Source organism: Rhodopseudomonas sp. WA056 (assembly GCF_010906995.1).
GTDB lineage: Bacteria > Pseudomonadota > Alphaproteobacteria > Rhizobiales > Xanthobacteraceae > Rhodopseudomonas > Rhodopseudomonas palustris_G.
On the sequence record NZ_QPFS01000024.1, the window covers coordinates 1 to 44685 of the forward strand.

39 protein-coding genes, 2 tRNA genes, 3 pseudogenes, 2 riboswitches and 1 other annotated feature are annotated in these 44685 nt (G+C 64.7%); of the genes and pseudogenes, 32 read left to right on the forward strand and 12 right to left on the reverse strand.

What is annotated here, in order from left to right:
* Positions 1–184, reverse strand: a riboswitch (cobalamin riboswitch). This riboswitch is flagged as partial in the annotation.
* A gap of 19 nt (positions 185–203) precedes the next feature.
* Together DU475_RS07290 and DU475_RS07295 are read right to left on the reverse strand one after the other, a co-directional pair.
* Positions 204–740, reverse strand: coding sequence for a hypothetical protein (locus DU475_RS07290; RefSeq protein ID WP_164631548.1), 537 nt, complete (start codon positions 738–740; stop codon positions 204–206).
* A 51-nt stretch (positions 741–791) separates the two neighbouring features.
* A complete protein-coding gene (locus DU475_RS07295; protein WP_164631549.1) occupies positions 792–2216 on the reverse strand; it encodes a short-chain fatty acyl-CoA regulator family protein in 1425 nt (474 codons plus the stop codon).
* Between the two features lie 143 nt (positions 2217–2359).
* On the opposite strand from DU475_RS07295, the gene DU475_RS07300 reads away from it, so the two are divergent.
* The 14 genes and pseudogenes from DU475_RS07300 to DU475_RS24245 form a co-directional block, all read left to right on the forward strand.
* On the forward strand, positions 2360–2785 hold the full coding sequence (locus tag DU475_RS07300; protein WP_012495871.1) for an acyl-CoA thioesterase: 426 nt from the start codon (positions 2360–2362) through the stop codon (positions 2783–2785).
* Positions 2782–4314, forward strand: coding sequence for an MmgE/PrpD family protein (locus tag DU475_RS07305; protein WP_164631551.1), 1533 nt, complete (start codon positions 2782–2784; stop codon positions 4312–4314). Before DU475_RS07300 ends, DU475_RS07305 begins: the two co-directional genes overlap by 4 nt.
* A gap of 38 nt (positions 4315–4352) precedes the next feature.
* A complete protein-coding gene (gene prpC / locus DU475_RS07310) occupies positions 4353–5537 on the forward strand; it encodes a bifunctional 2-methylcitrate synthase/citrate synthase (protein ID WP_205524265.1) in 1185 nt (394 codons plus the stop codon).
* Between the two features lie 10 nt (positions 5538–5547).
* Complete coding sequence (prpB, locus tag DU475_RS07315; protein ID WP_164631552.1) at positions 5548–6465, forward strand: methylisocitrate lyase; 918 nt, start codon at positions 5548–5550, stop codon at positions 6463–6465.
* A 178-nt stretch (positions 6466–6643) separates the two neighbouring features.
* A riboswitch (cobalamin riboswitch) is annotated at positions 6644–6838 on the forward strand.
* Between the two features lie 105 nt (positions 6839–6943).
* Positions 6944–9310: a 5-methyltetrahydropteroyltriglutamate--homocysteine S-methyltransferase gene (gene metE / locus DU475_RS07320; RefSeq protein ID WP_164631553.1), complete on the forward strand. Its 2367-nt coding sequence runs from the start codon at positions 6944–6946 to the stop codon at positions 9308–9310.
* A gap of 804 nt (positions 9311–10114) precedes the next feature.
* Positions 10115–12136 (forward strand): TonB-dependent siderophore receptor, encoded by a 2022-nt coding sequence (locus DU475_RS07325; protein WP_164631554.1) that lies wholly within the window; start codon positions 10115–10117, stop codon positions 12134–12136.
* A gap of 48 nt (positions 12137–12184) precedes the next feature.
* On the forward strand, positions 12185–12964 hold the full coding sequence (locus tag DU475_RS07330) for a class I SAM-dependent methyltransferase (protein ID WP_164631555.1): 780 nt from the start codon (positions 12185–12187) through the stop codon (positions 12962–12964).
* Positions 12965–13040: 76 nt separating this feature from the next.
* Positions 13041–14564 (forward strand): ABC transporter substrate-binding protein, encoded by a 1524-nt coding sequence (locus tag DU475_RS07335; RefSeq protein WP_164631556.1) that lies wholly within the window; start codon positions 13041–13043, stop codon positions 14562–14564.
* Positions 14561–15499: an ABC transporter permease gene (locus tag DU475_RS07340; protein WP_164631557.1), complete on the forward strand. Its 939-nt coding sequence runs from the start codon at positions 14561–14563 to the stop codon at positions 15497–15499. The genes DU475_RS07335 and DU475_RS07340 overlap by 4 nt, the downstream gene beginning before the upstream one ends.
* Positions 15496–16269 carry an ABC transporter permease gene (locus DU475_RS07345; RefSeq protein WP_164631558.1) on the forward strand — a complete coding sequence of 258 codons (774 nt, stop codon included), beginning with the start codon at positions 15496–15498 and terminating at the stop codon, positions 16267–16269. Before DU475_RS07340 ends, DU475_RS07345 begins: the two co-directional genes overlap by 4 nt.
* Complete coding sequence (locus DU475_RS07350; RefSeq protein ID WP_164631559.1) at positions 16266–17756, forward strand: ABC transporter ATP-binding protein; 1491 nt, start codon at positions 16266–16268, stop codon at positions 17754–17756. Before DU475_RS07345 ends, DU475_RS07350 begins: the two co-directional genes overlap by 4 nt.
* Entirely contained in the window at positions 17732–18523 is a 792-nt protein-coding gene (locus DU475_RS07355; RefSeq protein ID WP_164631560.1) for a class I SAM-dependent methyltransferase, read from the forward strand. The genes DU475_RS07350 and DU475_RS07355 overlap by 25 nt, the downstream gene beginning before the upstream one ends.
* A gap of 227 nt (positions 18524–18750) precedes the next feature.
* The gene (locus DU475_RS24240; RefSeq protein ID WP_349644166.1) at positions 18751–19119 is read left to right on the forward strand and encodes an IS5 family transposase; all 369 of its coding nucleotides are present in this window, start codon (positions 18751–18753) and stop codon (positions 19117–19119) included.
* Positions 19029–19355 (forward strand): annotated as a pseudogene (locus DU475_RS24245) (transposase); the annotation flags it as partial. The gene DU475_RS24240 and the pseudogene DU475_RS24245, both read left to right, overlap by 91 nt.
* A 102-nt stretch (positions 19356–19457) precedes the next feature.
* Here the strand turns inward: DU475_RS24245 and DU475_RS07370 are convergent.
* The 3 genes and pseudogenes from DU475_RS07370 to DU475_RS24570 all read right to left on the reverse strand — a co-directional run.
* A protein-coding gene (locus DU475_RS07370; RefSeq protein WP_164631562.1) for an IS3 family transposase occupies positions 19458–20689 on the reverse strand; the annotation gives its coding sequence in 2 pieces (ribosomal slippage) (positions 19458–20398 and positions 20398–20689; 1233 coding nt in all).
* Positions 20289–20405, reverse strand: a sequence feature (AL1L pseudoknot). It overlaps the preceding gene by 117 nt.
* A 94-nt stretch (positions 20690–20783) precedes the next feature.
* Positions 20784–21059: a hypothetical protein gene (locus DU475_RS24250; protein WP_246700267.1), complete on the reverse strand. Its 276-nt coding sequence runs from the start codon at positions 21057–21059 to the stop codon at positions 20784–20786.
* A gap of 59 nt (positions 21060–21118) precedes the next feature.
* Positions 21119–21217: pseudogene (locus tag DU475_RS24570) on the reverse strand (transposase family protein); the annotation flags it as partial.
* Between the two features lie 285 nt (positions 21218–21502).
* Here DU475_RS24570 and DU475_RS07380 point away from each other — a divergent pair.
* Complete coding sequence (locus tag DU475_RS07380) at positions 21503–21880, forward strand: helix-turn-helix domain-containing protein (RefSeq protein WP_164631564.1); 378 nt, start codon at positions 21503–21505, stop codon at positions 21878–21880.
* Positions 21880–23121, forward strand: coding sequence for a type II toxin-antitoxin system HipA family toxin (locus DU475_RS07385; protein WP_164631565.1), 1242 nt, complete (start codon positions 21880–21882; stop codon positions 23119–23121). Before DU475_RS07380 ends, DU475_RS07385 begins: the two co-directional genes overlap by 1 nt.
* A gap of 204 nt (positions 23122–23325) precedes the next feature.
* On the opposite strand, the pseudogene DU475_RS07390 reads toward DU475_RS07385, so the two are convergent.
* The 3 genes and pseudogenes from DU475_RS07390 to DU475_RS07400 all read right to left on the reverse strand — a co-directional run.
* A pseudogene (locus DU475_RS07390) lies at positions 23326–23541 on the reverse strand (integrase core domain-containing protein); the annotation flags it as partial.
* A 106-nt stretch (positions 23542–23647) separates the two neighbouring features.
* Positions 23648–24790, reverse strand: coding sequence for a Fic family protein (locus DU475_RS07395; RefSeq protein WP_164631566.1), 1143 nt, complete (start codon positions 24788–24790; stop codon positions 23648–23650).
* A gap of 249 nt (positions 24791–25039) precedes the next feature.
* A tRNA-Ser gene (locus DU475_RS07400) sits at positions 25040–25129 on the reverse strand.
* A gap of 350 nt (positions 25130–25479) precedes the next feature.
* On the opposite strand from DU475_RS07400, the gene DU475_RS07405 reads away from it, so the two are divergent.
* The 3 genes from DU475_RS07405 to draG all read left to right on the forward strand — a co-directional run bounded on the left by DU475_RS07405 (position 25480) and on the right by draG (position 28321).
* On the forward strand, positions 25480–26457 hold the full coding sequence (locus DU475_RS07405; RefSeq protein ID WP_246700268.1) for an AraC family transcriptional regulator: 978 nt from the start codon (positions 25480–25482) through the stop codon (positions 26455–26457).
* 205 nt (positions 26458–26662) lie between these two features.
* On the forward strand, positions 26663–27421 hold the full coding sequence (locus DU475_RS07410; protein WP_234713396.1) for an NAD(+)--dinitrogen-reductase ADP-D-ribosyltransferase: 759 nt from the start codon (positions 26663–26665) through the stop codon (positions 27419–27421).
* A gap of 9 nt (positions 27422–27430) precedes the next feature.
* Positions 27431–28321, forward strand: a complete 891-nt coding sequence (gene draG, locus DU475_RS07415) for an ADP-ribosyl-[dinitrogen reductase] hydrolase (RefSeq protein WP_164631568.1) — start codon at positions 27431–27433, stop codon at positions 28319–28321.
* Between the two features lie 722 nt (positions 28322–29043).
* Here the strand turns inward: draG and DU475_RS07420 are convergent.
* A complete protein-coding gene (locus DU475_RS07420; RefSeq protein WP_013502802.1) occupies positions 29044–29379 on the reverse strand; it encodes a GrlR family regulatory protein in 336 nt (111 codons plus the stop codon).
* A 395-nt stretch (positions 29380–29774) separates the two neighbouring features.
* Here DU475_RS07420 and DU475_RS07425 point away from each other — a divergent pair, with 395 nt between their 5' ends.
* From DU475_RS07425 to DU475_RS07470, 10 genes are all read left to right on the forward strand, one after another.
* Positions 29775–30932 (forward strand): transporter substrate-binding domain-containing protein, encoded by a 1158-nt coding sequence (locus DU475_RS07425; RefSeq protein WP_164631569.1) that lies wholly within the window; start codon positions 29775–29777, stop codon positions 30930–30932.
* Positions 30929–31594 carry an ANTAR domain-containing response regulator gene (locus DU475_RS07430; protein ID WP_164631570.1) on the forward strand — a complete coding sequence of 222 codons (666 nt, stop codon included), beginning with the start codon at positions 30929–30931 and terminating at the stop codon, positions 31592–31594. Before DU475_RS07425 ends, DU475_RS07430 begins: the two co-directional genes overlap by 4 nt.
* Positions 31595–31605: 11 nt before the next feature.
* Positions 31606–32844, forward strand: coding sequence for an urea ABC transporter substrate-binding protein (locus tag DU475_RS07435; protein WP_142882576.1), 1239 nt, complete (start codon positions 31606–31608; stop codon positions 32842–32844).
* 119 nt (positions 32845–32963) lie between these two features.
* The gene (locus DU475_RS07440) at positions 32964–33836 is read left to right on the forward strand and encodes an ABC transporter permease subunit (RefSeq protein WP_164631571.1); all 873 of its coding nucleotides are present in this window, start codon (positions 32964–32966) and stop codon (positions 33834–33836) included.
* An 11-nt stretch (positions 33837–33847) separates the two neighbouring features.
* Entirely contained in the window at positions 33848–34912 is a 1065-nt protein-coding gene (locus DU475_RS07445; RefSeq protein ID WP_164631572.1) for a branched-chain amino acid ABC transporter permease, read from the forward strand.
* Positions 34912–35634 carry an ABC transporter ATP-binding protein gene (locus DU475_RS07450; protein ID WP_164631573.1) on the forward strand — a complete coding sequence of 241 codons (723 nt, stop codon included), beginning with the start codon at positions 34912–34914 and terminating at the stop codon, positions 35632–35634. The genes DU475_RS07445 and DU475_RS07450 overlap by 1 nt, the downstream gene beginning before the upstream one ends.
* Positions 35627–36340: an ABC transporter ATP-binding protein gene (locus DU475_RS07455; RefSeq protein WP_142882579.1), complete on the forward strand. Its 714-nt coding sequence runs from the start codon at positions 35627–35629 to the stop codon at positions 36338–36340. The genes DU475_RS07450 and DU475_RS07455 overlap by 8 nt, the downstream gene beginning before the upstream one ends.
* 24 nt (positions 36341–36364) lie before the next feature.
* Positions 36365–37354 carry an acetamidase/formamidase family protein gene (locus DU475_RS07460; RefSeq protein WP_164631574.1) on the forward strand — a complete coding sequence of 330 codons (990 nt, stop codon included), beginning with the start codon at positions 36365–36367 and terminating at the stop codon, positions 37352–37354.
* Positions 37355–37368: 14 nt separating this feature from the next.
* Entirely contained in the window at positions 37369–39108 is a 1740-nt protein-coding gene (locus tag DU475_RS07465) for a nitrilase-related carbon-nitrogen hydrolase (protein WP_164631575.1), read from the forward strand.
* A 15-nt stretch (positions 39109–39123) separates the two neighbouring features.
* On the forward strand, positions 39124–39885 hold the full coding sequence (locus DU475_RS07470; RefSeq protein WP_164631576.1) for an SDR family NAD(P)-dependent oxidoreductase: 762 nt from the start codon (positions 39124–39126) through the stop codon (positions 39883–39885).
* A 304-nt stretch (positions 39886–40189) separates the two neighbouring features.
* On the opposite strand, the gene DU475_RS07475 is transcribed toward DU475_RS07470, so the two are convergent.
* Positions 40190–41134: an ABC transporter ATP-binding protein gene (locus DU475_RS07475; protein ID WP_164631577.1), complete on the reverse strand. Its 945-nt coding sequence runs from the start codon at positions 41132–41134 to the stop codon at positions 40190–40192.
* A 101-nt stretch (positions 41135–41235) separates the two neighbouring features.
* Here DU475_RS07475 and modA point away from each other — a divergent pair, with 101 nt between their 5' ends.
* Both modA and modB read left to right on the forward strand, forming a co-directional pair.
* Entirely contained in the window at positions 41236–41961 is a 726-nt protein-coding gene (modA, locus tag DU475_RS07480) for a molybdate ABC transporter substrate-binding protein (RefSeq protein WP_164631578.1), read from the forward strand.
* A gap of 6 nt (positions 41962–41967) precedes the next feature.
* Positions 41968–42663 carry a molybdate ABC transporter permease subunit gene (gene modB / locus DU475_RS07485; RefSeq protein ID WP_013502789.1) on the forward strand — a complete coding sequence of 232 codons (696 nt, stop codon included), beginning with the start codon at positions 41968–41970 and terminating at the stop codon, positions 42661–42663.
* Here the strand turns inward: modB and DU475_RS07490 are convergent.
* Entirely contained in the window at positions 42660–42902 is a 243-nt protein-coding gene (locus tag DU475_RS07490; RefSeq protein ID WP_047309681.1) for a hypothetical protein, read from the reverse strand. The genes modB and DU475_RS07490 overlap by 4 nt on opposite strands.
* 291 nt (positions 42903–43193) lie before the next feature.
* Positions 43194–43287: transfer RNA gene (locus DU475_RS07495), tRNA-Ser, on the reverse strand.
* Between the two features lie 595 nt (positions 43288–43882).
* On the opposite strand from DU475_RS07495, the gene DU475_RS07500 reads away from it, so the two are divergent.
* Positions 43883–44685 (forward strand): porin (locus DU475_RS07500; protein ID WP_164631579.1); only part of this gene is annotated, 803 nt, incomplete at its 3' end.

Here is a 44685-nt window from a genome sequence, read left to right on the forward strand (position 1 = left end):
AGGTCTCCTGGCTTGCGGGTCATTGCCTCAGTCCGCCTTCCCAGGATTGCTCCCAGTGGCCTGATGACGTCGGCTCGCCGCTGACAGTTGCGGGGGCAGCTCCGGCTCAGGCGGTAACGCCGCACCGAATTCCCTCTTAGCCCTCGATCAAACGATTCGAGAGACCGCGAATACAATATGTAGTGCTCTGGCTACCGTTCTTGTCAAGCTGTCGATGTGTCATTGCTGCCGCTCGCGGGCGCGGATGCGGCCGCATCGGCTCGGCGCCAAGCCTCGATCTGCTCTGGACGGTGCGCGAGCGCCGTGATCGGGGCGGGCGGATACAGCACCAGAAACACCGAGTTCTTGCCGCTGCGGAACGAGGTGTGGCCGGACGTCGGCAGCCGGCCGTCCTTGGTCCAGCGACGGCGCTCGCGTGAGCTGATCGCCAGGATCTCGTCGACCTCCTTCGGGTAGATCCGTTCGGCTTGGAAGGCGGCGATCTCCGCGTCGATCGCCGTCAGCAGGCCGGACATGTCGAACGACGGTTGCCGTATCGTCGCGCTCGCTCCGTAGCCGTCCTGCGTCGCTTCGAGCTTCAGCCTGCGCAGCAGCCTCAGCACCCGGCGGATCACCGCTTTCGCACGGCGGCCTGAACCGAGCGCAACGGCGAAGGTCGGCTCGAACCGCAGCGCGATACCATCATCACATGGACCGAACCACACATAGCGCTTGCAGGTGTCCTGATCGTTCGAGGTCATGCTTCACCACGGCGGTCCCGGCGCGCACTGTCTCGTCTCGATCAGTTCGGGTCAATTCGTCGAATAGGGTGAGAACGAGTTGCAGTTTTCGTCGACGTGGAGCGTGCGGCCGACCGGGGGGAAGGCGCGCTGTGGGCAAGCCGGCCGTTCGCAGATCCGGCAGCCCGCGCCGATGGGAATTGCGATCGACGGATTGGAGAGATCGAGGCCGTCGGAATAGACCAGTCGCCCGGCATGCTGCAGATCGCATCCGAGCGCGACCGCGAAAGTCTTGCGCGGCGCGTGATAGCCGCCTTGATCGTGCGATACGGTGCGCGCCACCCACAGATAGGTGCGGTCGTCCGGCATTCGGGCGAGCTGAGTCAGAATCCGGTCGGGTTGCGAGAACGCCTCGTAGACGTTCCACAGCGGACACGTCCCGCCGCCTCGGGAGAAATGGAAATCGGTCGCCGATTGACGTTTCGAGATGTTGCCTGCGCGGTCCACCCGGATGAAGAAGAACGGCACGCCGCGTGCGCCCGGTCGCTGCAACGTGCTGAGACGGTGGCAGATGGTCTCGTAGCCGACGCCGAAATGCCGGCCGATCCGTGCGATGTCGTAGCGGACCGCTTCGGCCTTCTGGCGGAATACCCCGTAGGGCAGCAGCAACGCGCCGGCGAAATAGTTGGCGAGCCCGATCCGTGCAAGCTTGCGCGACGCTTCGTCGCCGAACGGACTTTCACCGACGAGCGCGTCGATCGTTTCGCGATGTTCCAGAAACGCCAGTTGGGTGCCCATTTGGAACGCTTGCTGACCTGGCTGTAGTCGTGCCGACAGCCGCAAGGTTCGGTCCCCCGCGCTGAAGCTGCGTTGCAGGTCGAGCCTCTGGTCGTCGGTCTCGGTGATCCTGACCTCGACGCCGTGCCGCGATCGCAGGCGGTCGACCAAAGCGGCCGCGACCTGCTGGATCGTGTGTCCGACGTCTGCCGCGGTCAGTTCGGCGGCTTCGTCGAGCTCGGCGATGTAGTTGTGCCTCGCATAGAAGAAGTCGCGGACTTCTTCGAACGGGGTGGACACCGGCGCGCCCGGACGATCCTGGCGATCGTCGCCGAGGCGCGCCGCCAGCGCCGACGACTGCTCCAGCGCGAAGTGATAGCGCCGGTAGATCGCGACCAGGGCTCGCCCGGCCGCCGGCATGTTGGAGGCGAGCTCGCGCACGTCGCTCGACGTCATGCTCTCGCCGATCAGCGGGTCCGACAGCGCTTCCTTGAGGTCGGCGATCAGCCGTGCCTCGTCGTCCTCGGAAAACAATTGCACGTCGATGCCCAGCGTCGCGTTGAGCTTCAGCAACACCGGGACCGTCAGTGGACGCTGGTTGTTCTCGATCTGATTGAGGTAGCTCGGCGAGACGCCGACGGCCGTGGCGAGCGCCTGCTGCGTCATGCCGCGCTGCTCGCGCAGCCGCCGCAGCCGCGCTCCTACATACGCTTTCTTCATCTCGCCTCCGCCCACCGACTTCGCAATCTTCGCAACTCGCCGCGCCCCGCTTTGCAAATCTTCGCAGGTTTAGTGCTTTACGGCGGCCTGCGTTCGCCAATATGCCGAACCATACGCCAAGACAAGCCGAAGGAGGTGGCGCCATGAGCGTGACGAGCTTCGATGCTCCACACGAGACTCGCTTCGTCGAGATGATTTTCCCGGAGCAAGCTAATCACTACGGCACACTGTTCGGCGGCAACGCGCTCAACCTGATGGGCAAGGCCGCCTTCGTCGCGGCGACACGGCGGGCGCGCCAACCGATCGTGATGGCGACATCGGACAAGATCGAATTCCACGTTCCGGTGAAGGTCGGCGATCTCGTCGAATTGACTGCCCGCGTGGTGCGGGTCGGGCGCTCGTCGATGACCGTCGTCGTCGACGTGGTCAGCGAAGCGCTGATTTCCGGTGCCCGGCAACTCGCAGTCCGCGGCTCGTTCGAAATGGTCGCCGTCGACAAGGCCGGCAGACCGACGCCCGTGCAAGTACTTTCATCGACGACGACCATCACCCAGGAGACCACTTCGTGAAGCTGCATACCGTCCGTACCGCCCGTTCCGCCGACCGTTTGCCCCGCGCCGAGCAGCTCGCCTGGAAGATCGCCGAGGTCGCTGCCGATCCGGTCGCCGTCGAGCCGGAGGTGGTCGAGATGATCGGCAATCGGATCATCGACAACGCCGCCGTGGCGGCTGCGTCGATCGCCCGGCGTCCGGTCGCCAGCGCCCGGGCGCAAGCGATGGCGCATCCGTATCGCGCCGGCGCGACGGTGTTCGGGCTGGCGCTCGACCGGCGCGTTTCGCCCGAATGGGCGGCGTGGGCCAACGGCGTCGCCGTCCGCGAGCTGGATTTCCACGACACCTATCTGGCGGCGGACTACTCGCATCCGGGCGACAACATTCCGCCGATTCTCGCGGTGGCGCAGCACTGCGGCCTCGACGGCGCCGCGCTGGTCCGCGGTATCGCGGCGGGCTACGAAATCCAGGTCGATCTCGTCACCGGGATCTGCCTGCACGAGCACAAGATCGATCACATCGCGCATCTCGGCCCCTCCGCCGCAGCAGGCATCGGAACGGCGCTACGGCTGCCGCCCGAGGTGATCTATCAGGCCGTCCAGCAGGCGCTGCACGTCACCACCACGACGCGGCAATCGCGCAAGGGCGAAATTTCGAGCTGGAAGGCTTACGCCCCGGCGTTCGCCGGCAAGATGGCGGTCGAGGCGGTCGACCGGGTGATGCGCGGCGAAGGCGCGCCGTCGCCGGCCTGGGAGGGCGAGGACGGCTTCATCGCCTGGCTGCTCGGCGGCCCCAAGGCGGAGTATCAGGTGCCGCTGCCGGACCACGGCGAGGCCAAGCGGGCGATTTTGCAGACGTACACCAAGGAGCACTCCGCCGAGTATCAGAGCCAGGCGCTGATCGACCTCGCGCGACGGATGGGGCCGGTGCTGCGGGAGCGGACGCCGGATCTGTCGAAGATCAAGAGCATCGTCCTGCATACCAGCCATCACACCCACTATGTGATCGGCACCGGTGCCAACGATCCGCAGAAGATGGACCCGACCGCGAGCCGCGAAACGCTCGACCACTCGATCATGTACATCTTCGCCGTCGCGCTCGAAGACGGCGGCTGGCATCACGAGCAGTCCTACGCGCCTGAGCGTGCGGCGCGGCCTGCCACGATCGCGCTGTGGCACAAGGTGTCGACGGTGGAAGATCCGGAATGGACGCGGCGCTATCACAGCCGCGATCCGAAGGAGAAGGCGTTCGGCGCCCGCGTCGTGGTCACCCTCGACGACGGATCGATCGTCGAGGATCAGATCGCCGTCGCCGATGCGCATCCGTTCGGGCGCCGGCCGTTCCGCCGCGAGCAGTATGTCGGCAAGTTCCGCACCCTGGCGGACGGCGTCGTCGAGCAGTCGGAGCAGGACCGTTTCCTCGAACTCGTCGACCGGCTGCCCGAGTTGAGCTCGGCCGAGCTCGGCGGACTGAGCTTCGCTGTCGCGCCGTTCCGGCTCGGGGTGGCGTCGCCGGCCGGCATCTTCGATTGGAAGTCCGGATCGTAAGCTGGGGCCGAACAATTCTAATCACCAGGGAGGAAGCAATGACAGACCACGCGATTGCGCGTCACAGCGCTCCGCCGAAGAAGTCCGTCGCGTTGTCCGGCGTCATCGCCGGCAACACCGCGCTGTGCACGGTCGGGCGAACCGGAAACGATCTGCACTATCGGGGGTACGACATTCTCGACATGGCGGAGACCTGCGAGTTCGAAGAGATCGCGCATCTTCTGGTGCACGGGTCCCTGCCGACGGTCGCGGAACTGGCCGCCTACAAGGCCAGACTGCGAAGCCTGCGCGGGCTGCCGGCGGCGGTGCGCAGTGCCCTCGAAGCACTGCCGGCGGCGGCGCATCCGATGGATGTGATGCGCTCCGGGGTGTCCTCGCTCGGCTGCGTTCTGCCGGAAGCGGGCGACCTCAATCATCCGGGGGCGCGTGACATTGCCGACCGGCTGTTGGCCTCGTTCGGCTCGATGCTGCTGTACTGGTACCACTTCGCCCACACCGGCCGCCGCATCGAGGTCGAGACCGACGACGACAGCATCGGCGGTCACTTTCTGCATCTGCTGCACCGGACCAAACCGCGAGAGTCCCACGTCCGCGCGATGCATACTTCGCTGAACCTGTATGCCGAGCACGAGTTCAACGCCTCGACCTTCACGGCGCGCTGCATCGCCGGGACCGGCGCCGACTTCTACTCGGCGATCGCCGGCGCGATCGGAGCGCTGCGTGGTCCCAAGCACGGCGGCGCCAACGAAGCGGCGTTCGAAATCCAGAAGCGATACGCGACTCCCGAGGAGGCGGAGGCCGACATCCGCCGTCGAGTGGCTGCGAAGGAGGTGGTGATCGGGTTCGGCCACCCGGTCTACACCATCGCCGACCCGCGCAACCGCGTGATCAAGGAAGTCGCGCGGCGGCTTTCGGTCGAGGCCGGATCGGTGAAGATGTTCGAGATCGCCGACCGGATCGAGGCGGTGATGCACGAATCCAAGAAGATGTTTGCCAATCTCGACTGGTTCAGCGCCGTCTCCTATCACGCGATGGGCGTGCCGACCTCGCTGTTCACGCCGTTGTTCGTGATCTCACGGACGGCGGGATGGAGCGCCCACATCATCGAGCAGCGGCAGGACAACAAGATCATCCGCCCGACCGCGAACTACGTCGGACCGGAGAATCGTCTGTTCGTGCCGATCGAACAACGCGGCCACGCGCCGTCTTCTTGTCATGCCTGAAAGTGAAACCATGCCGTATCTCGTTGCTGCCGATCTCCCCACCGACCCCGCAGGCGTGCGGTTCCGCTCGCTGATCGAGCGCGGCGGCATCGTCCGGATGCCGGGCGCGCACAATGGCATGGCCGCACTGCAGGCGCGTGCCGCCGGCTTCGAGGCGTTGTATCTGTCGGGCGCCGCGATGACCGCGTCGATGGGGATTCCCGACCTCGGGATGATCACGGTCGACGAGGTGGCGTTCTTCATCCGGCAGATCGCGCGGGCAGGCGGCCTTCCCACCCTGGTCGATGGCGACACCGGGTACGGCGAGGCCCTCAACGTCATGCACATGGTCCGCACCTTCGAGGATGCCGGCGCGGGGGCGGTTCATATCGAGGATCAGCTCCTGCCGAAGAAGTGCGGCCATCTCAACGACAAGAAGCTCGCCGACGCGAACGACATGGCCGCCAAGGTCGCCGCCGCGGCGAAGGCGCGACGACATCTCTATCTGATCGCACGGACTGACGCGGCGGCGAGCGAAGGCATCGACGGCGCGGTGGCGCGCGCCAGGCTGTACATCGAGGCCGGAGCCGACGCGATCTTTCCCGAGGCGCTGACCACGGCCGAGATGTTCCGCGAATTCGCTGCTCGGATGCCGGGCGTGCCGCTGCTCGCCAACATGACCGAATTCGGCCGGACTCCGTTCTTCACCGCCGACGAGTTTCAGCAGATGGGCTACCGGATGGTGATCTGGCCGGTGTCGTCGCTGCGCGTCGCCAACAAGGCGCAACAGAAGCTCTATGCGACGTTGCGGCGGGACGGCAGCACGCAAGCGATGCTCGGCGAGATGCAGACCCGCGCCGAGCTGTACGACACGCTCGGGCTCGACCGCTTCGAGGCGCTGGATGCGTCGATCGTTCGATCGATCGCGCCGGCGTCGGCCGGATCATAGGCGAGAGACGGAATCGGCGGGTAGCAAGCCGATGTCGCGTCCCGAGCGGCGGAAGCTGATAGCTCCGGTTCGGTAGGACAGAGTCTTTCTGCCTGTTGCTGCGCGTCTTGCGCGGGGGAAACTAATTAGTTGAGATGATCGAAGCGTGGATCGCTTGACAGCCTTGGATCATCCTCGCCATAGTGATCGCCGTCGAGGTTCTTCGGATCGTATCGTCCGGAGCTAAGAGGGAAGCCGGTGCAAGGCCGGCGCTGCCCCCGCAACTGTCAGCGGCGAGCCGACGTTCAGCAAAGCCACTGGGAGCGATCCCGGGAAGGTCGAACGAAGGCGATGACCCGCGAGCCAGGAGACCTGCCTCGTCGAACGAAACGTCCACGGGCGGGGTGCCCCGGTGGTGCGCTTGTGGCCCCGCCGTGCTTGCGGTTCGGGGAATCATGCCGCGTCGCTAGGCCTTGCCCCCAACTTTTGGGGTTGAGCCATGTCTTCTCTCACAACTACTACGTCTCTTGCCGTCGCCACACTCGGCACACCGCGGATCGGGCCGCGGCGCGAGCTGAAATCCGCACTCGAAAGTTTCTGGGCCGGCAAGTCGACGGAAGCCGACCTGCTGCGAGTTGCGGCCGCGTTGCGCGCGGCGAACTGGGCGCGGCAAAAAGCGCGCGGCGTCAGCGTGATTCCGTCGAACGACTTCTCGCTCTACGATCAGGTCCTCGACACCAGCGTGATGGTCGGCGCGATTCCCGAGATCTATGGGTGGAGAGGGGGGCCGGTCTCACTTGCTACCTATTTCGCCATGGCGCGCGGCACCCAGGCCGAAATCGCAGGGCATGGTTGCGCCAATGGTCATCACCACGGCGATTCTGCACCGCAGGGCGTCCCGGCGCAGGAGATGACCAAGTGGTTCGACACCAACTACCACTACATGGTGCCTGAATTTTCCGCCGGGCAGAGCTTCCAGCTCGTATCGCTCAAGCCGCTCGAGGAATATCGCGAGGCCAAGGCGCTCGGCTACGACACCCGTCCGGTGCTGCTCGGGCCGGTCACCTATCTGAAGCTCGGCAAGTGCGCGGATGCCGACTTCGACGTCCTGTCGCTGCTGTCGAAGCTGGTGCCGGTCTACATCGAGATCCTCGGCCGGCTCGCGGCGGAGGGGGCGAAGTGGGTTCAGCTCGACGAGCCGGCGCTGGTGCTCGATCTCGACGATCGCGAGCGCCTGGCGTTTCGCGATGCCTACGGCCAGATCGCGCGCGAGCTGCCGCATCTCGATATCATGCTGACGACCTATTTCGGCGGGCTCGGCGACAATCTCGAGACCGCGCTGGCGCTACCGATCGCGGGTCTGCATCTCGACCTGGTGCGGGCGCCGAAGCAGATCAACGCTGTGATCGCGAAGGGTCCGAAGGATCTGGTGCTGTCGCTCGGCATTATCGACGGGCGCAATGTCTGGCGCGCTGATTTGCCCGATCTGCTCGATCGCCTCGAACCGATCGTGCAGCAGCGTGGGCTCGACCGCGTGCAACTGGCGCCGTCGTGTTCGCTGCTGCATGTGCCGGTCGATCTCGAACTCGAAGCCGGCCTCGATCCGGACCTGAAGAGCTGGCTGTCGTTCTCGCTGCAGAAGATGGGCGAGCTGTCGACACTGGGCAGGGCCTTGAGCGGCGACCGGGCCGCGGTGCACGACCAGTTGTCCGCCTCGGCCAAGGCGGCCGCGACGCGGCGCAAGTCGCCCAAAGTGCACGACGTCGCGGTGATCGGCCGCGCCGCGGCGGTGACCGACGCGATGATCCATCGCAACAGCGGGTTTGCTGCGCGTGCGACATTGCAGCATCAGCGGCTACAGCTGCCGGCGTTTCCGACTACCACGATCGGGTCGTTTCCGCAGACCGCCCAGATCCGCCAGGTCCGCGCCGCTCATGCCAAGGGCGCGATCTCGGATGCGGACTACAACACGTTCCTGCGCGGCGAGACCGCCCGGGCGATTCAGTGGCAGGAGAAGGTCGGCCTCGACGTCCTGGTCCACGGCGAGTTCGAACGCAACGATATGGTGCAGTATTTCGGCGAGCAACTCTCCGGCTTCGCCTTCACCAAGGAGGGGTGGGTGCAGAGCTATGGCTCGCGCTGCGTGCGGCCGCCGATCCTGTTCGGCGACGTGTCGCGGCCGAAGCCGATGACGGTCGGCTGGTGGAAGTACGCGCAGTCGCTCACGGCCAAGCCGATGAAGGGCATGCTCACCGGACCGGTGACGATCCTGAACTGGTCGTTCGTCCGCGACGACGTTCCGCGCAGCACGGCGTGCCGCCAGATCGCGCTCGCCATCCGCGACGAAGTCGGCGATCTCGAACAGGCCGGCGCCACGATGATCCAGATCGACGAGGCGGCGCTGCGCGAAGGCTTGCCGCTGCGCCGCTCCGAATGGAAGGGGTATCTCGATTGGGCGGTCGAGTGCTTCCGGCTGTGCTCGTCCGGCGTCATGGACGAGACCCAGATCCATACGCACATGTGCTACTCGGAGTTCAACGACATCATCGACGCGATTGCCGCGATGGACGCCGATGTGATCTCGATCGAGACGTCGCGCTCGAAGATGGAGCTGCTCGACGCGTTCAAGACCTACAAGTACCCGAACGAGATCGGTCCCGGAGTCTACGATATTCATTCGCCCCGGGTGCCGTCGGTCGAGGAGATGACGACGCTGCTTCAGCTCGCGCGGCAGCGGCTGTCCGACGGGCAATTGTGGGTCAATCCGGATTGCGGATTGAAGACGCGTGGCTGGGACGAGGTCCAGGGGGCGCTCATCAATATGGTCGAGGCAGCGCGGCACATTCGCCAGATCAGTGCGGGATGAAGTGGCGCCGCTCTGAACGGTGCTTGTGACGTGCTGCCATCGGGGAGGCCTCCGGCTGGGTGCCGGGGGCCTCCAAACTTGTCGGGCCGACGAATGATCGCGTTGGCGACGTTCCGGTCGCGGGGGATGAGGATCGGCCAATGGCCGGCCTGGTGTGTTTAATTGGCGAGATCGCAGAGGCCGGGTTCCTGCGAAGGCGACCGCGACCTGGACGCCCTCCTTGCTTCGGCTTCTTGCGGAGGGCGGACGGCCGAACTGCAGATCGTCGCCTCCTGCCGTGCTGAACCGACCAGTGGGTGATAGTCGGCTGTGCACCTACTCCGACATCGAATTGCTCATCCAGCTTCTGGATGGACCAAAAATAGAGCACCCGCTGGAACCAACTCGCCTTGCCAGGTTGTATGATCTTTTGTTAGGTAGTTCATACACGAGTGGGAGAGTGCGTTGAGCGAAGCCGGGGGGCGTGTCGTAGGGCGTGGTCCATCGCGTGGTTGCGGGGCTTCGCATTCGACAATTATTCGGTGGGGTCGGGGCGAGCTCCTGCCGTCGTTTCAGTCTGGAGTCGGACGACCGCTGCGCTCGGCCGCAATGGTCTCGGTTTGTCTCGCCGCCCTGTGCGCCTGTTACGCGGACGGTGCGTCAGCGCAGACGGGTCTGCCGGCGGTGACCGTCGATGCGCCCGTGGCGCGTCAGAAGCCCCAATCGCAGCGCTCTGCCCAGCCAACTCGGGCAACGCAGCGTCGCGCTGTACGGGCGCAAAGGCCGAACGCGCCGCCCGCTGCGCCAAATCCGGCTGCGGCGGATGTGCGCCCTGCGACGGTTGAACGTGGCAATGGCCCGGTCGACGGCTATCGCGCCACCCGCACCACCAGCGGCACCAAGACCGATACGCTGCTCAAGGATATCCCGCAGGAAATCGTGGTCGTGCCCCGGCAGGTGCTCGACGATCGGAATGCGACGACGGTGGCCGGCGCGCTCGACGTCGTCGGCGGCGTGACCCGCGGCAACAATTTCGGCGGCCTCAACAACTACGAGTTCAACATCCGCGGCTTCCCGACCCGCAACGCCGCCAAGAACGGCATCTCCGCGGTTCGCCGTTACGAGCCGGACGACGCCGCCAATGTCGAGCGCGTCGAAGTGATGATGGGCCCGTCCGGCGCGCTGTACGGACGCAGTGATCCGAGCGGCTTCTACAATGTCATCACCAAGCAGCCGCTCGACCGCAACTTCGTGACCTTGATGGGGACGGTCGGCTCCTACGGCATGCGGCGCACCACGATCGATGCCAACCAGGTGTTGTCGGACGACAAGACGTGGCTCGGCCGCATCAACGCTGCGTTCGACCAGCGCGACAGCTTCCGCGATTTCATCGACAGCAAGCGTGTTTTCGTCGCTCCGGTCGTGTCCTATTCGCCGTCCGCCGATTGGCGGGTGACGTTCGAGGGCGAATACCTGAAGGACGATCGACCGTTCGACCGCGGTCTGGTCGCGGTCAACAAGAATGTCGGTTCGCTGCCGATCTCCCGTTTCCTCGGCGAGCCCAACGACGGCCCGATCCGCAATCAGTATGTCCTTGGGAGTTTTCGGGTCGAGCACGATATCAACAAGGATTGGCTCGTCAGATTCGCCACTCAGTACAAAGAGGGGAGTCTGTACGGCTGGACGGCCGAGCCCGTCTCGGTCAATGCCGCCGGCATCCTGACGCGACGCAACACGTTCCGGGATTACAATTGGGCGTCATCGAACTCCCAACTGGAAACCGTCGGCCATTTCGGCATCGGCGGCATCAAGAACACGCTGCTGGCCGGGCTCGAATACGAGCACTACACCGATCTCGAAGACTTTCGGCGGTCTAACAACACGACCAATCCCTACAGCATCAACGTGTACAATCCGGTCTATGGTCAGGCCAAGCCGCCTGCCACGGTCCTGTCGCTGTTCAAGGATCGCGTCGATACTTTAGGGCTGTACGGATCGCTGCAGACCGAATGGACCTCGCAGCTCAAGACGCTGGTCGGCGTTCGCTACGACAACTACGATCAGGATGCGCGGCAGTTGATCACCGGTCAGCGTATCACCCAGAATCCGGATCCCGTGATTCCGAAAGCCGGTGTGACGTACGAGATCGTGCCGAACTTCACGCTGTTCGCCGATGTCGCCAAATCCTTCAGGCCTAATCTCGATTCCGACACCGGCTTTGCCGGGACAGCGACCGGGCAGGCATTCGCGCCCGAAACCGGCATCGGCTACGAAGCCGGCGCCAAGTGGGATCTGCTCGGCAACAAGCTGAGCGTGACGGCTGCCGCGTTCAAGATCGTCAAGGACAACGTGCTGACTGCGGACCCGGCCAATCCGGGTTTCAGCACCACCGCCGGGCAGGTCACCAGCACCGGCTTCGACATCAACGTCGTCGGCAACGTCACGCGCGAACTGCGTCTGATCGGTGGTTACGCCTATACGGACGCCAGGATCACCCAGGACGTGACGCTGCCCATCGGCGCGCGTTTCCCGAACGTGCCGCTGAACAGCGGCTCGATGATGGCGGTGTATGAATGGCAGTCGGGAATGCTCGCAGGGCTCGGACTGGGCGGCGGCGTCTCGGCCGCGGATTCGCGGGCGGGCGATGCCACCGGCGGCAGCTTCACCGTGCCGGGCTACGTCAAGTTCGACGCGCTGGCCTACTACACCCTCAACAAGACGACCAAGATCTCGTTGAACGTCTACAACATCGCCAACACGGTCTACTACGATCAGGTCCGCTCCACGACCAATGTCTATCCCGGCCAGCCGCGCACGGTGTGGCTCACCATGAAGAGTACGTTCTGAGGGGCGCTCGCGGCGCCATGTCTCGATCGTCTCCGGGGAGGAAACCGCATGTCTCAGCAGTTGGCCAACTTCGCGTTGAAGGAGGAGATCCGCGAGTATTGGAGTCGCAGGGCCGAGACGTTCGATCAGTCCCCGCTGCACGGCATGCAGGCTCCGGGCGAGAAGGCCGCATGGCTCGATCTGATCGGAAGCCATGTGGCGGCGCCGGCCGGCGCCGACGTGCTGGAGCTCGCCTTCGGCACCGGCGAGATTACGTCGGTGTTGCTGGCGCTCGGGTTCCGCGTCACGGGGCTGGATCTGACCGAAGCGATGCTGCGAAAGGCGAAGGCCAAACACGCCGGAGCTTCCGATCTGTCGCTATTTCTGGGCGACGCGGAGGATACGCGCGAAGACGACGAAAGCCACGATGCCATCGTGATGCGGCATCTGGTGTGGACGTTGGTCGACCCGATGGCGGCTTTTCGCGATTGGTACCGTGTCGTCCGCCCCGGCGGCCGGATCGTGATCATCGACGGCGACTTCGCGGAGATCTCGCTGCTGAAGCGCTGGCGCCGCAAGCTCGCGCAGTGGATGGAGAGACGGGAGGGGACGCAGGCCCCGGTGATCGATTGGGCGGCGCATGAAGCCATCATGCGACAGATCTATTTCAGCCGCGGCTTGAGGCCGCACGCGCTCCGGCAGATGCTGACTGAGGCCGGTTTCGGCGATTTCCGCATCGAAGACCTCGAACCGGTTCGAAAGGCGCAGCGCCGCGGAGCCAGTCTTGCGACGCGTCTGAAGGTCGGTCTGTCGGACAGCTTCATCCTGTCCTGCGCCAAGCCGCGATGATACGCGCTCTGTTCGCGTCTTCGGTGATGCGGCGGCAGGGCGAGGGCGCTGCACGCAGTGTCCAACGACTGCGCAGATGCTGACCCGCCGACATTTGCTCGCTGCGGCTCTTGCATCTGCGGTGATCCCGGCTGCACGTGCGAGTGACCGCACTCTTCGCGTCGTCGGAGCCACCGGTCTGGCCGGTGAGGACGTAACCGTCTCTCCTTATCTGGTGCAGAATCTCGAGGTCGGTGAGGGGCTGTTCAGGGTCGGGCCTCTCGGCAGGATCGAGCCCTGCCTGGCGATCGCGAGCGAGACGTCGGCCGACGGATTGACGTGGCGGTTTTCGCTCGATCCGTCCGCACGGTTTCACGACGGAACGAAGGTGTCGTCTGAGATCGTGGCGTCCAGCATCGGTCGCGCGCGGCAGATCCCGGCATCGGCCTTGTATCGCGCGCCGATCGGCTCGATCGCCGCAGAGGACGACAGCGTCCTCGTCCGTCTCGACAGGCCCTTCGCGATCCTGCCGGCGATCCTGGCCGCGGCCTCTTCGATCATCCTGGCTCCGTCATCCTACGCGGCGGCGGGGCAGGTAGGGATTCCGGTCGGCACGGGGCCGTTCAAGATCGACTCATTGGTCGACAACAACATCCTCGAATTGTCGTCAGCGAAGCGCCAAGACTCGCCCGCTTCGATCACGCGCGTGCGTTACTTGGCGGTGACGGACGCCGACACGCGCGCCCGCATGGTGGAATCCAGGGACGCGGAGATCGCCTACGTGGTTTCGCCGATCGCCGCCGAGCGGCTGGCGCGCAATTCCAGTCTGAGCGTCGTCCGAGCTCCGGCTCCGCGTCTGCGCTACGTGATGGTCAATGCCGCAGATGCGCGGTTGTCCGACATCCGGGTGCGCCGGGCGTTGTCGCTGGCGCTCGACCGCGCGGCCGCCGCACGGGCGGTGCTGCGCAATCCCGGCGCTGCAGCGACGGGGCTGATGCCGCCGATCCTGCCCGAATGGAGTTCGCCGGGCGTCGCAACGCTGGACTACAATCTTGCCGAGGCCGAAGCGTTGCTTCAGGCCGCCGGATGGGAGCGTCAGGCCGAAGGCCCGCGCCGGCGCGGCGAGCAGCGCCTGGCGTTCACGCTCAGCACTTATGCGATGCGGCCGGAATTGCTGCCTCTGGCGACAGTCATGCAGGCGCAATGGCGCAAGATCGGCATCGATGTGACGATCGAGACGGTGATGCCGGAGCGGATTCTGCAGAAGTCGCGGCATGGCAGTCTCCAGCTCGGACTGATGACCCGATCGTATTTTGCCGTGCCGGACCCTGTCGCGACGCTGTCGGACGATTTCCTCTCGACATCGTCCGCCCGCGGCTGGGGCGCGGTGGGATGGAGCTCGCACGAGCTCGACGATGCGCTGCTCGGCTACGAGTCCACATCCTCCGAGGCGGTTCGCACGGCGGCGCGACGGACCATCACGCGCATCCTGCTCGACGCGCTGCCGATCATTCCCCACTCCTGGTACGAACATGTGCTCGCCCACACCAAGCAGGTGACAGGCGTGATCAGCGATCCGTTCGAAGCAAGTTTTCGGATCAGCCGGATGCAATGGGCATGATCGAGCTCGCGGCACGGATGCTCGCTCGGTTGCTGCTCCGAATGATCGGGGTGACGCTGGTTCTGGTGTCGCTCAGTTTCGTGATGGTCGAATATCTTCCGGGCGACGTCGCCTTTCAGGTGGCCGCCGCGCGGTACGACGTGGAAAACGTCACGCCGGATGTCGAGGCGGCGGTTCGGCGCGAGCTGGGTCTCGATCAGCCGGCCGTCGTGCGCTTCGGCAAGTGGCTCGGAGCGCTCGCGCGCGGCGATCTGGGCCGATCCGTGGTCACTCATCAGCCGGTCGCCGCGTTGCTGGAGGCCCCGCTGCGACGCACGCTGCTGCTGGTGGCGCTGTCGATCCCCATCTCCGTGGCATTCGGCATCCCCCTCGGCCTCTGGCTCGGCCGAACGCCGTCCGGGCTGACGGTCGCCAAGCTGTCGGGTGCGTTGGCGTCCGGAACGCCGACCTACGTGATCGGTCTGCTTCTCGTCCTGATCGTCTCCATCAAATGGAACATGCTGCCATCCGCCGGTTACGGCGGCGCTGCGTTTCTGGTTCTGCCGGCGGCCACGCTCGCTTTGCGCGGGATGGTCCGCATCGCACTGTTCACCGCGGTCTGTATCGCCGAGGCGTTGGAGCATCCCAGCATCGGCTTCGCCCGGATGAAGGGGCATGGTGAAACCGCCGTATTGGTCGGGCACGCATTGCCGATGTCGTCGACGCCGATCATCGCTTTCGTCTTTGCGACACTCGCGGCTCACCTCGAGGGTACAGCCGTCGTCGAGCAGTTGTTCGCCTATCCCGGCCTTGGAAAAATGCTGGTGGATTCGGTGCTGGCGCGGGACGTGCCGATGATGCAGGCCTGCGCGCTCGTGGTGGGCATGCTGATCGTCGTCTGCAACACGCTCGCCGAGTTCAGTGTTCGGCTGTTCGACCGCCGGACAAGAACATGACGCGACTACAGGTAGTCGGGCTCGTGCTGATCCTGGCGATGCTGACGCTGGCCGCCATCGGACCGGCGATCACGCCGTCGCCGAACGAACAGGATCTGGCCAGCGCCTTGCAGCCACCGTCTTGGGACTATCTGCTCGGCACGGACGGCCTCGGCCGCAGCGTCGCCGCGCGGATCGCGACCGGATCGCGGACCTCGCTTTTGATCGCCGTCACCTCGATGACGATCGCTCTCGTCTTGGGCACCGGCCTGGCGCTCGCCGCGGCTCTCGTGCCTGGCCTTCGTGGGCCGATCCGCTGGCTGCTCGACATCTTCCAGGCCTTTCCATCATTCGTCGGCATCCTGATTCTGTCCGGCATCTTTGCGCCGACGCCGCTCACGATCGCCGTCAATGTCGCGCTGATGTCGTGGCCGGAGCCGTGCCGGGTCGCGCTCCTCGCCGCGGAGTCCGCGATGCGAAGTACGGCGGTCGAAGCCGCCGCTCTGGTGAAGCTGCCGCGTCGGTCGATTGCGCTGAAGCTGGTGCTGCCGCGTCTTGCCGATCCGATGGCCGCGCTCGGCGCGATGCTGTTCGGCCAGGCCATCCTTCAGGTCGCGGCGCTCGGCTTTCTCGGGCTTGGACTCAATCCGCCGGCGCCGGAGTGGGGCACCATGATCGCCGAGGCGCTGCCCTACATCGCGGATGCGCCGCATCTGCTGATCGCGCCGTCGGCCGCCGTCGTGGCCAGCGTCGGCGGCATGCTGCTGTTGGCCGATCGGGACAAGCCATGACCGGGGGCAACGATTTGCTGAGCGTCGAGCGGCTGAGCGTGACCGATCGGAGCGGCAGGCCGCTGATCTCCAACGTCGACCTGCATCTAGGCAAAGGAGCGGTTCACGTCATCCTGGGTGAAACAGGCGCGGGCAAGAGCATCGTTTGCGCGGCGATCGCCGGCACGCTTCCGGCCGAACTCGACATCTCCGGCTCGGTCGTTCTTGGCGGACGGGAGTTGACCCGCCTGACCGGGAGCGAGCGCCGCGCGCGGTGGTCGCGCGATCTGTTTCTGCTACCGCAGGAGCCGTGGAACGCGCTGGCCCAGACCCGCACTCTGCAGCGGCAAATCGCCGATATGCCTCGTTTGTTCGACGGAGCGGGTCGCGGGCGTGCAAACCTCGTGGCAGGAGGACTTCTGCAGCGCTTCGGCCTGTCGCCCGTCACCGATGGAGCGAAGCTGCCCTGTGAAATTTCCGGAGGAATGGCGCAGCGCGCCAGCATCGCCACGGCGCTGGCGTCGCCGGCGCGCCTGATCCTGGTCGACGAACCGACCAAAGGGCTCGATGCGGCGTGCCGAGCGGAGATCGCCGAAGCGCTCCGCGTGCTGGCTTCGGAGGGCCGCTCGATCGTCGCCGTGACCCATGATCTGTCGTTCGCCCGCATGCTCGGCGGCACGCTTTCGGTGCTGCGGGACGGCGGCGTGGTCGAAACGGGCCCGACGGCGGATGTGTTACAGGCCCCGCGAACTGACTATGTGCGCGATCTGGTCGATGCGGAGCCGTCGCGCTGGCCGCGCCGCCGCTATGCGCCCTCGGACACGATCTTGGAGCTGGATCGCGCCACGATCAGCGTCGGCGAGGATCGTCGTCCGCTGATCACCGAGCTGTCGCTATCCGCCCGTGCCGGAGAGATCGTCGGTCTCTGCGGGCCATCCGGCTGTGGCAAGACGACGTTGGGGAACGTGCTGCTGAAGCTCGCCGCGCCGGCCGCGGGGCGCGTGACATGGTCGCTGTCGGACACGCGGCGATATCAGAAGATCTATCAGAACCCGGGCGCGGCCTTCGCGTCATGGAGAACGATCGGGGCGACCGTTCGCGATGCTCTCGATCACGCGAATGACCGCGGGCGTTCGCTCCCCCAATTGCTGAACGGTGTCGGTGTCGCGGCGAGCATTTTGGAGCGGCGGCCTCATCAGGTGTCGGGGGGCGAATTGCAGCGGATCTCGCTCGTCAGGGCGCTGCTGTGCTCTCCAGCCTTCATCTTCGCGGACGAACCCACGTCTCGGCTCGACGTCGTGACGCAACGGAAGATCATGGATCTGCTCGCCGATATCGCGATCGAGCAGAAGATCGCGGTGCTGCTCGTCAGTCACGACGCCGATCTGATCGACCGCATGACCGAGCGTTCGATCACGATTCATCATCTCGATGATGCGGTGCCGCTCGGCGTCCCGGCTTATCGATCCCTGCGGTGGAGACCATGGCCCTCAACAACTACACGCTGAAAGACGAAATTAGATCCTATTGGTCGTCCCGCGCGGAGACTTTCGACAATTCGCCGGGCCACGGCATTCGTTCGATCGGGGAGCGGGACGCCTGGGCGAGGCTGCTTGGCGAACACTTCGCAGGCTCCGAGGTGTCCGAGGTTCTGGAACTCGCATCGGGGACCGGCGAGATCACGGCCGTTCTGCTGTCGATGGGTCTTGCCGTGACGGCGATCGATCTGTGCGAGCCGATGATCGCCCAAGCCGCGGCCAAACACGTCAACGCGCAGAAGCGGGTCAAATTCCATCTCGGCGATGCGGAAAACACGATGATGCCGGATCAGCGCTTCGACGCCGTTGTGTCACGCCATCTCGTCTGGACGTTGCCGGATCCTGAAGCCGCCTTCGCCGATTGGCTGCGCGTCCTCCGGCCGGGTGGCCGGGTGGTGATCATCGACGGCGACTGGGTGACTGCGCCGAAGCGCACCTCCGCTCGGATCGCACGCCGGATCGTCGGATGGCTCGACAGATTGGGCGGAACGAAGCCTCATTCGGACGAGGACACTCACCAGCGGATCTTGTCCCAAGTGTACTTCCGGGATGGACTGCGCCGCGACCGGCTGTGTGCGATGCTCGCTGAGGCCGGTTTTGAGAACATCCGGCACGGCGGATTACAGAGCATCTGGAAAGAGCAACTGAAGACGATGTCGTTCAAGGACCGGCTGAGCCTCGGATATTGGTATTGGCACTACTTCATCGTATCGGCGCAAAAGCCCACTATCGCTTGATGATTCAGACGCCGGGGCAGCTCGAAAAACTGGTCGACGGACGATCGCGTAGCTGCGCAGGAGCATCGTTGTCCGAGACGAAGCTCACGGGTGCTGGAGAACTCTAGGTTGTGTTGACGGTTTTTGACAGATGAATTGTGTTTTGATTCAAGACTGCCTTTCGGAGGGAGGCAGCTTTGAGTCGCGGGGATCTGACGGATCGGGAATGGCGCAATATCGATCCCTTGGTGCCGAGCCGTGGCGAGCGCGGCCCGCCGGTTGCAGATAAGCGCCGGACGGTCAACGGCATCCTTTGGGTTCTTCGGACCGGCGCGCCGTGGCGCGATCTGCCGGAGCGATATGGCAACTGGAATTCCGTGTTCGTTCGCTTCACCCGCTGGAGCAAGCTCGGAGTATGGGACGCCGTATTTGAAACGCTTGCCAGTCTGGGGCCGCCGGCCGAGGAGGAACATGCCATCGATTCCACGATCGTGCGGGCGCATCAGCATGCAGCCGGCGTAAAAGGGGGAATCAAGATCAGGAAGCGCTCGGCCGCTCGCGCGGCGGGTTCTCGACCAAAGTCCACCTCCGCACAAACGCCAAAGGCGATCCGCTGACCTTCGATGTCACTGGCGGCGAGGCGCACGAAGTCAAGGGCTACGACGCCTTGATGGAGCTCCACGACGTCAATCCCAAGAAACTCTTGGGCGACAGAGGTTACGACAGTGACGTCATCCGCAACGACTTGGAATCCCGCGGCATCGAGCCTGTGATTCCACCGCGATCTCATCGCAAGACGCCGATTGACTACGACCGCGAAGCCTACAAAAGGCGCAACGTGGTCGAGCGATGAGTCAATCGCCTCAAGCAGTTCAGAAGGATCGCCACCCGCTACGAAAAGACCGCAAGAGCCTACTGAACCGCCCCGGGTTTGCCGGAGGCCGTTTGGTTTAAGTTACGCGGCCATGGCTGGCCGCTCCAGCATGGCGTAGTAGCGTTGCTCGGCTTCGGCCGGCGGGATGTTGCCGATCGGCTCGAGGAGCCGTCGGTTGTTGAACCAGTCGACCCACTCCAGGGTGGCGAACTCGACGGCCTCGAAGCTTCGCCATGGGCCGCGCCGATGGATCACCTCGGCTTTGTAGAGGCCGTTGATGGTTTCGGCGAGGGCATTGTCGTAGGAGTCCCCGACGCTGCCGACCGAAGGCTCGATGCCGGCCTCAGTCAGGCGTTCGGTGTACTTGATCGAGACGTATTGGCTGCCGCGGTCGCTATGGTGGATGAGGCCGCCGCGATGGATCGGTCGCCGATCATGCAGGGCCTGCTCCAGGGCATCGAGCACGAAGCCGGCATGCGCAGTGCGCGAAGCGCGCCAGCCGACGATCCGGCGGGCGTAGGCGTCGATCACGAAGGCGACGTAGACGAAGCCGATCCAGGTCGCCACGTAGGTGAAGTCGGACAGCCACAGGACATTCGGCCTGGGCGCCTTGAACTGCCGGTTGACGTGATCGAGCGGACACGGCGCCGCCTTGTCGCTGATCGTGGTCTTGATGGATTTGCCGCGGATCACCCCTTGCAGGCCCATTTGCCGCATCAACCGCGCGACCGTGCATCGGGCGACGTCGAAGCCCTCGCGCTGGAGCTGCCGCCAGACCTTGCGCACGCCGTAGACGGCGAAGTTCTCCTCGAACACGCGTCGAATCTCGCCCGTCAAGGCTACATCCTGCCGGGCCCGTGCCGACAGTCTGGCGGGATCGCGCCGCTTGGCGACATGAGCGTGGTAGGTCGAGGGGGCGATCGGCAGAAGCTTGCAGATCGGCTCGCCCCCATGCGCCCCACGATGATCGTCGATGAAATCGATCATGGCTTGGACCGGCGGTCGAGCTCCGCCGTCGCAAAATAGGCGCTGGCCTTGCGCAGGATCTCGTTGGCCTGCCGGAGTTCGCGGTTCTCCCGCTCCAGCGCCTTCAGCTTCTCCGCCATCTCGGTCGGAACGCCGGGGCGCTTCCCGCTGTCGACTTCCGCCTTCTTGACCCAGTCATGAAGCGTCTGCGGCGTGCAGCCGATCTTGGCCGCGATCGAGGTCACCGCCGCCCAGCGCGACGAATGCTCGCCAGCGTGATCCAGCACCATCCGCACCGCTCGCTCGCGCACCTCGGGGGAAAACTTGTTCGTCGTCTTGCTCGTCATGGCTCCATCCTCTCAGGAGTTGGAGCCTCCGGCAAACCCGGGGCGGTTCAATGTCGGCCTGGCAGCCCATCGCGTCGATGGTCACAGAGCGCCTTCAAGCTGTCCGGCCTCGGCGAGTTGGTCGAGCCGTCCGGGAATGGCGGTGATCTTGTTCGCCTTTTCCGGGACTGGCCTGCGCCAACACCAGCCGGGCGGTGCTGGCGTAGGCCGAGAGCGTGTGCAGGCTTTTGAGCCCCTTGCGGCGGTCGTGGGTCCTACGTGCGGTCGTGCCGTCGATGGCAATGAGGTCGTGCCGCCCGGGCCACAGCGCCTCCACCCAGTCCTGGAAGCTGCGCGCGAACAGGATCGGATCGACCCGGTTGACCAGCAACGCAGCCAGCGCTCGTACGGAATAGCGTGATGGAAGTCCGCCGCCTTCTGCAGCAAGTCGAGATGGTGGTTTCCCCAGGCGGCGATGTCGTCGAAATCGTCGCACGAGGCGATGGTGGCGCAGGTCACCAGCAGCAGCACCTCCGACAGCGGATACATCACCCGCCATGGTTCGCGCTCGTCGTCGAGCTTGGAAAAGCTGCGAGAGTATGCACAGCGCGCGCCCGCGGCAGTTCCTCGTCGAGCATCGTATCGGACATGGCTTCCATCGAGGCGATCCCGGTCGAATCAGGGAAGGAATCACGCCATGCCGTCAAATCAAAACATCGCCTCCAAGCCCGTTAACCTGACTTACGGGTCGTGGGAGGAGAATCTGCTGATCTTGACAAATCGTTCAAATATGATGTGTTACAAGCGTCATTGCGTCGAATATGGACAATTGATATGGGTTCACCCAAGGCGAAGCCAGCATTGGAACGGCTGGGCCAGGATATCCGTAACGCGCGTCTGCGGCGTGGCATTGCCGTGGCGGACCTCGCCTTGCGTGCAGGAACTTCGCCGAGTTCCATCGCCCGCCTTGAACGGGGTGATCCGGGCGTTGCAATCGGAACGCTTGCCGACGTTCTCGTTGTGCTGGGCCTTCTGGAGCGGCTCGCCGACCTTATCGATATCCGAAAGGACGATTTGGGGCTGGCGCTGGCAGCGGAGCGCGGACCTCGGCGGGGCCGCTCCTTCGCGGCACGGCTGAGAAAGCAGAAGGCTCAGACGGAGGATAAGCAGGATCGGCAGGACGTTGTGGACCCTGACGGGGCCTCCTTCTGATGTCCGATTTCGTCGCCCATGTCGCGCTTGGCGCAAGCCGAACATCGGTGGGCCAATTGCGTTTCACCCATGCCGGGCCGCGGCAGTTCTCGACCTTTGCTTATGGCGCCGAATGGATCGAAAATCCGCGTGCCTTCGCCATACAGCCGGACTTTCCTCTTGAGGCCGGCCCATTTCACACCTCGGGGCAGGCCGGCAACATGCGCGACGCATTGGCGGGCGTTTTCGCGGATGCGGCTCCGGACAGTTGGGGACGCAGGCTTCTTGAACGGGCCTATGGCAATGGTCTCAACGAATTCGAGTATCTGACGCTTTCCGACGATACCTGCCGGCAAGGCGCGTTGCGCTTTTTGGATGACAAGGGCGAGGTCATTCGCGGCAAGGCGGCGGACGCCGTTCCGCGTTTGGTCGATCTCGAAACCATCACGGTGATCGCGCGGGCCTATGAGCAAGGCAAGGAAATCTCGCCGGAGGAAATGCAGGCGCTGGCCGGCGCCGGCGGCTCTGGCGGCGCTCGCCCCAAAGCGAATGTCAGGGACGGCGATGCACTTTGGCTGGCGAAGTTCACCTCAGTCCACGATCAACAACCGATCGAGCGCGTCGAGGTCGCAACCCTCCGCCTAGCGGCAGCCTGCGGTATCCGCACGCCTAAGACACGGTTGGAGTTGGCCGACACGCCGTTCCCGGTCGCGCTGATTCAGCGGTTCGACCGACGTGGAGCTACACGAATTCCCTATATCTCCGCCCGCACCGCGCTCGGCAAGACGGGATCGGAACTGGGTTCCTATACTGAGATCGTGGATTTCATGCGGGCTTATTCATCCGATCCTTCTGACGATTTCCGCGAACTCTACCGGCGTCTGATCTTCACAATCTTGGTGTCCAACAAGGACGATCACCTAAAGAACCATGGCTTCCTTTATGTGGGGGCGGGTCAGTGGCGTTTGTCGCCGGTGTTCGACGTGAACCCGGCGCCCGACCGCAACCCGCATCTTGAGACGGCAATCCTCGAGGGTGGCGCCCATGACCGGTCGATCAACCTCGCACTGGAAGCCTGTGCGTTCTTCGAGATTCTCGAGGCCGAGGCACGGGAGATTATCCGGACAACGGCGAAGTGCATTTCGGACCGATGGCGGGAAGCCTTCAGGCAAGTTGGCATCTCTGGCGCGCTGGCGCGCGACTACGAGGCTGCTTTCATCGGCGATGAGATGGAAGTAGCACGCTCATTAAGTCATTTATGACGAGTAGTGGCAGATTGCGCGTCAAATATGACTGTTTCTGAGCCTCCCGCCCCGCCAAACGGCTGCTCATGACGAGGCGGGTTTGGCCCCTTCGGGGTGACCTGCCACTGAACTTTCATCCAGCTACAGTTAGAGCCTCGGCGGTTTTGCAGTGCAGTGAGACCGAACTTTGGACCACCCAGAACTAGAGTTTCGCGCCTCTGATCACGTCGGCTGGCTGGTAGCGCCGACGTGGTTTTGCAGCAAAATTGGCGGCCGATTGCCAATTGCCCCGTGGGGCCGTTCCTCGTTGTAGTATCTGCGCCAAGTCTCCACTTTTTCCTGGGCGGCCGCAAGGGACAGGAACCAATGAGCGTTCAGGCACTCAGCCCGGAAGCGTCCGTTGAAGGCTTCGATGAACGCATTGTCGGTCGGCTTGCTTGAGTGATCAGGTTCTAAGCCGCATCGTTGAATGACGTGGGGAGCCGGTGCCGACCTTTTGAAGGCGGGAGACTGTCGTGCAATTCAACGAGACTGGCTGCGCCGGTCACTCGGGCGCAGAATTTGAGGCTGAGTCCGGGCGGAAGCGGTCGAACAGTCCGAGCACATCGTTCGCGTAGAAGAGTCGATTGCGTTTCACGTCCTGTGGCACCGTTAGCAGACCTTCATCCGACAATGCTCGAGCTGCGCCGTTCGCCGCGGCGAAGCTGACGCCGAGGTCGTTCTGGGCATCGTTGATGGTGAACACGGGCTTGATCATTGCGTAGGCGATCATTCGGTGTACGACGCTGTCGGATCGTACCTTTGCGAAGCGCGCCCGCCATTCCTGTTCGACTGATTGCAGCCGATCGAGGCGATCGATGTTGGCAGATGCCGTCGTCCGGATGAAGCCGAGCATCTGCCTCGCATAGTTGGTGGTCTTGCCGGTGATGCGAGCGTCTTTGAGCATCCCGATGTAGAGACCCTTGTTCTCGTGAACGGCTTCGCCGAAGAAGGTGCAGGCGGTGCTCGTCTGTCCTTTGCGTCTCATCAGGATTGGGACAAGGAGGCGCCCGATGCGCCCGTTGCCATCGGCCACCGGATGGATGTGTTCGAACATCCAGTGCGACAGCATCTGCCTCAGGAGTTCTGGTGTCGCCGGTGCGGTTGCGAGCGTGAAGTCACGCCATTCTTCGAGAGCCGATTTCAAGGCGGCGGGACTGGTGTAGCCGAACATCCCGCCGGGAAGGTCGGGATCCGCGGTGTAGTTCGCAAGCGTCTTCAAACGCCCGGCACCGGCGGCCAGCATCCTATTGCGATGGTGCTCGAACAGACGCTGGTGGAGGCGAAGCACAAGTTCCTCCGGCGTTGTCCAGGCGACCTCCTCGTTCAAGCCATCGGCACAAGCGGCGACGATGGTGGCGTCGTCGATATCGGGAGCCGTGCGCAATGCGCTCTCGTACTCCAACAGGTCGGTGAAGGTCGTGGTCGATCCCTCGGCTCCGGATGAGTGGACGGCATCGAGCCTGGCAAATAGCCGACCGACAGCGCCGTGCCGGTCCCATTCGGTGAGACGCCGGTCGAACTCCCTGACTGAGGTGTTCGCCGCTTCCAGAACGTCGTGGACGTCCTCCAGGGGCGGGAAGGGTGGCGTGGTCGGGCGGAATAGCCGGCGGCCGTGTTCGTCGAATTCGTAGGTCCCGAGGTCCATGGCGGCGCTTGAGCGTATTAGAGGTTGTGGCGATATCCTATAATAAGCTTGAGCGTCGTTGTTGGATAGGGGCGGAGGGCGAGGATTTCCGGGGCGAATGGCAGGTGGCTTCGGAGACGGCGCTGAGATGCCGTCTGCAACAGAAAAATTGTTGCAGCATTGTTGCAGGCTGAAACCCACTTTCGCCTTATGGTTGTAAAACGGCGCTTCGCCCGTCAACAGATTTTGCAAAATACAATCAACGGTTTATGGCGGAAGGGGTGGGATTCGAACCCACGGTACCCTTGCGGGCACGCCGGTTTTCAAGACCGGTGCCTTAAACCGCTCGGCCACCCTTCCAGGCTTGGCGCCGTGGGTCACAGCGGCGGAGCCTGACCGTCGCTGCGGTTGTCACAGCATCCGCGTCGCCAGTTGTTTAGGGGGGATTGCTGGGGCGGGTCAATGTCCAGGCAGACGAATCGGGCCCCTTCACGCGGGTGGAACGTCGCGTCGTCGGTTTCGGCGGACCGCAATTGGCGTGTGCCGAGGTGCCAGAAGGTGCGTTCCGCGAGCGGGTGAGTACCGGTCCTGAGCAGTAATGCTCAAATTTGAGCATTACTCTGGCCGACGAAGTGGCCCGCCGTCCGCTGCGCCAGAAATCCGCGGGAAGTGAGTTCGTTGGAATGCGCCATCCCGAGTTTGACGTTCGTTTGAACGCCGACCCGATCGACTATCCGCTCAATCGTGCCCCCGTCGTTCACACACGCGATCCTGAGGCGATGCGCGAGGCGATGTTGTCGGTCTATGGTGCCAGCGAGTTCACGGCGGAGGCGGACGGGTTCGAAGGCTTCGGCAGTTACGTCGCGTTCGACGGTGCCGGGCTCGGATTCTGCGCCTATGCGGCGCCGGCCGTCGCAGAGTTCGGCGAGACCGATTTCGCCCGCGTTCAGATTGCGCTGCGTGGCAGCAGCCGGACCTCGACCGGCTCCTCCTGCGTCGAGGTCGATCCGCAGCATTGGTGCGTCTCGTCGGCGGGCACGCCGGCGCGGCTCGAATTCGGCGCCGACTATCAGCAGTTGATCCTGCGCATCACCACCGCAACTCTCACAGCCACGCTGGAGGCGCTGCTCGGCGTCACGCCGCGCGGCAAGCTGACTTTCGCGCCCGGCGTGAATGTCGAGCATCGCGGCGCGCCGGCGTTGCGCGATCTGGCGATCTGCGTGGCGCGCCACGTCGATCCGGCCGCGCCGGCGCTGCCGCCGTTCATGCTGCGCGAGATGCAGCAGGCGCTGGCGGTGTCCTTTCTCAGCGTGACGCGGCACAATTTCAGTGCCCAGCTCGACAGCGACGCTCGGGATACCGCCCCGGACTATGTCCGGGTTGCGGAGGAGTTTATCGAGGCGTCATGGAACAGGGCGATCACCATCGTCGATCTTGCTGCCGTGACCAACGTCGGGGTGCGCAGCCTGTTCAAGGCGTTTCAGAAGCATCGCGGCTACTCACCGATGGCGTTCGCCAAGGCTGTGCGGCTGAACAAGGCGCGCGAGCTGCTGCTGTCCGGGGATCCGTCGCGCTCGGTGACGGCGGTGGCGTTCGCCTGTGGCTTCACCAATCTCGGTCATTTCGCCAACGATTATCGCCGCCGCCATGGCGAATTGCCCTCCGAGACGCTGGCGCGGCGGCGCTGACCGACGGCACGGTGATTGGCGGCCACCGCTCCTGGGGCTGCTCCGTCGAGTTGCGCATAGGCAGACGGCGTCGTCTTGGCTAACGATCTCGGGGCGAGGATACCATTCGGGGCGCGCCGCGGGCGGGCATGGGACAGCGGCAGAGTCGGCCAAGGTGAGCGACGACGGTAGCATCGGGCATTCCAGCAACCTCGTCGGCGTGCCGATGCGGTTTCTCACCGGCGTCGGCTTCAACGACGCTCCGGTTCCGCTGCATATCGCCGGCGTGCGCGAGATGAATCCCAGCCTGTTCGAGATGCTCGGTGAGGCGCGCGACCTCGCCGAGGCCGGCGAGGCGTTCGCCTGCTATATGACGGCGCTGTTCGGGATCGATGCCGAACAGCGTGTCCGCGGCCGCGATGGCCGCCGCCGCTTCCGCTCGTCCTATCTCGATCTGATCAAGGGCTGGGGCTTCGACAGCAACGGCGCCGAAGGCGCGGTGCTGAAGGGATGGGTGGAAAGCCGGTTCGGGCTGTTTCCGACCTTTCACAAGGAGCCGATCCGGCGGATCGCCAGTCCGGTGTGGACCGTCTATGTCGAGCAGAAGATGTCGAGCCGTTTCCACAACAACGCGATCTTCGTCCAGCTCGATCTCTTGTACGAGTTCTGTCAGTGGGCGCTGACCCATTTTGCGGCCACCGGCAGCACCCATGTCACGCTGTATCGCGGCGTCAACGGCTTCGACGAGCATCAGGTCGTCGAGCGGCTCGACAAGCGCCATTCCATCATCCGTCTCAACAACCTGACCTCGTTCACCTCCGATCGCGGCATCGCCGACTGCTTCGGCGACACAATTCTGACGGTCCGGGTGCCGGTGCCGAAGATTCTGTTTTTCAACCGGCTGCTCCGGGCGCACCCGCTCAAGGGCGAAGGCGAATATCTGGTGATCGGCGGCGACTATCGCGTCACCGCGAGCTACTTCTGAAAGGGCGTCATGACCTCGCAAAGTTGGCAGGACCGCGCGCTTGCCGCCTATCTGGGCTTTGCGGTCGGCGACGCACTCGGCGCCACGGTCGAGTTCATGACCAAGTCGGAGATCGCGGCGCGCTACGGCGTCCACAAGGACATCACCGGCGGCGGCTGGCTGCGGCTGAGGCCAGGTCAGGTGACCGACGACACCGAGATGGCGCTGGCGCTCGGCCGTTCGCTGATCCGCTGCGGCGGGCTCGAGCTCCCCGATCTCTGTGACGAGTTCGCCGCCTGGCTTAAGACCGGCCCGGTCGATGTCGGCAGCACCTGTCGCCGCGGCATCCGCCGTTACATCACCACGGGCGAGCTGCAGGGGGCGTATTTCGAAGGCGACGCCGGCAACGGCGCGGCGATGCGGATCCTGCCGCTGGCGCTGGCAACCTACGGCCGCGCGGAGCAGGCGGCGGCTTGGACCATCGCGCAGGCGCACGTCACTCATCATCACCCGTTGTCGGATGCCGCAGCGCTGGCTCTGGTGAAGATGCTGCAGGCGTTGCTGGCCGGTGAGGGACAAAGCGCCGCCCGCGTCATCGCCGACGATCTGGTGCAGGCCCACCGCATTTTCGGCTTCACGCCGTATCGCGGTCCGGCCACGGCTTACGTGGTCGACACTCTGCGGACCGTGCTGCACTATTATCTTTCGACCGACAGCTTCGTCGATTGCGTGATCTCCACGGTCAACCAGGGCGACGATGCCGACACCACCGGCGCGCTCGCCGGAATGCTGGCCGGCGCCACCTACGGGCTCGCCGCAATCCCGAAGCGCTGGCTCGACCGGCTCGACCGCGAGGTGGTCACAGCGATCCGCGGTCAGGTGCCGAAGCTGCTGGAGTTGGCGGCGTCGGCGCCTCGTTAGAGCGGTTCATCGTTTGATTGAAACGGTCCGACCTTTCCGAAGGCACTGAGTCCTCATCTGAGGAGCCCGGCGAAGCCGGGCGTGTCGAAGGATGGGCAACGCATTCCCTGCGTCACATGGTTCGAGACGGCGCTACGCGCCTCCTCACCATGAGGTTGTGCGTGTGGCACGCGGTGCGGATCAGCTCTGATCCTATAAAAAGCAGAACTGCTCTAGGCACATCGTCCACAGGTCGTTCGCAAATGGGAAAGGCCCCGCATACGGCGGAGCCTCTCTCACCAACACATCGATCTGGACTACCGACGCCCTGAGATCGTCCGGTTTGCAGGATCGATCACGGTCAGCGCTGTTCGATCTCAAGCAGTGCGACGAACTGGCGGATGAAATCGTGGATGCCCCAGTACAGAGCGCCGTGCGTGTCGATGTCGTCGGTGCGATAAGTCTCTGCGAATGATGCCATGACTGCCACCCTTGTTCTTGTTGTGCCGCGACGCTGCCGGCGTCGGTGCGGGGGCAGATTCGGACGGCACCACTTAACAACTGGTTGGAAGTGCAGGCGCTCGTACTTTGGAACGTTAGCGGACGTTGAACAAAGCTCGTCGACCGGACCGAAACAACTACACCGATACCAAGCAGAGCTGCAGGTCAGAACCCTTGCCGGCAATGATTACCTGTGATGGAGATCGCCAGTGGTGGGTGCAAATGTCTCGTTCGGAGCACGCTCAATCATCGACACGCGTCAGAATAGCCTTCAGCGGAAGACCCGGCGTTTCGTGGGCGTAGCCTTCGATCGTGACGTAGCCGTCCTTGGCGACGCCATCGAAGATGATTTCGAACGGCTCGATTCCGAACACCGACAGCCGCGAATGATCCGACGAGTAGCGCACCCCGCGCAGGCGGCCGGCGACGGTCAGTCCGGTCTGCGAATACGCGCCGGAGTACAGGAACGTGGAGTCGCCGCCCTGGATCTTGCCGTCGCGCAGAAAGATCACGCCATGCGACTTCTTCCGCGCCGTTTCGAACTCGGCCTTGTAGAACCCTCGAAGATGATCGGTCATATCCGCCCCCGCGTTCGCCGGGGCTCCTCTACCACTCCAGGTTTAGCAAGAGAAGGGACGGATGTATCTGGGGTTGAAAAATGCTGCGGGGGCTCAGGGGAGGCGCGGCGGCGAGAGCATTCTGATCGCACGCGAAGTCGCTGGCGAGCGGCCGATCGCGGTGCATCAAATTACTGCACAAAGGCGGTAAAAGCGGCAGGTTTCGCATCAACAATGCGCTTGACTTGAACTACGAACTCGACGACCGTAATCACCAAGCGTTGGGCAACTAAGCCCTGAGACGCAAAGAGTTTTGAACCATTTCCGACACCGCGCCAATCGATGCGCGTTTGGTTGGTGGCGAAAGCGCCCTCGGCTCGACAGCCGATGGGCGCTTTTTGTTTTTGGACACGAGCATGACGAAGCGGCTGCGCATCGGTGTGATGTTCTCGACGACCGGCTCCTACGGGGCGGTCGGGCGCACCATGCTGAACGGCGCGTTGCTCGGGCTCAGCGAGGTCGCCGCCGGCGGCAACGGGCCGGAGATCGAGCCGGTCATCGTCAATCCAGGCGGTGACCTGTCGCGTTATCGCGCTCTGGCCCACGACCTGCTGGCCTCCGGCGTCCGGCAGGTGATCGGTTGCTACACCTCGTCGAGCCGCAAAGAGGTGATCCCGTGCTTCGAGAAGCACGATGGCCTGTTGTGGTACCCGTCGCATTATGAGGGCTTCGAGAGCTCCGACAACGTCGTCTACACCGGCGCCTCGCCGAACCAGCACGTGTTGCCGCTGGTCGATTATCTCGCCGCCAAGCACGGCAAGCGCGCGTTCTGCATCGGCTCGAATTACATCTGGGCGTGGGAGAACAATCGGATCTTCCGCGAAGCCCTGATCGCCCGTGGCGGCACCGTGCTGGCAGAGCGTTATCTCGCTGTCGGCGACACCGATGTCGATCGCGTCATCGCGGCGATCCTGGAGCAGCGTCCGGATTTCGTCTTCAACAATCTGATCGGCACCAGCGCCTACGCGTTCTTCCGCGCGTTTCGTGCCGCCTGCCGGGCGCGCGGCATCGACCAGGCCGCCGAAATCCCGGTGGCGAGCTGCACGCTGGCCGAGCCGGAGCTGGCCGAAATCGGCGCCGAGGCCGTCGACGGACATCTGTCGTCGAGCGTGTATTTCGCTTCGCTGGCCGGGGCGGCAAACGACGCTTTCACCCATGCCTACGCGACGAAATTTCCGGATGCGCCGCCGACCTCGGCGGATGCCGAGGCCTGCTATATCGCGGTCAAGCTGCTCGCCGCTGCGCTGCAACAGGCCGGAACCGACGAGGCCGCCGCAGTACGCGCGGCCGTCGCCGACCAGCGCCTGATCGCTCCGCAAGGCGAAGTGCGGATCGATCCGCAGACCTATCACGCCTGGCTGACACCGCGGATCGGCCGGTCGACCGCGTCCGGCCAGTTCGAAGTGCTGCTCGAAGCTCCCGAGCCGATCGCACCCGATCCGTATCTGGTGCAAACCTCGCCGCGGTTCGCCGCCGCCATGCGTTCCCCATTGTTGAGGCTGGTGAAGTCATGACCTTTCGACCGGTTCAGAACTTCAAGGGCGGCCGTGCGCTCGTGGTGATGGAACGCACGGGCAGGGAAGGCGCGCTGGAGCCGACGCTGACCAAGCTCGGCGTCAGTTGCGAGGCCGTGCCGATCATCGACGGACGAGCTCAGATCGACCTCGCTTCGCTGGTGCCTGATCGCGACATCCTGTTCGTCGATGGCGATCTCGACGGCGTGCTGGCGATCGACCTCAATCCGCTGTCGCAGTTGCCGCCGGTGCCGGTGATCGGGCTGGTCGGCGTCGAGGCGCCGAGCCGGCTGAAGGCGCTGATCAATCTCGGCGCCACCGCGTTCCTGCGCAAGCCGGTGCACGGCGGCGCCGTGTACTCGGCGCTGTTCATGGGCATCAACCAGTTTCTCCTGCGCGGCGGGATGCAGGAGCGCCTGCAAACGCTCGAGGAGCGCCGTCGCGGCCGCAGGGCCGTGCTGCGCGCCGTGGTCCAGCGGATGCGGGACAGCGGCCTCGACGAGGACGGCGCTTACGACCAGATCCGCCGGGAGAGCATGCGCGTGAGGCAGAGCCTGGAGAGTTACTGCGAGGATCTGCTGAGCCGACGGGCGAGGCCGCCCGATTCGACTGGCCACACCGGCACTCCGCCGCTGCACCGTGGCGACAAACGAGCGATGTAGGAGACAGCAACATGACCGGAACTGTGTTACGGGGACTGCATGCCGCAGTCCTCACGGGGACGCTTGTCCTCGCGTCAAGCGCGGCGCTGGCCGCGGAGAAGCCGATCAAGCTCGGCGTGCTGGAGGATCAGTCGGGCGATTTCGCGGTGGCGACGATCGGCAAGGTCCACGCCATCCAACTCGCCGCCGAAGAGATCAACAAGGCCGGCGGCATCATGGGGCGGCCGCTCGAACTGGTGGTGTACGACACCCAGTCCGACAACACCCGCTATCAGGAGTTCATGCGCCGGGTGCTGCAACGGGACAAGGCCGACGCGGTGTTCGCCGGCTTCTCCTCGGCCTCACGCGAGGCGTATCGGCCGATCGTCGATCAGCTCAACGGCTTCGCGTTCTACAACAATCAGTACGAAGGCGGCGTCTGCGACGGCCACATGATCGTCACCGGCGCGGTGCCCGAGCAGCAGTTCTCCACGCTGATCCCGTGGATGATGGAGAAATACGGCAAGAAGGTCTACACGCTGGCCGCCGACTACAATTTCGGCCAGATCTCGGCCGAGTGGGTGCGCAACATCGTCAAGCAGCACGGCGGCGAGATGGCCGGCGAGGAGTTCATCCCGCTCGGCGTGTCGCAGTTCTCGCAGAGCATCCAGAACATCCAGAAGGCCAAGCCGGACTTCATCGTGACGCTGCTGGTCGGCACCGCGCAGGCTTCGTACTACGAACAGGCGGCCTCCGCCAACGTCAACCTGCCGATGGCGTCCTCGGTCAACGTCGGCCAGGGTTACGAGCACAAGCGCTTCAAGCCGCCGAGCCTGAAGGACATGTACGTCACCACCAACTACATCGAGGAAATCGACTCGCCGCAGAGCAAGGCGTTCCTGGCCAAGTTCAAGGCCAAATTCCCGAACGAGCCCTATGTCAATCAGGAGGCCGAGAACTCCTATCTGGCCGTGTATCTCTACAAGCAGATGGTGGAGCGGGCGAAGTCGACCAATCGCGACGACATCCGCAAGGTGATCGCGCAGGGCGACGTCTGCATGGACGCGCCGGAGGGCAAGGTCTGCATCGATCCGAAGAGCCAGCACATGTCGCACACCATCTACCTGGCGCACGTCAATGCCGATCACTCGATCGACTTCCCGAAAGTCTGGCCGGATATCAAGCCGTATTGGCTCGGCGAGGCAGGCTGCGATCTGACCAAGAAGGATCCGATGGCGCAATACACGCCGTCGAACCCGCCGCCCAAGTAAGTGCGGCGGACCGCTCCGGCGCACCCTGACGCGCCGGAGCGGCTGCTTCTCCGCTCAATGGACATTCGTCGGGCTGCCGCCCGTGCCGCGGCCCTCCACGCCACCTTGCTGGACGTCAGATGGACATCGCCACCTTCGCCTTCGCGGCGCTGTATCAATTCGCCGACGCCTTCGCCTTCCTGGTGCTGTCGGCCTGCGGGCTCGCCGTCATCTTCGGCATGATGGGCGTCATCAATCTCGCCCACGGCGAGTTCATCATGTGCGGCGCCTACGTCACCGCCACCGCCGTGCACGCCGGACTGCCGCTGCCGCTCGCCATTCTGGTCGGCGCGCTGGTTTCGGCGATGGTCGGCATGCTGGTCGAATTCGTGGTGGTGCGGCATCTCTATGAGCGCCCGCTCGACACCATCGTCGCCACCTGGGGCCTCAGCCTGATCGCGACCCAAGGCACGCTGATCGCGATCGGCTCGACCATGGCAGGTGTCGGTACGCCGTTCGGCAGCTTCCAGGTCGGCGCCTATTCGTATTCGATCTACCGGATCGTGCTGTTCCTGGCCGCGCTCGGCGTGCTCGGCGGGCTGTACGCGGTGTTCAACTGGACGTCGTTCGGCGTCAAGGCACGGGCCACCATCCAGGTGCCGCACATGGCGGATGCGCTCGGCGTCGACACCCGCTGGATCTACAGCCTGACCTTCGCATGCGGCGCCGGGCTCGCCGGACTTGCCGGCGGGCTGTACGCGCCGACCATGACGCTGGTGCCGACGATGGGCGCGACCTTCCTGATGGAGGCGTTCGTCACCGTGGTGATCGGCGGCGCCGACGTCTTCCTCGGCACCGCGCCGGCCGCGGCAGTCCTCGCGGTGGTGAAGTCGGCGATGACCTCCTGGCAGGGACAGTTGTTCGGTCAGATCGGCCTCTTGGTCGCGGTGATCATTGTGGTCCGGGTGCTGCCGAAAGGCATCTCCGGCTTCCTGCTGCGCGAACGGACCTGAGGGAGGCGAGGGTGAACGGTTTGATCTCTCTCTTCCGCCGGCTCGAAGGCCCGCAAACCAAAGGTCGCGGCAAGCTGTTCTGGTCGGTGTTCGTGCTGGCGCTGCTCGGCGCGCTCGCCTATCCGCTGTTCAGCGACGGCTACACCGTCGGCAACACTGCGTACTTCTTCGTCTGGGTGTTCATCGCGCTCAGCCTGTGCCTGATCTGGGGCTATGGCGGTGCGCTGTCGTTCGGCCAGACCGCGTTCTTCGGTATCGCCGGCTACAGCTACGGCATCCTGACGCTGAATTTCGGCGCGGCGTATGGCTTCACGCTGGTCGCCGTGCTGGCGGCGGTCCTGATCGCCGCGGTGGTGGCGCTGCTGCTCGGCTACTTCATGTTCTTCGGCCGGATCGAAGGCGTGTTTCTCGGCATCGTCACGCTGGCCGTGACCCTGATGCTGGAGCGCTTCATGGCCCAGACCGCCGGCCCGGAATGGCGGATCGGCGCGGCGCGGCTCAACGGCTTCAACGGCATGAGCGGAATGCCGCCGATCACCATCCCCTGGTTCGACGGGCCGATCGTGCTGTTCGCCGATGTCGGGCTGTACTACCTGATCCTGGCGCTGGTGGTGGTGGTCTATCTCGGCCTGCGCATCCTGGTGAACTCCTCGTTCGGCAACGTCATCGTGGCGATCCGTGAGAATCCGGAGCGCGCCGAAATGCTCGGTTACGACATCCGCAAATATCAGCTCATCAATTTCGTGATCGGCGCCGGGCTCGCCGGCCTGTCGGGCGTGCTCTACACCGCCTGGGGCCAGTACATCACCCCGTCGAGCATGGGCATGACGTCGGCGGCGCTGCCGCTGATCTGGGTCGCGGTCGGCGGCCGCAGTGACCTGACCTCGACGCTGGTCGGCACGCTGGTGGTGCTGGCCGGCTTCCAGGCGCTGACGATCTACGGCAGCCAATATGCGCTGGTGGTGATGGGGCTTCTGCTGGTGCTCACCGTGCTGATCGCGCCGAACGGCCTGGTGCTCGGCGCAATGAACGTGATCGGCCGGCTCGTCGCCCGCGCCAAGGGAGGACGGAACTGATGGCGCTCCTGCAACTCCGCGGCCTGAACAAGCATTTCGGCGGGCTGCACGTCACCAACCAGGTCAACCTGTCGTTCGAGACCGGCGAAATCCACTGCCTGATCGGCCCGAACGGCGCCGGCAAGAGCACGCTGTTCCGGCTGATCCTCGGCGAATACGCGCCCGGCTCCGGCGAGATCTTCTTCGCCGGCGAGGACATCACCACCTTGAAGTCGTTCGCGCGGATCGCGCGTGGACTCTCGGTCAAATTCCAGGTGCCCGGCGTGTTCAAGGGCCTGTCGGTCCGGCAGAATCTCGAGATCGCGCTGCAACGGACGCGGCACGGCGCCGAGCTCGACCGGGAGATCGACCGGCTGCTGGCGTTCCTCGGCCTCGAAGCCGAGCAGAACCAGACCGCCGGCAATCTCAGCCACGGTCAGAAGCAGTGGCTCGAGATCGGCATGGCGACCAGCCTGAAGCCGCGGATGCTGCTGCTCGACGAGCCGACCGCCGGGATGTCGCCGGAAGAGACGTTCCAGACCGGCGAGATGGTCAAGCGGCTGAATGCCGAGGGCATGACGGTGCTGGCGATCGAGCACGACATGGCGTTCGTCCGCCAGGTCGCGCAGCGCGTCACCGTGCTGCATCTCGGTCAGGTGTTCGCGCAAGGCTCGATCGACGACATCGTCGCCGACGAGCGGGTCGCGGCGATCTATCTCGGGCAGGCTCATCACCATGCGTAAGGAAGTCATCCTCAACACCGTGGGGCTGCGCGCCGGCTACGGCGGCAAGCCGGTGCTGCAAGGACTCGAGATCGAAGTCCGCGAGGGCGAGATCATCGCGGTGATCGGCCGCAACGGCGTCGGCAAGTCGACGCTGATGAAGAGCCTGATCGGCCTGATCCCGGCGATGGACGGCTCGATCGTGTTCCGCGGCGACGCCATCGAGCATCTGCCGGCGTTCAAGCGGGCGCGGCTCGGCATCGGCTACGTGCCGCAGGGCCGCGACGTATTTCCGCGGCTCAGCGTCGCCGAGAACATCGCGGTCGGCGCCTCGATCAAGGGGCGGCTGACCGAGCAGCAGCGCCGCGAGGTGGTCGAGACGTTTCCGATCCTCGGCGAGCGCTGGAGCCAGCGCGCCGGCACGATGTCCGGCGGCCAGCAGCAGCAGCTCGCGATCGGGCGCGTGCTGGTGGCGGATCCCGAACTGATCCTGCTCGACGAGCCGTCGGAAGGCATCCAGCCGAACATCGTCCAGGACATCGCCCGCGACATGGTCGCGCTGAACGCCAGGACCGGCGTCACCATCATCCTGGTCGAGCAGAACCTCGACATGATCCGGGCGATGGCGCAGCGCTGCTACGTCATGGACAAGGGCCGGATCGTCGCCGACCTCGACCGCGCCGCGCTCGACGACGAGGCCGAAATGCGCCGTCACCTCGCGGTGTAACTGAATTCAACAAAGGAGACCAACATGGCCTGGCAGACTGAATCGATCATGGCGCGCAAGGGCGTCGCCAAGGGCGTGCGCGGCAAGAGCCACACCATCACCGAGGCGGAGCAGGGCAAGTATCACTACGTCTACGGGCCGTATTTCGACAAGGTCCTGACTGTCGACCCCGGTGCGGTGGTGGCGGCCGAAACCCACGACGCGTTCGAGGGCGCGATCAAGTCTGAGACCGACATCCCGTCCAAGATCCTCAACTTCCCGTTCCTCAATCCGCAGAACGGCCCGATCTGGGTCAATGGCGCCGAGAAGGGCGACACGCTCGCCGTGTACATCGAGAGCATCGTTCCGCGCGGGCCGCAGCCGCGGGGCACCACGGTGGTGATGCCGGAGTTCGGCGGCCTGGTCGGCACCGGCAACACCGCGCTGCTCAACCCGCCGCTGCCGGAGCGCGTCAAGAAGCTCGAAATCACCGCCGAGCACGGCACCAAATGGAACGACAAGATCACGCTGCCGTATGAGCCGTTCATCGGCACCATCGGCACCTCGCCGGAGATCGAGGCGATCTCGTCGCTGGTCCCTGATTACTACGGCGGCAACATGGATCTGCCCGATGTCGGCGTCGGCGCCGTCATCTATCTGCCGGTCAACACCGCGGGCGCGCTGCTCTATCTCGGCGACTGTCACGCCGCCCAGGGCGACGGCGAGCTCTGCGGCGTCGCGATCGAGCACCCGACCGTGACCACGGTGCAGATCGATCTGATCAAGGGCTGGCCGATCCACTGGCCGCGGCTGGAGACCAAGGACTTCATCATGACGATCGGCTCGGCGCGGCCGATGGAGGATGCCGCCCGCATCGCCTATCGCGAACTGTGCCGCTGGATGGCGGCGGATTACGGCTTCGACGAGATCGACGCCTACATGCTGCTGACCCAGGCCGGGCGCGTCCGGCTCGGCAACATGGTCGATCCGAAGTACACGCTCGGCGCGTCGATCAAGAAGTCGTTCCTGGTGTGAGGGGAGCGACGGCGATGTCGCAACTGCTGAAGGTCGCTACCGTCCAGTTCGAGCCGGTCATGGCCGAGAAGGAGCGCAACGTCGCGCGCCTGCTCGAGCTGTGCGAGGAGGCGGCGGTGGGCGGCGCCAAACTGATCGTCACCCCGGAGATGGGCACCACCGGCTACTGTTGGTATGATCGCGCCGAAGTGGCGCCGTTCGTCGAGCCGATCCCGGGGCCGACCACGGCGCGGTTCGCCGAACTGGCGCGCAAGCACGATTGCACTATCGTCGTCGGCCTTCCGGAAGTCGATGAGGACGGCATCTACTACAATTCCGCCGTCCTGATCGGCCCGGAGGGATTGATCGGGCGTCACCGCAAGACGCATCCTTACATCTCCGAGCCGAAATGGTCGGCGGCGGGCGATCTGCACAATCAGGTGTTCGACACCCCGATCGGGCGGATTTCGCTGTTGATCTGCATGGACATCCATTTCGTCGAGACCGCGCGGCTGATGGCGCTGGGCGGTGCCGACATCATCTGCCACATCTCCAATTGGCTCGCCGAACGCACGCCGGCGCCGTACTGGATCAGCCGCGCCTTCGAAAACTCCTGCTACGTGATCGAGAGTAATCGTTGGGGGCTGGAGCGGACCGTGCAGTTCTCCGGCGGAAGCTGCGTGATCGCGCCGGACGGCAGCATCGCCACCGTGATCGATGGTGGCGACGGCGTGGCGTACGCCGAGATCGATCTTGAAGCCGCGCGGGCGCGGCGGATCGGCGGCGAGGCGGTGTTCCGGCAGCGGCGGCCGGAACTGTATCCGGAGCTGCTGACCGGCACCTTCAGTTGGAATCCGTACGACTTCTTCGGCCTGTACGGCCACGAGGCCTGGCCGAAGGGCAAGCGCTCCAAGCTCAGCGCCGCGCAGTTCGCCCCGAGCGGCGACATCAATGGCAATCTCGGTCGGATCGAGACGCTGGCGCGACAGGCGAAGGCCGCCGGCGCCGAGATGGTGGTGTTTCCGGAATTGAGCCTCACCGGACTGGTTGATCCGGTGCGTACTGCCGTCGCTGTGCCGAGTCCGGCGACCGAGCGGCTCGCTGCGCTGGCGGGCGAGCTGTCGCTGCATCTTGTCTGCGGTCTCGCCGAGCGCGACGGTGAGACGTTCTACAACAGCGCGGCGCTGATCGCCCCTGACGGTCGTATCACCATCTATCGCAAGACGCATCTGACCGAGGACGAGCGAAGCTGGGCGCGGCCCGGCGACAGCTTCGTCGTCGTCGACACTCCGCTCGGCCGCGTCGGCCTTCTGATCGGCCACGATGCAATGTTTCCGGAAGCCGGGCGCGTGCTGGCGCTGCGCGGCTGCGACATCATCGCGTGCCCGGCTGCGATCGCGACGCGGTTCAGCACGCCGCACGCGGGGACGAGCGTCGAGCAGCCGGCGCCGATCCCGACCGGCGCCGATCCGCATCACTGGCATCACTTCCGCGTCCGCGCCGGCGAGAACAACGTGTTCTTCGCTTTCGCCAACGTGGCCGATGCGGCGCGCGGCTATCCGGGATTGAGCGGCTTATTCGGACCGGACACGTTCGAATTCCCGCGCCGCGAGGCGCTGATCGAAGGCGGGGAGGGCGTCGCCACCGCGACGATCGACACCTCCAATCTCGACAGCGTTTATCCGACCAACGTGGTGCGGCGGAAGGATCTGGTGGCGATGCGGATGCCGCACAGCTACCGGCCGCTGGTGCAAGTCGTCGCCGGCAACTACTAACCAAGGGGAGCGAATATGGATCTGGGATTGAAGGGCGCCAAGGTACTCGTCACCGGCGGCACCAAGGGCATCGGCCGCGCCATCGCCGAGACCTTCGCGGCGGAAGGCGCGCATATCGGCCTCTGCGCGCGCAATGCGGCCGAGGTCGACAGCGCGGTGGCGGCGTTGAGGGCGACTGGCGTGTCGGCATTCGGCGGCGCCGTGGATGTGTCCGATGGGCCGGGGTTGAAAGCATGGGTCGCCGACATGGCGGCCAAGCTCGGCGGCATCGATGTGGTGGTCGCCAATGTCAGCGCGCTGGCGATCGGCTCGGACGAAGAGAGCTGGGCCAAGGGCTTTACCACCGACATGATGGGCACTGTGCGGCTGGTCGATGCAGCGATGCCGTACCTCGAACAGAGTCAGCAGCCGGCGATCGTCACCGTCTCCAGCGTCTCGGGCCGTGAGATCGACTTCGCGGCGGGGCCCTACGGCACCTTCAAGGCGGCGATCATCCACTACACCCAGGGCCTCGCGTATCAGCTCGCCGGCAAGGGAATCCGCGCCAACACCGTCTCGCCCGGCAACACGTATTTCGAGGGCGGGGTGTGGGAGCAGATCAAGAACGGCAACCCCGATCTCTACAACACCGCGCTGGCTCTCAACCCGACCGGCCGGATGGGCACGCCGCAGGAGATGGCGAATGCCGTGGTGTTTCTTGCCAGCCGTGCCGCCAGCTTCATCACCGGCACCAATGTTGTGGTCGATGGCGCGCTCACCCGTGGCGTGCAATTTTGAAGTGTTGCACGTCAAGATAAGCCGATTTCATTCTGTCGGATGGAATGATGATATCACTAAATACCGTTGCGGGGTGAGCACGCCCAAATAACTAAGTGCCGCGTGCTGATCAGTTGCGACGCGGCCTTTGGATCAGGCTATACAGCCGCGTTCCGGGTGGTGGGGGCCGCGGTGTCGAGTAGCAGAAGTAACTGCGCGGTCTGTCGATCTGCGACGGAGCTGTTGCGCGCGCGACCGCTTGTCGAGGGCTACGAACTTCGCGACTATCCTTGCCCGCAATGCGGCCGCGTGTTTCAGATCGTCGTCAAGTGTGAGGAAGTTCAGCCGCGGCAATCGCCGCAGCCGGATAAGCCTTGAGCCGGTCGCCGGGGGCGGGCGCGGTGCATTGCACCACGGCCTGGTCGATCCGGAGCGTCACCGGATCGCCGACGCTGAGGTCACTCACGCCTGACAGGCGCAGCCGCAGTTTGCGGCCGTCGACCAGCACTGCGCAGGTGCCGCTCGCATTGCGTTCGTCGAGATAGATGCCGGTGACGACAAACGGATCGCTCCGCGCGAGGCTGCCGAACGACTCGGCAGGCGTGCCGTCGAACACCACGCGGCCGTGCTCCATCCGCACCAGGCGGTCGGCGAGGCGGAGGATTTCCGACGGATCGTGGCTGACCAGCAGCGTCGTGGTGGCGAAGCGGCGATGCAGCCGCAGCAGATCGTCCTGCAGCTTGCGTCGCATCGCCGGATCGAGCGCCGACAGCGGCTCGTCGAGCATCAGCAGGGCCGGTCGCCGCGCCAGTGCCCGGATCAGCGCCAGCCGCTGCTTCTGGCCACCGGACAGCCGGTCCGGCATGGCGTCGGCGAGGCCATGAAGCTCGACCAGGTGCAGCAGTTCGTCGACCTCGTCGCGACACCGACGTGATCCGATCGCGTAGTCGACGTTGCCGCGCACCGTCATGTTCGGAAACAGCGCGTAGTCCTGAAACACCAGCCCGATCGAGCGCTTCCGCGTCGGCACGTGCAGCCGTGCTGCGGTGCCGCACCAGTGTGTCGCGCCGATGCGGATGCTGCCCTCCGCCGGCCGTGTCAGTCCTGCGGCGGCGCGGAGCAGGGTGGTCTTGCCGGCGCCTGAGGGACCGGTGATCGCCAGCAGCGAGCCGGGCGCGATCGTCAGATCGACGTCGAGCCAGAATGGCCCGGCGGGCCCGCTCAGCGGTGTCCGGATGCGCAGCGCGATGTCGTCGGTCCGTTTCTCCATTGCCAGTCCGCCAGTCGATATCGTTATATAGTGAAGTATACAACGATTGACGTCTCTGCTAGCCAAATGCGGCGAGCGGAGCCAAAGGCGAGGGGATTGAAATGGCGTGGGCGGTGAGATCGGCGGTGATGGGCTTGGCTGTGGTGTCGTTTGCGGCGCCGGCCGCCGCGGACGAGACGACACTGGCCGCGGGCGCCGGCTATCGGCGGCCGATTGCCGAATTGGCGGCAGCCTACGAGAAACAGTCCGGCGACAAGCTGCTGCAGGTGTATGGCCACATGGGGCAGGTGCTGGCGCAGGCGCGCGAGAGCACCCAGATCGCCCTGGTGTGCGGCGACAAGGCGGTGCTGGGGAAGGCCGGGGATCTCGGCTTTGCGCAGATCGCGCCCCTTGGCCTCGGGCGGCTGGTGATCGCCTATCGCAAGGGGCTGGCGCTCGCGAAGCCTGAAGACGTCTCGGCGCCCGAGTTCAAGCGAATCGGCATCCCGGATCAGGCCAGCGCCGTCTATGGCAAGGCCGGCCGGCAGTTTCTCGAACGCAGCGGGCTCGCCGCCACGATCGATGCGCGGCTGGTGCCGGTCGCCACCGTGCCGCAGGTGACCAGCTACGTCGCCAGCGGCGAAGTCGATGCCGGCTTCATCAATGCCACCGAGGCGATCGGCGCGGCCGGCAATATCGGCGGCTATGTCGCGGTCGACAGCAAGCTGTACGATCCGGCCGAGATCGTCTGCGGCGTACGTGCGCCGGCCGCGAAGGCGGCCGAGAGCTTTGTGCAATTCCTCGGTACCGAGCAGGCTCGCGCCATCCTGCAGCGCTACGGGCTGTAGGCCGCGATGTTGGCGGCGGCGATCGAAGCGCTGCGCGATCCGGCGCTGATCGCACCCGCTCTGCTGTCGCTCAAGATCGCCGCAGCGACTCTGGTGCTGCACATCGTGCTCGGCACCTTGCTCGGCTGGGCGCTGGCGCAGCGATCCTGGCCGGGTCGCACCGTGCTCGACGCGGTGGTGACGATCCCGCTGGTGTTTCCGCCGATCGCGCTCGGCTTCTTTCTGTTGCTGTTGCTCGGTCGGCGCAGCCCGGTTGGGCAGTGGCTCGACGCCGGCTTCGGCTTCAGCTTCGTGTTCTCGGTCGAAGGCGTTCTGCTGGCCTCGGTGATCGCCGGCCTGCCGCTGGTGGTGAAGCCGATCGAAGCGGCGATCGCCAGCGTGTCCCGAAGCCTGGGCGAGGCGTCACGGACGCTCGGCCGCAATGAGTTCGAGACCTTCATGTTCGTGATTCTGCCGAACATCCGCGGCGCGATCGTCGCCGGCCTGGTGCTCGGGACAGCGCGATCACTCGGTGAGGTCGGCATCACCTTGATGCTCGGCGGCAACATCGTCGGCAAGACCAACACGATCTCGCTCGAGGTCTACAACGCGGTGTTCAACGGTGAGTACGGCCGTGCCGCGGTGCTGTCGGCGCTGCTCGGTGCAGTGTCCCTCGTTGTGTTCGGGGTGCTGCGGCGAGCGTCGCGAGCGATTCCCGCTTAGATCGCGCCGCGATCGCGGCCGTCGCTCGGGGCGAGTTTCGCGCTCAGCTTCTCCAGCGAATCCGCCGATGGTGGCGCCTTCTGAAACTCCCGAATCGCTTCGGCGAGCTCCTGGTCGGTCATCGGCGTTGCCGGCTGTCGCAGGCTGCCGGCCGCAAGACCGTTGGCGATCCAGTCGAGGTGTTCGTCCGGTCCGTCGAAGAACTGGCGGATGCGGGCGAGAAACGCTCTGTAGGGCACGGGGCCTCCGATGGTCGAACCTGCGCCAGATCGCTTCTGTGCGCTTCAGACGTTGCCTCGGTTCCTGAAGAGGAACGAGTCTCGGCACTCTAGGCGCCTCGCATCGAGTGGTTTGTGTCTTTTGATACAGAGGATGACGCAGCGTCCGGGAGGCAGCCAGACCGGATTCGCCGGCCTGGCACGGAGCGGACGAATCGACAGCATGAGGTCGCCGCGCGAAAAGGCATCAGGCCGCCTCTCGGGGCAAAGCCGGCGAGGCGAAATTTCGTGAAATATATCAGGGGCTTGGGGTGGCGGAGACGGAGGGATTCGAACCCTCGATAGGGCTTTACAACCCTATAACGGTTTAGCAAACCGCCGCCTTCAGCCACTCGGCCACGTCTCCGGTGCGCTCGATATGCCCGACAGCGCCGCGGCCCGCAAGCAGGATTGCGCGGATTGCAGCCGCGACCTTTGGGCCTGTGCACGGTGATCGCCGCAACACCGGGCGGGAGCCGGCAGAGGACGGGTTCCGAGGCCCACTCTGCAACTCGGATTCGCCCGAAGCGAGGAAACGATTCTCAGGAATCGGCCCGCAGCACGCAGGCAATCGCCATGGTTTACCCCAGTCATCCACGCTCGGGACCTTGTTGCGATGCGGCATCGGTCACGGGTTGCGGTTTTGGAAATTCTGGAAAATCAATAGCTTATTAGGCGACAGGGAGAGGTCTGAGTGTTATTTGTGCAACACCCCTACGAAAACGGGACGCAGAGCATGGCTCCCTTGTTGCGTGTGCATCACTGTTAGGTAATTGTCGTGATGCGACGGAGGGGGGCATCCCGAGGTCGCCCCGTAATAGGTGGTTCGCTTAAGTCCCTCGCGTTCAGCGGGTGTCCGAAGGCGCGAAGCGGCTAGGCGGGTTTCTGGGATTAAGGGGCCAAGGCGGGTGCGTGCACTTTGCGGATCGGAACCTTCCCGACAGAGCAACTTGGAGGTTTACATGAACATCGTTAAGGGCCTTTTCCTCGGCTCAGCGGCGGCGCTCCTCGCCGTTGGCGGCGCGCAGGCCGCTGATCTGCCGTTGAAGGCGAAAGCCGTCGAATACGTGAAGGTCTGCTCGATCTACGGCGCCGGCTTCTACTACATCCCGGGCACCGACACCTGCATCAAGCTCGGCGGCTATCTGCGCGCCGACGTGACCATCGGTGGCGGTTCGGCCTACAACATGCCGGCCTGGAACAGCAACGCTGGCCAGAAGAACCGCCTGTCGAACGACTACATCTTCCGGTCTCGCCAGGATCTGAACATCGACACCCGCACCGCGACCGAATACGGCGTGGTCCGCACCTACTTCGATGCGACCTTCAACTGGACCACCGGCACCGACACGGTCGCCAACGGTCATCTTGGCGTGTACTACGCCTTCGTGCAGTTCGCCGGCTTTACCTTCGGTAAGGCGGTGTCGCAGTTCGATACGCCGTGGACCGGCTATCCGGGCAACAACACCTCGTTCCTGCTCGGCGGCTACGACGACGTCACCGGCATCAACCAGGTGGCCTACACTGCGGAATTCGGCAACGGCGTGTCGGCCTCGATCTCGCTGGAAGATCAGTCGTCCTACCTGCAGTCGGCGCTGTACAACACCTCGTTCGCTCCGAACTTCCTGGCCTACGGCGCCAACTCCTACGCCGGCACCTCGATCCCCGACATCGTCGGCAAGATCCGCGTCGATCAGGCCTGGGGTCTGTTCCAGGTTTCGGCCGCCGCGCATCAGGTTCGCGCCAGCTACTACAACACCGCGCT

Bases quoted from the DNA above. Each gene is read 5' to 3' on its own strand.
- DU475_RS07335 (WP_164631556.1), top strand. From the start codon at position 13,041: ATGCTGACCCGCCGACATTTGCTCGCTGCGGCTCTTGCATCTGCGGTG.
- DU475_RS07300 (WP_012495871.1), top strand. From the start codon at position 2,360: ATGAGCGTGACGAGCTTCGATGCTCCACACGAGACTCGCTTCGTCGAG.
- DU475_RS07380 (WP_164631564.1), top strand. From the start codon at position 21,503: ATGGGTTCACCCAAGGCGAAGCCAGCATTGGAACGGCTGGGCCAGGAT.
- DU475_RS07345 (WP_164631558.1), top strand. From the start codon at position 15,496: ATGACGCGACTACAGGTAGTCGGGCTCGTGCTGATCCTGGCGATGCTG.
- DU475_RS07385 (WP_164631565.1), top strand. From the start codon at position 21,880: ATGTCCGATTTCGTCGCCCATGTCGCGCTTGGCGCAAGCCGAACATCG.
- draG (WP_164631568.1), top strand. From the start codon at position 27,431: ATGACCTCGCAAAGTTGGCAGGACCGCGCGCTTGCCGCCTATCTGGGC.
- DU475_RS07425 (WP_164631569.1), top strand. From the start codon at position 29,775: ATGACGAAGCGGCTGCGCATCGGTGTGATGTTCTCGACGACCGGCTCC.
- DU475_RS07290 (WP_164631548.1), bottom strand. From the start codon at position 740: ATGACCTCGAACGATCAGGACACCTGCAAGCGCTATGTGTGGTTCGGT.
- DU475_RS07330 (WP_164631555.1), top strand. From the start codon at position 12,185: ATGTCTCAGCAGTTGGCCAACTTCGCGTTGAAGGAGGAGATCCGCGAG.
- DU475_RS07395 (WP_164631566.1), bottom strand. From the start codon at position 24,790: ATGGACCTCGGGACCTACGAATTCGACGAACACGGCCGCCGGCTATTC.
- DU475_RS07340 (WP_164631557.1), top strand. From the start codon at position 14,561: ATGATCGAGCTCGCGGCACGGATGCTCGCTCGGTTGCTGCTCCGAATG.
- DU475_RS07420 (WP_013502802.1), bottom strand. From the start codon at position 29,379: ATGACCGATCATCTTCGAGGGTTCTACAAGGCCGAGTTCGAAACGGCG.
- metE (WP_164631553.1), top strand. From the start codon at position 6,944: ATGTCTTCTCTCACAACTACTACGTCTCTTGCCGTCGCCACACTCGGC.
- prpC (WP_205524265.1), top strand. From the start codon at position 4,353: ATGACAGACCACGCGATTGCGCGTCACAGCGCTCCGCCGAAGAAGTCC.
- DU475_RS07450 (WP_164631573.1), top strand. From the start codon at position 34,912: ATGGCGCTCCTGCAACTCCGCGGCCTGAACAAGCATTTCGGCGGGCTG.
- DU475_RS07410 (WP_234713396.1), top strand. From the start codon at position 26,663: ATGCGGTTTCTCACCGGCGTCGGCTTCAACGACGCTCCGGTTCCGCTG.
- prpB (WP_164631552.1), top strand. From the start codon at position 5,548: ATGCCGTATCTCGTTGCTGCCGATCTCCCCACCGACCCCGCAGGCGTG.
- DU475_RS07350 (WP_164631559.1), top strand. From the start codon at position 16,266: ATGACCGGGGGCAACGATTTGCTGAGCGTCGAGCGGCTGAGCGTGACC.
- modB (WP_013502789.1), top strand. From the start codon at position 41,968: ATGTTGGCGGCGGCGATCGAAGCGCTGCGCGATCCGGCGCTGATCGCA.
- DU475_RS07435 (WP_142882576.1), top strand. From the start codon at position 31,606: ATGACCGGAACTGTGTTACGGGGACTGCATGCCGCAGTCCTCACGGGG.
- DU475_RS07355 (WP_164631560.1), top strand. From the start codon at position 17,732: ATGGCCCTCAACAACTACACGCTGAAAGACGAAATTAGATCCTATTGG.
- DU475_RS07465 (WP_164631575.1), top strand. From the start codon at position 37,369: ATGTCGCAACTGCTGAAGGTCGCTACCGTCCAGTTCGAGCCGGTCATG.
- DU475_RS07470 (WP_164631576.1), top strand. From the start codon at position 39,124: ATGGATCTGGGATTGAAGGGCGCCAAGGTACTCGTCACCGGCGGCACC.
- modA (WP_164631578.1), top strand. From the start codon at position 41,236: ATGGCGTGGGCGGTGAGATCGGCGGTGATGGGCTTGGCTGTGGTGTCG.
- DU475_RS07475 (WP_164631577.1), bottom strand. From the start codon at position 41,134: ATGGAGAAACGGACCGACGACATCGCGCTGCGCATCCGGACACCGCTG.
- DU475_RS07460 (WP_164631574.1), top strand. From the start codon at position 36,365: ATGGCCTGGCAGACTGAATCGATCATGGCGCGCAAGGGCGTCGCCAAG.
- DU475_RS07440 (WP_164631571.1), top strand. From the start codon at position 32,964: ATGGACATCGCCACCTTCGCCTTCGCGGCGCTGTATCAATTCGCCGAC.
- DU475_RS07455 (WP_142882579.1), top strand. From the start codon at position 35,627: ATGCGTAAGGAAGTCATCCTCAACACCGTGGGGCTGCGCGCCGGCTAC.
- DU475_RS07295 (WP_164631549.1), bottom strand. From the start codon at position 2,216: ATGAAGAAAGCGTATGTAGGAGCGCGGCTGCGGCGGCTGCGCGAGCAG.
- DU475_RS07430 (WP_164631570.1), top strand. From the start codon at position 30,929: ATGACCTTTCGACCGGTTCAGAACTTCAAGGGCGGCCGTGCGCTCGTG.